The organism is Bradyrhizobium sp. 149 (assembly GCF_023073915.1).
Classification (GTDB): domain Bacteria; phylum Pseudomonadota; class Alphaproteobacteria; order Rhizobiales; family Xanthobacteraceae; genus Bradyrhizobium.
Window position 1 is genome coordinate 795,840 of record NZ_JADPKK010000023.1, and the last position, 57,671, is coordinate 853,510.

General features: G+C 64.0%; 45 protein-coding genes (2 of these 45 cut by a window edge). 28 read left to right on the forward strand and 17 right to left on the reverse strand.

What is annotated here, in order from left to right; all coding sequences use genetic code 11:
• The 3 genes in view from IVA88_RS31615 to IVA88_RS31625 are tightly spaced (each overlapping or abutting the next) and all read left to right on the forward strand, a layout consistent with a single transcriptional unit that may run on beyond the window.
• Positions 1-310, forward strand: the end of a protein-coding gene (locus IVA88_RS31615; RefSeq protein WP_247501088.1) for an FAD-dependent oxidoreductase. It extends 1,490 nt beyond the left edge of the window; 310 of the gene's 1,800 nt are visible here — the last part of the coding sequence; its start codon lies off the left edge, out of view; the stop codon is at positions 308-310.
• The gene (locus IVA88_RS31620; RefSeq protein ID WP_247501089.1) at positions 280-2,127 is read left to right on the forward strand and encodes a 2-oxoacid:acceptor oxidoreductase subunit alpha; all 1,848 of its coding nucleotides are present in this window, start codon (positions 280-282) and stop codon (positions 2,125-2,127) included. The genes IVA88_RS31615 and IVA88_RS31620 overlap by 31 nt, the downstream gene beginning before the upstream one ends.
• Entirely contained in the window at positions 2,124-3,179 is a 1,056-nt protein-coding gene (locus tag IVA88_RS31625; protein ID WP_247501090.1) for a 2-oxoacid:ferredoxin oxidoreductase subunit beta, read from the forward strand. Before IVA88_RS31620 ends, IVA88_RS31625 begins: the two co-directional genes overlap by 4 nt.
• Positions 3,180-3,182: 3 nt before the next feature.
• Here IVA88_RS31625 and IVA88_RS31630 read toward each other — a convergent pair whose 3' ends face one another.
• Positions 3,183-3,626 (reverse strand): DUF4399 domain-containing protein, encoded by a 444-nt coding sequence (locus IVA88_RS31630; RefSeq protein ID WP_247501091.1) that lies wholly within the window; start codon positions 3,624-3,626, stop codon positions 3,183-3,185.
• Positions 3,627-3,643: 17 nt separating this feature from the next.
• Positions 3,644-5,170, reverse strand: coding sequence for an SUMF1/EgtB/PvdO family nonheme iron enzyme (locus IVA88_RS31635; RefSeq protein WP_247501092.1), 1,527 nt, complete (start codon positions 5,168-5,170; stop codon positions 3,644-3,646).
• 238 nt (positions 5,171-5,408) lie between these two features.
• Here IVA88_RS31635 and IVA88_RS31640 point away from each other — a divergent pair, with 238 nt between their 5' ends.
• The 6 genes from IVA88_RS31640 (at position 5,409) to IVA88_RS31665 (ending at position 8,167) form a co-directional block, all read left to right on the forward strand.
• A complete protein-coding gene (locus IVA88_RS31640) occupies positions 5,409-6,026 on the forward strand; it encodes a hypothetical protein (protein ID WP_247501093.1) in 618 nt (205 codons plus the stop codon).
• 31 nt (positions 6,027-6,057) lie between these two features.
• Entirely contained in the window at positions 6,058-6,507 is a 450-nt protein-coding gene (locus IVA88_RS31645) for a DsrE family protein (protein WP_247501094.1), read from the forward strand.
• A 208-nt stretch (positions 6,508-6,715) separates the two neighbouring features.
• Positions 6,716-7,039 (forward strand): metalloregulator ArsR/SmtB family transcription factor, encoded by a 324-nt coding sequence (locus IVA88_RS31650; RefSeq protein WP_247501095.1) that lies wholly within the window; start codon positions 6,716-6,718, stop codon positions 7,037-7,039.
• The gene (locus IVA88_RS31655) at positions 7,036-7,467 is read left to right on the forward strand and encodes an SRPBCC domain-containing protein (RefSeq protein ID WP_247501096.1); all 432 of its coding nucleotides are present in this window, start codon (positions 7,036-7,038) and stop codon (positions 7,465-7,467) included. The genes IVA88_RS31650 and IVA88_RS31655 overlap by 4 nt, the downstream gene beginning before the upstream one ends.
• A gap of 44 nt (positions 7,468-7,511) precedes the next feature.
• Complete coding sequence (locus IVA88_RS31660; protein ID WP_247501097.1) at positions 7,512-7,736, forward strand: hypothetical protein; 225 nt, start codon at positions 7,512-7,514, stop codon at positions 7,734-7,736.
• A complete protein-coding gene (locus IVA88_RS31665) occupies positions 7,733-8,167 on the forward strand; it encodes a DUF1801 domain-containing protein (protein WP_247501098.1) in 435 nt (144 codons plus the stop codon). The genes IVA88_RS31660 and IVA88_RS31665 overlap by 4 nt, the downstream gene beginning before the upstream one ends.
• 9 nt (positions 8,168-8,176) lie before the next feature.
• Here the strand turns inward: IVA88_RS31665 and IVA88_RS31670 are convergent, their stop codons facing one another.
• The 4 genes from IVA88_RS31670 to IVA88_RS31685 all read right to left on the reverse strand — a co-directional run bounded on the left by IVA88_RS31670 (position 8,177) and on the right by IVA88_RS31685 (position 13,899).
• Complete coding sequence (locus IVA88_RS31670; RefSeq protein WP_247501099.1) at positions 8,177-9,712, reverse strand: SpoVR family protein; 1,536 nt, start codon at positions 9,710-9,712, stop codon at positions 8,177-8,179.
• Complete coding sequence (locus IVA88_RS31675; protein WP_247501239.1) at positions 9,709-10,986, reverse strand: YeaH/YhbH family protein; 1,278 nt, start codon at positions 10,984-10,986, stop codon at positions 9,709-9,711. The genes IVA88_RS31670 and IVA88_RS31675 overlap by 4 nt, the downstream gene beginning before the upstream one ends.
• Before the next feature lie 19 nt (positions 10,987-11,005).
• Entirely contained in the window at positions 11,006-12,949 is a 1,944-nt protein-coding gene (locus tag IVA88_RS31680) for a PrkA family serine protein kinase (protein WP_247501100.1), read from the reverse strand.
• Between the two features lie 299 nt (positions 12,950-13,248).
• The gene (locus tag IVA88_RS31685; RefSeq protein WP_247501101.1) at positions 13,249-13,899 is read right to left on the reverse strand and encodes a hypothetical protein; all 651 of its coding nucleotides are present in this window, start codon (positions 13,897-13,899) and stop codon (positions 13,249-13,251) included.
• Positions 13,900-14,206: 307 nt separating this feature from the next.
• Here IVA88_RS31685 and IVA88_RS31690 point away from each other — a divergent pair, with 307 nt between their 5' ends.
• Genes IVA88_RS31690 through IVA88_RS31715 form a run of 6 tightly spaced genes read left to right on the forward strand, consistent with a single transcriptional unit; the run spans position 14,207 to position 21,724 of the window.
• Positions 14,207-17,056: a bifunctional transaldolase/phosoglucose isomerase gene (locus IVA88_RS31690; RefSeq protein WP_247501102.1), complete on the forward strand. Its 2,850-nt coding sequence runs from the start codon at positions 14,207-14,209 to the stop codon at positions 17,054-17,056.
• A gap of 13 nt (positions 17,057-17,069) precedes the next feature.
• The gene (gnd, locus tag IVA88_RS31695) at positions 17,070-18,083 is read left to right on the forward strand and encodes a phosphogluconate dehydrogenase (NAD(+)-dependent, decarboxylating) (RefSeq protein ID WP_247501103.1); all 1,014 of its coding nucleotides are present in this window, start codon (positions 17,070-17,072) and stop codon (positions 18,081-18,083) included.
• A 28-nt stretch (positions 18,084-18,111) separates the two neighbouring features.
• Entirely contained in the window at positions 18,112-19,623 is a 1,512-nt protein-coding gene (gene zwf, locus IVA88_RS31700; RefSeq protein WP_247501104.1) for a glucose-6-phosphate dehydrogenase, read from the forward strand.
• Positions 19,623-20,372: a 6-phosphogluconolactonase gene (pgl, locus tag IVA88_RS31705; RefSeq protein ID WP_247501240.1), complete on the forward strand. Its 750-nt coding sequence runs from the start codon at positions 19,623-19,625 to the stop codon at positions 20,370-20,372. Before zwf ends, pgl begins: the two co-directional genes overlap by 1 nt.
• Positions 20,359-20,889 (forward strand): gluconokinase, encoded by a 531-nt coding sequence (locus IVA88_RS31710; RefSeq protein WP_247501105.1) that lies wholly within the window; start codon positions 20,359-20,361, stop codon positions 20,887-20,889. Before pgl ends, IVA88_RS31710 begins: the two co-directional genes overlap by 14 nt.
• Positions 20,890-20,911: 22 nt before the next feature.
• Positions 20,912-21,724, forward strand: coding sequence for an HAD family hydrolase (locus tag IVA88_RS31715; RefSeq protein ID WP_247501106.1), 813 nt, complete (start codon positions 20,912-20,914; stop codon positions 21,722-21,724).
• Position 21,725: 1 nt separating this feature from the next.
• On the opposite strand, the gene IVA88_RS31720 is transcribed toward IVA88_RS31715, so the two are convergent.
• Together IVA88_RS31720 and malQ are read right to left on the reverse strand one after the other, a co-directional pair.
• Positions 21,726-23,531 (reverse strand): glycoside hydrolase family 15 protein, encoded by a 1,806-nt coding sequence (locus IVA88_RS31720; RefSeq protein WP_247501107.1) that lies wholly within the window; start codon positions 23,529-23,531, stop codon positions 21,726-21,728.
• A 42-nt stretch (positions 23,532-23,573) separates the two neighbouring features.
• Positions 23,574-25,535 carry a 4-alpha-glucanotransferase gene (gene malQ, locus IVA88_RS31725; protein ID WP_247501108.1) on the reverse strand — a complete coding sequence of 654 codons (1,962 nt, stop codon included), beginning with the start codon at positions 25,533-25,535 and terminating at the stop codon, positions 23,574-23,576.
• Between the two features lie 204 nt (positions 25,536-25,739).
• Here malQ and IVA88_RS31730 point away from each other — a divergent pair, with 204 nt between their 5' ends.
• From IVA88_RS31730 to treY, 6 genes are read left to right on the forward strand one after another with little or no spacing between them, the layout of a single operon-like run.
• On the forward strand, positions 25,740-27,686 hold the full coding sequence (locus IVA88_RS31730) for a maltotransferase domain-containing protein (RefSeq protein WP_247501109.1): 1,947 nt from the start codon (positions 25,740-25,742) through the stop codon (positions 27,684-27,686).
• Between the two features lie 12 nt (positions 27,687-27,698).
• Positions 27,699-30,992, forward strand: a complete 3,294-nt coding sequence (gene treS, locus IVA88_RS31735; protein WP_247501110.1) for a maltose alpha-D-glucosyltransferase — start codon at positions 27,699-27,701, stop codon at positions 30,990-30,992.
• Positions 30,985-33,123 carry a 1,4-alpha-glucan branching protein GlgB gene (gene glgB, locus IVA88_RS31740; RefSeq protein ID WP_247501111.1) on the forward strand — a complete coding sequence of 713 codons (2,139 nt, stop codon included), beginning with the start codon at positions 30,985-30,987 and terminating at the stop codon, positions 33,121-33,123. Before treS ends, glgB begins: the two co-directional genes overlap by 8 nt.
• A 3-nt stretch (positions 33,124-33,126) precedes the next feature.
• Positions 33,127-35,205: a glycogen debranching protein GlgX gene (gene glgX / locus IVA88_RS31745; RefSeq protein ID WP_247501112.1), complete on the forward strand. Its 2,079-nt coding sequence runs from the start codon at positions 33,127-33,129 to the stop codon at positions 35,203-35,205.
• Positions 35,202-36,956 carry a malto-oligosyltrehalose trehalohydrolase gene (gene treZ, locus IVA88_RS31750; protein WP_247501113.1) on the forward strand — a complete coding sequence of 585 codons (1,755 nt, stop codon included), beginning with the start codon at positions 35,202-35,204 and terminating at the stop codon, positions 36,954-36,956. The genes glgX and treZ overlap by 4 nt, the downstream gene beginning before the upstream one ends.
• A 1-nt stretch (position 36,957) precedes the next feature.
• Complete coding sequence (gene treY / locus IVA88_RS31755) at positions 36,958-39,744, forward strand: malto-oligosyltrehalose synthase (RefSeq protein ID WP_247501114.1); 2,787 nt, start codon at positions 36,958-36,960, stop codon at positions 39,742-39,744.
• Between the two features lie 3 nt (positions 39,745-39,747).
• Here treY and IVA88_RS31760 read toward each other — a convergent pair whose 3' ends face one another.
• Positions 39,748-40,065 carry a polyhydroxyalkanoic acid system family protein gene (locus IVA88_RS31760; protein ID WP_247501115.1) on the reverse strand — a complete coding sequence of 106 codons (318 nt, stop codon included), beginning with the start codon at positions 40,063-40,065 and terminating at the stop codon, positions 39,748-39,750.
• A gap of 183 nt (positions 40,066-40,248) precedes the next feature.
• Between IVA88_RS31760 and IVA88_RS31765 the strand changes: the two genes are divergently transcribed.
• Positions 40,249-40,413, forward strand: a complete 165-nt coding sequence (locus IVA88_RS31765) for a DUF3309 family protein (protein WP_007595743.1) — start codon at positions 40,249-40,251, stop codon at positions 40,411-40,413.
• A 93-nt stretch (positions 40,414-40,506) separates the two neighbouring features.
• On the opposite strand, the gene ligD is transcribed toward IVA88_RS31765, so the two are convergent.
• Positions 40,507-43,218 carry a DNA ligase D gene (gene ligD, locus IVA88_RS31770; protein ID WP_247501116.1) on the reverse strand — a complete coding sequence of 904 codons (2,712 nt, stop codon included), beginning with the start codon at positions 43,216-43,218 and terminating at the stop codon, positions 40,507-40,509.
• Positions 43,219-43,336: 118 nt separating this feature from the next.
• Between ligD and IVA88_RS31775 the strand changes: the two genes are divergently transcribed.
• A complete protein-coding gene (locus tag IVA88_RS31775; protein ID WP_247501117.1) occupies positions 43,337-44,221 on the forward strand; it encodes a Ku protein in 885 nt (294 codons plus the stop codon).
• Between the two features lie 57 nt (positions 44,222-44,278).
• Here IVA88_RS31775 and IVA88_RS31780 read toward each other — a convergent pair whose 3' ends face one another.
• The 6 genes from IVA88_RS31780 to IVA88_RS31805 form a co-directional block, all read right to left on the reverse strand.
• On the reverse strand, positions 44,279-44,968 hold the full coding sequence (locus IVA88_RS31780) for a response regulator transcription factor (RefSeq protein ID WP_247501118.1): 690 nt from the start codon (positions 44,966-44,968) through the stop codon (positions 44,279-44,281).
• Positions 44,965-47,688, reverse strand: coding sequence for a sensor histidine kinase KdpD (locus IVA88_RS31785; protein WP_247501119.1), 2,724 nt, complete (start codon positions 47,686-47,688; stop codon positions 44,965-44,967). The genes IVA88_RS31780 and IVA88_RS31785 overlap by 4 nt, the downstream gene beginning before the upstream one ends.
• A gap of 40 nt (positions 47,689-47,728) precedes the next feature.
• The gene (locus IVA88_RS31790) at positions 47,729-48,334 is read right to left on the reverse strand and encodes a K(+)-transporting ATPase subunit C (RefSeq protein ID WP_247501120.1); all 606 of its coding nucleotides are present in this window, start codon (positions 48,332-48,334) and stop codon (positions 47,729-47,731) included.
• A gap of 113 nt (positions 48,335-48,447) precedes the next feature.
• Positions 48,448-50,562, reverse strand: coding sequence for a potassium-transporting ATPase subunit KdpB (gene kdpB / locus IVA88_RS31795; RefSeq protein WP_247501121.1), 2,115 nt, complete (start codon positions 50,560-50,562; stop codon positions 48,448-48,450).
• A gap of 17 nt (positions 50,563-50,579) precedes the next feature.
• Positions 50,580-52,283 (reverse strand): potassium-transporting ATPase subunit KdpA, encoded by a 1,704-nt coding sequence (gene kdpA, locus IVA88_RS31800; protein ID WP_247501122.1) that lies wholly within the window; start codon positions 52,281-52,283, stop codon positions 50,580-50,582.
• A gap of 111 nt (positions 52,284-52,394) precedes the next feature.
• A complete protein-coding gene (locus IVA88_RS31805) occupies positions 52,395-52,484 on the reverse strand; it encodes a K(+)-transporting ATPase subunit F (protein WP_008133410.1) in 90 nt (29 codons plus the stop codon).
• A gap of 624 nt (positions 52,485-53,108) precedes the next feature.
• Between IVA88_RS31805 and IVA88_RS31810 the strand changes: the two genes are divergently transcribed.
• The 4 genes from IVA88_RS31810 to IVA88_RS31820 all read left to right on the forward strand — a co-directional run bounded on the left by IVA88_RS31810 (position 53,109) and on the right by IVA88_RS31820 (position 56,027).
• Positions 53,109-53,360, forward strand: a complete 252-nt coding sequence (locus IVA88_RS31810; protein ID WP_247501123.1) for a hypothetical protein — start codon at positions 53,109-53,111, stop codon at positions 53,358-53,360.
• 127 nt (positions 53,361-53,487) lie between these two features.
• Positions 53,488-53,616 (forward strand): hypothetical protein, encoded by a 129-nt coding sequence (locus tag IVA88_RS32510; protein ID WP_256466865.1) that lies wholly within the window; start codon positions 53,488-53,490, stop codon positions 53,614-53,616.
• Between the two features lie 155 nt (positions 53,617-53,771).
• The gene (gene upp / locus IVA88_RS31815) at positions 53,772-54,407 is read left to right on the forward strand and encodes a uracil phosphoribosyltransferase (RefSeq protein ID WP_247501124.1); all 636 of its coding nucleotides are present in this window, start codon (positions 53,772-53,774) and stop codon (positions 54,405-54,407) included.
• 33 nt (positions 54,408-54,440) lie between these two features.
• Entirely contained in the window at positions 54,441-56,027 is a 1,587-nt protein-coding gene (locus tag IVA88_RS31820) for an AMP-binding protein (RefSeq protein ID WP_247501125.1), read from the forward strand.
• A 56-nt stretch (positions 56,028-56,083) separates the two neighbouring features.
• Here the strand turns inward: IVA88_RS31820 and IVA88_RS31825 are convergent, their stop codons facing one another.
• On the reverse strand, positions 56,084-57,250 hold the full coding sequence (locus IVA88_RS31825; RefSeq protein WP_247501126.1) for an acyl-CoA dehydrogenase family protein: 1,167 nt from the start codon (positions 57,248-57,250) through the stop codon (positions 56,084-56,086).
• Between the two features lie 180 nt (positions 57,251-57,430).
• Between IVA88_RS31825 and IVA88_RS31830 the strand changes: the two genes are divergently transcribed.
• Positions 57,431-57,671, forward strand: the 5' end (the start) of a protein-coding gene (locus tag IVA88_RS31830) for a CoA ester lyase (protein WP_247501127.1). The gene runs 611 nt beyond the window's last position; 241 of the gene's 852 nt are visible here — the first part of the coding sequence; it begins with the start codon at positions 57,431-57,433; the stop codon falls past the right edge of the window.

Here is a 57,671-nt window from a genome sequence, read left to right on the forward strand (position 1 = left end):
CTCGCTCTGCATCGAGTGCGATGCCTGCGCCGACATCTGCCCGATGGATTGCATCACTTTCACGGACAATGGCGAGGAAGGCGACCTCCGTCAGCGCCTGAAAGCGCCCTCGCTGCACCCCGACCAGGATCTTTACGTCTCCACCGATCTCAAGACCGGGCGCGTGATGGTCAAGGACGAGGACGTCTGCCTGCATTGCGGGCTGTGTGCCGAGCGCTGTCCCACCGGAGCCTGGGACATGCAGAAATATTTGATCGAGATGACTCACGCAGGTTCAGCATGTCCGACAAAAAGCCGATCAGCAGCGTAAACGACTTCGTCGTCCGCTTCGCCAACGTCAACGGATCGGGCTCGGCCAGCGCCAACGAGATGTTTGCGCGCGCGATCCTGCGCCATGGCGTTCCGGTCAGCCCCCGTAACATCTTCCCCTCCAACATCCAGGGCCTGCCGACCTGGTACGAGGTGCGGGTCACGGAAGACGGCCATCTCGGCGCCCGCGGCGGCGTCGACATGATGGTGGCGATGAACCCGCAGACCTGGGACAAGGACGTCGCCGGCATCGAGCCCGGCGGCTATCTGTTCTACGATTCCACCAAGCCGATGCCATCGACGAAATTCCGCGACGACATCACCGTGATCGGCGTGCCCCTGACCGCGATCACCAACTCGACTTACACCGATCCGCGCCAGCGCCAGCTGTTCAAGAACATCATTTATCTCGGCGCGCTCTCGGCGCTGCTCGACATGGACCCGAAACTGATCGAGCAGCTGATCGGCGAGCAGTACAAGGGCAAGGAGAAGCTCTTGTCCTCCAACGTCCACGCGCTGCATCTCGGCCGCGACTGGGCGCTGCAGAACCTGAAATGCCCGACCGGGCTGCGGGTGAAGAAGTCCGACAAGGTCGGCGACCGCATCTTCATCGAGGGCAACAGCGCCGCCGCGCTCGGCGCCGTCTACGGCGGCGCCACCGTGTGCGCGTGGTATCCGATCACGCCGTCCTCGTCGGTGGCGGAGGCCTTTACCGCCCACTGCAAAAAGTACCGGCATGATCCGGAGTCCGGCAAGGCGAAATACGCGATCGTGCAGGGCGAGGACGAACTGGCCTCGATCGGCATCGTGATCGGCGCCTCCTGGAACGGCGCGCGCGCCTTCACCGCCACCTCCGGCCCCGGCATCTCGCTGATGACGGAGTTCATCGGCCTGTCGTATTTCGCCGAAATCCCGGCCGTGATCATGAACATCCAGCGCGCCGGTCCGTCGACCGGCATGCCGACCCGCACCCAGCAATGCGACATCATCGCCTGCGCCTATGCTTCGCATGGCGACACCAAGCACGTGCTGCTGTTCCCGGAGGATCCCGCTGAAGCGTTCGAGTTCGCGGCCGCGGCTTTCGATCTCGCCGAGCGGCTCCAGACCACGATCTTCCTGATGCTCGACCTCGATATCGGCATGAACCACCGGCTCTGTCGTCCGCTGAAGTGGGACGACGCCAGGCAATATGACCGCGGCAAGGTGATGACCGCGGAGATGCTGGACGAAGGCCGTGATTTCGGCCGCTATCTGGACGTCGACGGCGACGGCATCCCCTACCGGACCTATCCCGGCACGCATCCGACCAAGGGCTCCTATTTTACCCGTGGCACGTCGCGCGATCGCTATGCGCGCTACTCCGAAGAAGGCACGGTCTACGTCGACAACATGCAGCGTCTCATGCGCAAGTTCGAGACGGCGCAGGATCTGGTGCCGCGGCCGCTCCAGGCCAATGCGGAACGGCCGACCAAATACGGCGTGATCTATTTCGGCTCGACCACCCCGGCGATGGACGAGGCGATCGGACTTTTGGAGGCACGGGGCCATCAGCTCGACCGCCTGCGCATCCGCGCCTTCCCATTCCACTCGAGCGTGGCGAGCTTCCTGGCCGAGCACGATTTCGTCTACGTCGTCGAGCAGAATCGCGACAGCCAGCTGCGCCAGCTCATCGTCAACGAGAACGGCATCGACCCGGTGCGGCTGGTGCCGATCGTGCATTACGACGGCTCGCCGATCACCGCCCGCTTCATCGCAAAAGCTATTGGCGACCACCAGGATCACCTCAAGGTGACCCCGCTCCGCAAGGCCGTGTCATGACCTACATCGCAAAGCCGAAATTCCACCATCCCGGGCTGAAGAAGAACGAGCTCGGCTACACCCATCGCGACTACGAAGGCAAGATCTCGACGCTGTGCGCCGGCTGCGGCCATGACTCGATCACGGCCTCGATCATCGAAGCCTGCTATGAGCTTTCGATCGAGCCGCATCGCGTCGCCAAGATCTCCGGCATCGGCTGCTCGTCGAAGACGCCGGACTATTTCCTCGGCAATTCGCACGGCTTCAACTCGGTGCACGGCCGCATGCCGTCGGTCCTGACCGGCGCCAATCTCGCCAACCGCGACCTGATCTATCTCGGCGTCTCCGGCGACGGTGATTCCGCCTCGATCGGCTTCGGCCAGTTCGCGCATTCGATCCGGCGCGGCGTCGACATGACCTATATCGTCGAGAACAACGGCGTCTACGGCCTGACCAAGGGCCAGTTCTCGGCCACCGCCGACCGCGGCTCGAAGTCAAAGAAAGGCGTCACCAACACCGACAACGCCATCGACCTCGTCGCGATCGCGCTGCAGCTCGGCGCCACCTTCGTCGCGCGCTCGTTCTCCGGTGACAAGACCCAGCTGGTGCCGCTGATCGCGGCCGCGATCCGCCACAAGGGCGCGTCGTTCATCGACGTCATCAGCCCCTGCATCGCCTTCAACAACCATGCCGGCTCGACCAAGAGTTTTGACTATGTCCGCGAGCACAATGACGCGGTGAACCGGCTCGACGTGCTGGTCGGCCGCGATCCCATTGCGGTGGATTACGCACCAGGCACGGTGCAAATGGTCGAGCAGCATGACGGCAGCAGTATCGCGCTGCGCAAGATCGACGCCGACTACGATCCGCATGACCGGCTCGGCGCCCAGACTTTCCTGCAAAAGCACGCGGCAAAGGGCCAGATCGTCACCGGCCTGCTCTACGTCGACCCTGATGCGGAAGATCTGCACGAGCATCTCAACACCGTCGAAACGCCGCTCAACACGCTGGAAGCGGACGCGCTCTGCCCCGGGTCGGCGGTGCTGGACAAGTTCAACGCCAGACTGCGGTGATCCCTACCGCCCTGCGGCGGGCTGCCTGACGCGGACGGTGATCTTCTCCGACACGATGGGCGGCTCGAACGGATAGTGCCTGGCATCGCCCAGCACGAGTTGAAGCGTGTGCGTCCCGGGCGGAAGCTCGAGCAGCGTTTCGGTCTGCCCTGCTCCGAAATGCAGATGCGACTTGTCCTGCAGGATCGGCTCCTTGGGATCGACGGGGTCGTTGACGTCGATCAGCAAATGATGATGACCGGCGTTCTGATACTCGTCGCCGGCATGGGTCACTCCCATGTTGCGCAAGCCGAACCGGACCCAGAATCCGCCGCGGACCTTCTGCCCGTCATGCGGGGTGATGAAATAGAGCTTTGCGTCCTTGGGAGCTGTCTTGCCTTGCGAGAAGGCGACCCCCGGAAGCAATGCGAGCGCCGCCGCCAGCGCGACGCAACGAAGGATCTGCATCAAACCAACTCCACCACTTAAGGACTGAGCGCCACGCGGAATCCGTGCGTCGGATAACGAACATTGGTGTCGTAGCCATCGCGGTTGGACGGCCGCACATATCTCGAATCGTTCTTCCAGGAGCCGGAGCGCAGGACGTGAGCGCTGCAGTCCCCGCTGCTCCAGGCCGAGCCGTCGCCGGGCGCGCCCTGATAGGTCTTGTGCCAGCAGTCCTCGACCCACTGATCGATACCGCCGCCCATGTCGTGCAGCCCGAACGGATTCGGCCTGAAGCTACCGACCTTCGCTGGCTGCTCGGCCGCGAGATCACCGCAATCCTTGCAACCGGCCACGCCCGGCTGCAGCTTGTCGCCCCACCAATATTTGGTCTGCGTTCCGCCCCGCGCGGCGTATTCCCATTCGGCTTCGCTCGGAAGCCGATAAGCCTTCTTGGTCGCCTGAGCGAGATAGGCCGCATATTGCTGCGCGTCTGTCCAGCTCACATTGCTGACCGGCGCATCGTCCTTGCCGATCGCTGTGAAGCCGCACGCCTTTGCAGCGGCGCACTCGTTCCATTCCTGCACGGTCACCGGATATTTTCCGATCGAGAACGGCTTGATCGTGACCTGGTGGACAGGACGCTCGGTCGGGTCGTCGTTGCTTCCCATCGCAAAGCTGCCGCCGCGAATGGCCACCATCTCGGGTTCGCGGACGGGAATGGCCGATTGACTTGGCGCGGGAGAGGGCGACGGAGATGACGAAGCCGACGAGGGAGAAGGCTGTGGCGTCTGCGCCGCCGCGTCGCGCGGCGGAGGCTGCGCACTAGGTGATGCGGCTGGAGAAGCGGTGGGCACGGCCGCCTGCTCGCTCACCTTGCCCGGTGCCTGAGCCAGCAGATACCACAGCACGCCGGCGGCAATCACCGACAGCGTGATTCCGAGGAGAAAGATTAGAGCATTCTCGCGCCGCCCCCGTGTTCTGCCGACCGCATCTGCATCCGGCAGCACGCGATAGACGCGCACGGGATCGGTGATGTTCTTGACCTTGCGGTCCCCGAGCGACTCGTAACCGCACACGACCTTGTGCTTGATCTGCTCGTAGATCGCGCCGGAGATATAGACCTGGCCCGGCTCGGCGATGCCCTCGATGCGCGTGGCGATGTTGACGCCGTCGCCGTAAACGTCGTCAGGCTCTACGATGACGTCACCGAGATTGACGCCGATCCGGTACTCGATCCGGGTATCCTTCGGAAGCGAGGCGTTGCGGCCGATGAGATTCTGCTGGATGACGATGCTGCATCGCACGGCCTCGACCGGACTGTCGAAAATCGCGATGAAGCCATCGCCCGTGGTCTTCACCAGGCTTCCATGGTGCTCGACGATGCTGGGCTGGATAAGATCCCGCTCGATCCGCTTGACGCGGACGTGCGTGCCCTCCTCGTCCGCCTGCATCAGGCGACTGTAAGACGCGATGTCACCGACAATGATGGCCGCGAGACGACGAGGCATAGGGCCGTGTGAAGGCGGCTCGTCATTCCCGGATCTGAAGTTGCGAATTTCACCCATTGCGGGGGGACTCCACAAACTTGCAAAGGCAGGCCCCAGCCTACGACTGCCAAAGGCGATCGTCTGTGAACGCTATCACATCGATGAAATGGGGCAATCTCGGAGCGATCGTCGGCATCGAGTTCCGAACGGCGAAGGCGTCACATCGATTGAACCTTCGCGACCCCACCGATGACTAATGCCCTGCATCTGGGCCGCGTCTACAGCGTACAGCTCAGCCGCCGCACGTGAGGCCATCATGAAGCTTTCTCTCATTGCCGCCGTCTTCGTTGCCGCGTTCGGCGCCGCCCACGCCGAAAAGGCCGACGACATCCGCGAGGCCAGCAAGGCCGAAGCCGAGACCTTCAACGCACGCATGTATGCGGGCGCACCCGGCGATAAGGCCTATGCCTGCTTCGTGCGGCACTACGACGCCGAGCATCTGGCGCGGCATCCGAAGCAGAAGGTCGCCGCGATGAAGCTGCTGATCTCGGCGGAATTGGACTCGGAGGACAAGCAGCTCCACAACTCCTTCCGCCTCGGATTCAAATACCGTCACCGCTCCGGCGATTTCGACACCAGCGGCTCCTGCCATCATGCCGTGTTCACCAAGGACGGCGCCGAGATCCGGCTCGGCTGCGGCGTCGACTGCGAGGGCGGCGGCATCGGCGTCGCGCTGTCGAAGGACGACAAATCGGCGATGGTGCGGCTGGCGCGGGTCAGGGTCTGGCAGAACAACAAGCCGGATGAGGATGCCGAGCAATCACTGGTCGCCGGCGCCGATGACGGGATTTTCCGCCTAGATCGAATGGACAACAGGGAATGCGCCTCGCTCGTGACCGACCGCAAGGAACTCGCCGCGCTCCGTCACAAATGATATGTGTCCAGCGCAATCGAGGGAGATCGTCATGAATCGCCGGAACATCTTGTGGAGCGCGCTCTCAGGCCTGGGCGCGGCGCTTGGCGCCTCCAGCGCGAAGGCCGCGACGGAAGCCGGCACGAGCAACCAGCTGAAGGTGGTCTACCACCTGAGCGATGCCGAGAAGGTCAATTTCGTGCTCGGCAATATCCAGAACCACATCGACGGCGTCGGCGGTCCGGACCATGTGACGATCGCGCTGGTGATCCACGGGCCCGCACTTAAGGCGTTTCACTGGGCGCAGGCCAACCCCGACATCAGCAAGCGCGTCGGCGATTTCTCCAAGGACGGCGTCGAGCTTGCCGCCTGCGGCAACACAATGAAGGCGCAGAACGTCACTCTCGCGGATCTCTTGCCGGGCTTCGTCAGCGCCGAAAAGGGCGGCGTGGTCCGTTTGGCGGAGCTCCAGTGGCAGGGTTATCTCTATCTGCGGCCGTAGGCTCGCGCGCTCGCGCAGCCATTCTCCGTCATTGCGAGGAGCCCTTGCGACGAAGCAATCCAGTCTGCCTCCACGGAGGGACTGGATGTGCTTCGCTTGCGCTCGCAATGACGGAGGATGTGGCGCCCCGCCGAGCGTCACATCGCGCTTGACTTATCCATAACTACAGGGTTATGAATTAATCCATAACTTACAAGTTATGGATCTCATGTCCGCCGCGCACGACCTTCTGTTCAGGACGCTCGCCGACCCCACCCGGCGGGCGATCTTCGAGCGATTGTGCCGCGAGGGCGAACAGACGGTCGGGGCACTGACGGCGTTGTCAGGGGTCTCCCAGCCGGCGGTCTCCAAACATCTCGGCGCGCTGAAGCAGGCTGGCCTCGTGCGCGACCGGCATCAAGGACGTCAGACGCATTACAGCGCCCAGCCCGGCGCGCTCAATCCGTTGATCGACTGGACCAGCCAGATGGCCGGGTTCTGGCAGAACCGGCTCGACGCGCTCGACGATCTCCTGAAGAGGATGGACCAATGACCGAAGCTGCCGCCGATATGCGTTCCGTCGTCATCGAGCGCGAATTTGCCTTTCCGGCAGAACGGATCTGGCGTGCGCTGACGCAGCCGCATCTGATCGAAGAGTGGCTGATGAAGAACGATTTCAAGCCGACCGTCGGCCACCGCTTCAACCTTCGCGGCGAGTGGGGCGGCGTGCTGGACTGCGAGGTCCTCACCATCGAGCCGCAGAAGACGCTCGCCTACACCTGGAATTTCTCGCATGACGACGCGGCGTTCGATCTCAAGAGCGTCGTGACCTTCACGCTGACGCCGACGGGCGCAGGCACGCATCTGCGTGTCGAGCAAGCCGGCTTCAGCCCGACGCAGAAGCAGGCTTTTGGCGGCGCGCATGCCGGCTGGAAGCAGTTTTTCGCCAAGCTGGACGAGCTGCTGGCAAGAGCAGACTAGCTCGGCCACCGGCCTTCATTCGATCATCTCAAGAGGAGGTTTCATTGACCGGGAATATGTGGGTTCGGCAGATCCATCGCTGGCTGTCGATCGCTTTCACCCTCGCCGTCATCGCCAATATCGTCGCCATGACCATGCAGGTCCAGGCCGTGTGGATCGGCTTCCTCGCGCTCGTCCCATTGATCCCGTTGCTCGCGACCGGGCTCTATATGTTCGCGCTACCATATCTTGGCCAACGCGACGGCACGCAACGCGAGGCGAGGTCATGAAGAAGACCGTGACCGCGACAAAGAAGGACGCGAATGGGCCGTCGCCCTCCAAGCTGATCGACGGCAGGATCAAGGAGCTTGGCGACTGGCGCGGCGAGATGCTCGGGCGAATCCGCGACCTGATCAAGGAGGCCGATCCTGAAATCGTCGAGGAATGGAAGTGGCGCGGCGTGCCGGTGTGGGAGCACGACGGCATCATCTGCACCGGCGAGACCTACAAGGCCGTGGTGAAGATGACGTTTGCCAAGGGCGCCGCACTGGACGACCCCGCCGGCCTGTTCAATTCCAGCCTCGAGGGAAATGTGCGGCGCGCGATCGATTTTCGCGAGGGCGAGAAGATCAACGAGAAGGCTTTGAAGGCGCTGATTCGCGCAGCCGTGGCGTTGAACGCGTCCAAAGCCAAGAAGAAGCCGGCCAAACGGCCTGCATAGACGGCTGCGTCAGGCCACCGCCGAGATCGGGCGCGGGCTCACGACATATTCGCGCAGCACCTTGTCGTTGGCGTCGACCTCGATCAGCGCGACGTCGTAGGTCCAGAGATCGGCCAGATGCTGGAGCACGCGCTTGGCGTCGGTCTCGTTGAGCTGCGAGCCCTTAATGACATGGTGATGCAGGATCAGCCGCCGATCGCCGGAGAGATCGACGTCGACCACCTCGATATTGGCGTCGATGTAGCCGACATCGTGCTGTCGCGCGAGCTCGCGCCGGACGCGGCGGAAGCCGCGCTCGTCGTGAATGGCGTCGACCCGGATGCCGGCGCGCTCCTCGGGGTCGTCATGCAAGTGGAACATGCGGAGGTGCCGCATCAGCTTCGGGCTCAGGAACTGGGCGATAAAACTCTCGTCGCGGTAGTTGGCCCAGACGTCGCGCAGCACGCCCATCACGTCGTTCTTGCCGGCGATGTCCGGGAACCACTCACGGTCCTCGTCTTCCGGCCTGGTGACGATGCGCTCGATGTCCTGCATCATGGCGAAGCCGAGCGCATAGGGATTGAAGCCCGAGTAGCGCGGGTCGTCGAACTCCGGCTGGAACACGACGTTGGTGTGTGACTGCAGGAATTCGAGGAAATTGCCGTCGCTGATGCGGCCCTGCTGATGCAGCTTGGTCATGATGCGATAGTGGACGTAGGTCGCCGTCCCCTCGTTCATCACCTTGGTCTGGCTCTGCGGATAGAAATACTGCGCGATGTGGCGGACGATGCGCAACAGCTCGCGCTGCCAGGGCGCCAGCCGCGGCGCGCTCTTCTCCAGGAAATACAGCAGGTTTTCCTGCGGCAAGCCGAGCAGCTTGCGGCGGCGTTCCAGGGAGATCGCTGAGCGGGTCTTCGACGCCCCCTTGGGCACGGTGCGCCAGAGATCATTGAAGACCTCCTCTTCGTGCTGGCGCCGACGGCCGGCACGCTTCTCTTCCTCGCGCAAATCCAGCTTCTTCTTGCCGGGATAGCGGTCGATCCCGTGCGACATCAGCGCATGCGCGGCATCCAGCGTGCGCTCGACCTCGACGCGGCCGTAGCGATCCTCGCACTGCATGACGTAGTTCTTGGCGAAATCCAGATAGTCCAGGATGCCGTCGGCGTCGGTCCACTGCTTGAACAGATAGTTGTTCTTGAAGAAGTGATTGTGCCCGAAGGCGGCGTGCGCGATCACCAGGGTCTGCATCGTCGCCGTGTTCTCCTCCATCAGATAGGAGATACAGGGCGAGGAGTTGATCACGATCTCATAGGCGAGCCCCATGAGGCCCTTGCGATAGGAGGCCTCGTGATACGCAAAATGCTTTCCGAACGACCAGTGCTTGTAGAACAACGGCATGCCGACTGACGAGTAGGCGTCCAGCATCTGCTCGGCGGTGATCACCTCGATCTGGTTCGGATAGACGTCGAGCCCGAGATCTCTCGTCGCCACCTCCTCGCAGGCATCCGTGATGCGCTGCAAGGTCTGAAAATCCCAATCGGCGCCTTCGAACAAGCGTTCCGTCATGGAGCGGCTTTCTCCTGGGCAGTTTCGCGGCGCTGGAACAGATCGTGGAACACCGGAAAGATCTCGCTGCGCTCGCTGACCTTGCGCATCGAGAGCGGTGCGCCGCTGTTGCGCAGGCGCTCATAGAGGGTCCAGAGCGAGGAATCGGACAGATCGAAGGCGCTGCCGCCGGACTCGCCGACCTCGAGATAGGCGAAAAACTGGCAGACCGGCAGGATCTTGTCGGTCAGCAGCATGCCCGTGAGCTCGCCGTCGGAATAGGAATTGTCGCCGTCGGAGGCTTGCGCGGCGTAGATATTCCAGTCCGACGGGCTGAAGCGTTCGCGCACGATCTCGTGCATTGCCTGCAGCGCGCTGGAGACCAATGTGCCGCCCGAGGCCGGGCCGTAGAAGAAGGTCTGCTCGTCCACCTCCTCGGCGCGGTCGGTGTGGCGGATGAAGACGATGTCGACGTGCTTGTAGCGGCGTTTCAGGAACACGTAGAGCAGCATGTAGAAGCGCTTGGCGAGATCCTTCATGTGCTCGGACATCGAGCCCGACACGTCCATCAGGCAGAACATCACGGCCTGGGCAACGGGCTTCGGCACCGTCTCAAAGCGGCGGAAGCGGATGTCGAGCGGATCGATGAAGGGAATGCGCTTAATCTTGGCTTTCAGCTTTTCCAGCTGGGCAAGCAGCATCACACGCTCGTCCTCATCCGTGCATGCGGCGATCGCGGCTTCCAGCTCCTCGATCTCGTCCTTGCGCGGACGCTTGAGCGCGATGCGGCGCGCAAGCGCAAGCCGCACCGTCCGGCTGACCGAAATGTTGGACGGCGAGCCGGAGGTGGTATAGCCGGCGCGCTGGATGCCCTCGCTCTCCGTGTGCGCGATCTTGCGCTTGGCAAGATCCGGCAGCTCGAGATCGTCGAGGAAGAGATCGACGAACTCGTCGCGGCTCAGCACGAAGCGGAAGGCGTCCTCGCTGTCGCCTTCGCCGGGGCCGGAATCCTTGGCGCTGCCCTGGCCTGAGCGCTGGAGGTAGTCGCCCTCGATGAACTTCTTGTTCCCGGGCAATACCATGTCACGCGTTCCGCCGTCGCGGCGGAAGCGCGGCTCGTGCATGCCGTCGAGCGGGATCGTGACCTCACCACCCTCCAGGACGTCCTTGATGTCGCGTTCCTGCGAGGTCTTCTTGACGGCGCCCTGCACCAGGGATTTGGCCCGACGCAAGAACCGCTGCCGGTTCTCAAGACTCTTGCCGCCTGGATTCAGGCGCCTGTCAATAATGTGAATCGGCACTTTTCCATCCGCCTCAACCGGCCTGCTTCACGCGCATGTACCATTCGACGAGCCGGCGAACCTGACGCTCGGTGTAGCCACGCTCCACCATGCGTGCGACGAATTCGCCGTGCTTCTTCTCCGTCTCGCCGTCCTTCTTCGACCCGAAGGAGATGACCGGAAGCAGGTCCTCGACCTGCGAGAATATCCGCTTTTCGATCACATCGCGAATCTTCTCGTAGGAGATCCAGGTCGGATTCTTGCCACCGTTCTGGGCGCGCGATCGTAACGAGAATTTGACCACCTCGTTGCGGAAATCCTTCGGGTTGGCGATGCCCGCCGGCTTCTCGATCTTGGTCAATTCCTGGTTCAAGAGTTCGCGATCAAGCAGCTGGCCGGTATCGGCATCCTTGAAATCCTGGTCCTCGATCCAGGCATCGGCATAATCGACGTAACGGTCGAACAGGTTCTGGCCGTAATCCGAGTAGGATTCGAGATAGGCCTTCTGGATCTCGTTGCCGATGAACTCGGCATAACGCGGCGCCAGATCCGCCTTGATGAACTCGAGGTAGCGCTTCTCGACTTCCTCGGGCAGCTGCTCGCGTTTGATCGACTGCTCCAGCGCGTACATCAGATGCACGGCGTCGGCGGCGACTTCCTGCGGATCATGGTTGAAGGTGGCAGCAAGGATCTTGAAGGCAAAGCGCGTGGAGACACCGTCCATGCCCTCGTCGACGCCGGCGGCATCACGATATTCCTGGACGCTGCGCGCCTTCGGATCGGATTCCTTCAGGCTTTCGCCGTCGTAAACCCGCATCTTGGCGTACACCGTGGAATTCTCGTGCTTGCGCAGGCGCGACATCACCGAGAACCGCGCCAGGGTCTCCAGCGTCGAGGGCGCGCAAGGCGCCGCCGCCAGCTCGGAGCCCTGGATCAGCTTCTCGTAGATCTTCTGCTCCTCCGTGACCCGCAGGCAGTACGGCACCTTGATCACGCAGATGCGGTCGATGAAGGCCTCGTTGTTCTTGTTGGCCTTGAAGCTCGACCACTCGGCTTCGTTGGAGTGCGCGAGGATAACGCCGGTGAACGGGATCGCGCCGATGTTCTCGGTGCCGATGTAATTGCCTTCCTGCGTCGCGGTGAGCAGCGGGTGCAGCATCTTGATCGGCGCCTTAAACATCTCGACGAACTCGAGCACGCCCTGGTTGGCGCGGTTGAGGCCGCCGGAATAGCTGTAGGCGTCAGGATCGTTCTGCGCGTAGGTTTCGAGCTTGCGGATGTCGACCTTGCCGACCAGCGAGGAGATGTCCTGGTTGTTCTCGTCACCCGGCTCGGTCTTGGCTATCCCGATCTGGCGCAGCCGCGACGGCTGGATTTTTGCGACGCGAAACTGGGAAATGTCGCCGCCGAAGGCTTCCAGCCGCTTGTAGCACCACGGGCTCATCAGGCCGGTGAGACGGCGGCGCGGAATGCCGTATTTCTCTTCCAGCATCGGGCCGAGCTGATCCGGGTCGAACAGGCTGAGCGGGCTTTCGAACACCGGGCTCAGCTCGTCGCCGGCCTTGAGCACGTAGATCGGATGCACTTCCATCAGCGACTTCAGCCGCTCGGCGAGCGAGGATTTGCCGCCGCCGACCGGACCGAGCAGGTAGAGTATCTGCTTGCGCTCTTCGAGGCCCTGCGCCGCGTGACGGAAGAAACCGACGATGCGCTCGATGGTTTCTTCCATGCCGTAGAAGCCGGCGAAGGCCGGATAGGTGCGGATCGTGCGGTTCAAAAAAATACGGCCAAGGCGTGGGTCCTTGGCCGTGTCAATCGTCTGGGGCTCACCGATCGCTGCGAGCAGTCGTTCGGCCGCGTTCGCGTATTTCATGGGATCGCTTCGACACGATTCCAGATATTCCGCCATCGACATGTCGTGTTGGCTTCTCGCCTCGAACGACTTAGCGAAAGCGTTGAATAGAGAATCGTTATACATGATCCCTCTCCGCGTGAGTTCCGCTACACAACTGAACGAAAGCAGCGACCGGACCGTTCCTTAGCGCCACTCTCGAATCAGCGTGAGCACATGACGATCATTCGACACCCGGGCGCCTTCTCGGCGCAACGCACAACGTAGGCACAGGGTGAGTTACGAACAGGCACCTGCCTGATCTTTGAGCGAATCTCTGTCTATATTGGCTCATTTCCAGAAAATGTCACTTGCTCGCAACATCCGGGCGTTACCGGGGATGAGTCCAGCCGGCGCCGCAGCATAGCGGTCTGCGAACGGCGATCTTATGACGCTTGTGCGGCGAAGCCTTGCGGGCCGCGTTCATCTTCCTGCTGCAATGCAGTGCGTGGACGGCCGGCAGCGTGACAGTCGCGGCAAGCGCGCAGCAGTGCATCAAAATCGGTCGCCAGGCCCTCCGACCGGATGACGATGCTGTCGTCCCTCACGCAGCGGGCCAGGCCGCGGATAGTGCAGAGCTGCCGCCGCAAGGCTGGCGTCGGCGTCAGCACGATCGTCTTGCGCCCGCGGCGTTCTTCAGCCGAAATCTCCGCGATCGAGTCCCACAGCAGAAATTCATTGCCGATGCGGAGATCGCGGATGCCATAGGGGGTGACGATCACCACCGGTCCCCGTTCGGCGGGGAGCATCCAGATCAGCCGGCCGGTCATCAGGGCGAACACCGCGACGCCGGCATAGCCGACCGCCGTATCGTAATCGCCAACAGCGCTCCACCAGCCCAGGGCGAGGGTTGCGCTGAGCAATGTCATGGCGAAGCCCGCTATGACCAGCAGCCGCAGTTGGGTCGTACATGGACCGATTTCGAGATCCTGGGACGCATCGACGCATCCGGCCGACGTGACCGATTGCTGGCTGTCTGTGATGGCGAGCGCCAGGCCATCATGATGTGCGTGCATGCTTTTCCCCAGCATGGCCATTCGCGACCGAGCCACGATGCATCAGGCGGACCAGAATCCGCCGATGGTACTCCGCACAGCCACTAGCGACGAGACAGAGGCAGCTGACGCTACGCAACGAGGCCCGGCCGATTCCTCACGGCCCATGGCTTTTTACGCAACTCGGCTCCTCCTGCGCGGATCGCCATGATCGCGACGGAGTTACACCGGAGGGTATGACTCCCATACCCTTGATTGGTTCCCTCAAGGAAGCATGTAAGCTAGAGGATAGCGCGTCAGGACCGGCGCGGAAACCCCTCGCCCGCAGGCTTGGAGATAAATAAGCATCATGAATCCCGTCAAAGAACTGGAAAAGCACGGACAAGCCGTCTGGCTGGACTTCCTGGCCCGTGGCTTCATCGCCAAGGGCGACCTGAAGCGGCTGATCGACACCGACGGCGTCAAGGGCGTCACCTCCAATCCCTCGATCTTCGAGAAAGCAATCGGCAGCTCGGACGAGTACGACGCGCCGATCGGCAAGGCGTTGAAGCGCGGCGATCGGTCAGTCGCCGACCTGTTCGAGGCTATCGCGGTCGAGGACATCCAGAACGCCGCCGACGTGCTGCGCCCGGTCTATGACCGCCTGAAGGGCGGCGACGGCTATGTCAGCCTGGAAGTCTCGCCCTATCTGGCGATGGACACCTCCGCAACGGTCACCGAGGCGCGGCGGCTCTGGAAGGACGTCGACCGCAAGAACCTGATGGTGAAGGTGCCGGCGACGCCGGAGGGCCTGCCGGCGGTCGAGCAGCTCATCGGCGACGGCATCAGCATCAACATCACGCTGTTGTTTTCCAGGGACGTCTATCTGCAAGTCGCCGAGGCCTATCTCGCCGGCTTGGAGAAATACGTCGCAGGTGGCGGCGACCCCTCGCACGTGGCGAGCGTGGCGAGCTTTTTCGTCAGCCGCATCGACTCGGTGGTCGACAAGCAGCTCGACGAGAAGATCGCCCGCGCCAACGATCCGAGCGAGAAGGAACGGCTCGCCGCGCTGAAGGGCAAGGTCGCGATCGCCAATGCCAAGGTCGCCTACCAGGACTACAAGCGCCTGTTCTCAGGCCCCCGCTGGGACAAGCTCGCGGCCAAGGGCGCCAAGCCGCAGCGTATGCTGTGGGCCTCGACCGGCACCAAGAACAAGGACTACAGCGATGTCCTCTATGTCGAGGAGCTGATCGGTCCCGACACCATCAACACCGTGCCGCCGGCAACACTGGATGCGTTCCGCGACCACGGCACGCCGCGCGACAGCCTGGAAGAGAATGTCGACGATGCCCGTCGGGTGCTGGAAGAACTGGAGCGCTCGGGCGTCTCGCTCGATGCCATCACCGAGGAACTCGTCAAAGACGGTGTCAAGCAGTTTGCGGACGCCGCCGACAAGCTCTATGGCGCGGTCGCCCACAAGCGCGCCACCGTGCTCGGGGCCACGATCGATCGCCAGCTTCTCTCGCTCGGCGACGGTCTCGGCAAGGCCGTGGCCAAGAGCACCGAGGAATGGCGCGCATCGGCAAAGATCCGCAGGCTGTGGCAGCGCGACAAATCGGTCTGGACCGGAAGCGACGAGGACAAATGGCTCGGCTGGCTCGACAGCGCCGCCAAGGCCGACGTCGCCGATTATGAGGATTATGCCAGCCGCGTGAAGGGTCAGAAGTTCTCCGACGCCGTGGTGCTCGGCATGGGCGGGTCGAGCCTTGGCCCTGAGGTGCTGGCTGAGACCTTTGGCAAGAAGCCCGGGTTCCCGAAACTGCACGTGCTGGATTCCACCGATCCGGCGCAGGTCCGGGCGATGGAGGCCAGGATCGACATCGCCAACACCGTGTTCATCGTCTCCAGCAAGTCCGGCGGCACCACCGAACCGAATGCGATGAAGGATTATTTCCACGAGCGCGTCGCGCAGGCGGTCGGGCCGAAGGTCAAGACCGGCCATCGCTTCATCGCGGTCACCGATCCCGGATCGTCGCTGGAGAAGGCGGCGAAGACGCTGAACTATGCGCGCATCTTTCACGGCGAGCCCTCCATCGGTGGACGCTACTCGGTGCTCTCGCCGTTTGGCCTCGTGCCGGCGGCAACCGCGGGCATCGATATCAAGACCTTCGTCAAGCACGCGCTTGCGATGGCCCGCTCCTGCGGACCGGACGTGCCGCCAGCTGAGAACCCCGGCGTGCAGCTCGGCCTTGCCATGGGCCACGCGGGGCTCGAAGGCCGCGACAAGGTGACGATCCTGTCGTCGAAGAAGATCGCCGATTTCGGCGCCTGGGCCGAACAGCTCATCGCGGAATCGACTGGCAAGGACGGCAAGGGCCTGATCCCGATCGACGGCGAGCCGCTGGGCGAACCCTCGGTCTACGGAAACGACCGGCTCTTCATCGACATCCGTGTCGAAGGCGAGGCGGACGCTGCCCATGACTCGAAGCTTGCCGCGGTCGAAGCGGCCGGTCATCCCGTCGTGCGCATCGTCATGAAGTCGATCGACCATCTCGGCCAGGAGTTCTTCCGCTTCGAGATGGCGACGGCCGTGGCGGGCAGCATCCTCGGCATCAACCCGTTCGACCAGCCCGACGTGGAAGCGGCCAAGATCAAGACCCGCGAGCTCACCGCGTCGTTCGAAAAGACTGGCGCGCTGCCGGCCGAACAGCCGGTGGTCAGCACCGCAGAGGCCGATCTCTACACCGACGAGACCAATGCCGCGGCCCTGCGCGCCGCCGGCGCCAACGGCGACCTCACCTCATGGCTGAAGGCGCATCTGTCGCGCTCTGAGCACGGCGATTACGTCGCCCTGCTCGGCTACATCGCGCGCGACAAGGCGACGATCGACGCCCTCCAGACCATGCGGCTCGAAGTGCGCGAGAAGCGACATGTCGCCACCTGCGCCGAGTTCGGACCGCGTTTCCTGCACTCCACCGGGCAAGCCTACAAGGGCGGGCCCGACAGCGGCGTGTTCCTCCAGATCACCGCCGACGATGCCAAGGACTTGTCCGTGCCGGGCCAGAAGGCCAGCTTCGGTGTCATCAAGGCCGCGCAGGCGCGCGGCGACTTCGACGTGCTCACCGAGCGCGGCCGGCGCGCGCTGCGGGTCCACTTGAAGGGCGGGCTCAAGAAAGGCCTCGCGGCGCTCAACGCGGCGCTTAACGACGCACTGAATTAAGGGAATCTCTCAGATGCAACTCGGCATGATCGGCCTCGGCCGGATGGGCGGCAACATCGTTCGCCGGCTGATGCGCCACGGACATTCGACCGTGGTTTACGACAAGGACGCCAAGGCCGTCGCGGCCCTCGCCGCAGACGGCGCGGTAGGCTCGGCGACGCTCGAAGAGTTCATCGCGAAACTGGAGCGGCCGCGCACGGCTTGGGTGATGCTGCCGGCCGGCCACATCACCGAGACCACGATCGACACGATCGCGGGCGTGATGCAGGAAGGCGACGTCATCATCGACGGCGGCAACACGTTCTGGCAGGACGACGTCCGCCGCGGCAAGGCGCTGAGGGCGCGCGGCATCCATTATGTCGACGTCGGCACCTCCGGCGGCGTCTGGGGCCTCGACCGCGGCTACTGCATGATGATCGGCGGCGAGAAACAGGTGGTCGACCGGCTCGATCCGATCTTCGCCGCGCTCGCGCCCGGCGCTGGCGACATTCCACGTACGGAGGGACGTGAGGGGCGCGATCCCCGAATCGAGCAGGGCTACATCCATGCCGGCCCCGTCGGCGCCGGGCATTTCGTCAAGATGATCCACAACGGCATCGAATACGGCCTGATGCAAGCCTATGCCGAAGGTTTTGATATCCTCAAGAACGCCAACATCGAGGCCTTGCCGGCGGATCATCGTTACGATTTCGACCTTGCCGACGTCGCCGAGGTGTGGCGGCGCGGCAGCGTGATCCCGTCCTGGCTGCTCGACCTTACGTCAACCGCGCTCGCGGACAGCCCTTCACTGGCGGAGTATTCCGGTTTCGTCGAGGATTCGGGCGAAGGACGCTGGACCGTGAACGCGGCAATTGACGAGGCCGTACCGGCCGAAGTCCTGACCGCCGCGCTCTTTGCACGTTTCCGTTCCCGCAAGGAACACACCTTCGCCGAGAAAATTCTCTCAGCGATGCGGGCCGGCTTCGGCGGCCATAAGGAGCCGAAGCAGCCGGCTGCTTCGAGCCCAAATAGCTCGAAGCCGAAGTGAAACGTAATCAAGCGAAGGCCAACAATTCGTGACAAAAGACCCGCAGCCAAAGCGCAAGCCGGAAAATTGCGCCTTCGTCATCTTTGGCGTGACCGGAGACCTCACCCATCGGCTGGTGATGCCCTCGCTCTACAATCTGGCGGCCGAGAACATGCTGCCGGACAAATTCTGCGTCGTCGGCGTGGCCCGTAGGGGCCAGTCGGATGACGAGCTGCGCGACGGCCTGATGAAGGGCCTGCGCGAGTTCTCCACGAGGCCGGTCGATGACGTCGTCGCGAAACAGCTCCTGCAATGCGTGACCTTCGTCGAAGCCGATCCGAAGGATCCGTCGTCGTTCGATCGCTTGCGCGCGCACCTCGATCAGCTGGAATGTTCGGAAGGTACCGGCGGCAATCGGCTATTCTACCTCGCAACGCCACCGGCCGCGTTCGCGCCGACCGCGCGCGAGCTCGGCCGCACCGGTATGATGAAGCAGAACGGCGCCTGGCGGCGGCTGGTGATCGAAAAGCCGTTCGGCACCGATCTGGCCTCGGCGCGCGCGCTGAACACCGAACTCCTGAAGATCATGGACGAGCACCAGATCTACCGGATCGATCACTATCTCGGCAAGGAGACCGTCCAGAACATCCTGGTGCTGCGCTTTGCCAACGGCATGTTCGAGCCGATCTGGAATCGCAACCATATCGACCACATCCAGATCACGGTGGAGGAGAAGCTCGGCGTCGGCCATCGCGGCGGCTTCTATGACGCCACCGGCGCGCTGCGCGACATGGTGCCGAACCATCTGTTTCAGCTGATGTCGCTGGTCGCGATGGAGCCGCCGGCGCGCTTCGACGCCCATTCTGTGCGCTCCGAGAAGGCCGAGGTTCTCACCGCGATCCAGCAGCCGAACGTGGAGGAAGCGCTGAAGAGCTCGGTGCGCGCCCAATATCTCTCGGGGCGCATCGGCGACGATGAGATCCCGGACTATCGCAAGACCGAGGACGTCACGCCCGGCAGCACCACCGAGACCTACGTCGCGCTGAAGCTGATGATCGACAATTGGCGCTGGGCCGGCGTTCCCTTCTACCTTCGAACCGGCAAGGCGCTGGGCAATAAGCGCACCGAGGTCGCGATCAAGTTCAAGCAGGCCCCGCTGTCGATGTTCTCAGGCACGGCTGTCGATCGCCTCTCCCAGAACTTCCTCACTATCGGTATCGCGCCGACCGAGACCATCGAGCTGCAGTTCAATGCCAAGGTCCCGGGGCCAAGCGTCACCATCGACGGCGTCGAGATGAAGTTCCGCTATGGCGACTATTTCCGGGCCGATCCCTCGACCGGCTACGAGACGCTGATCTACGACTGCATGATCGGCGACAATATCCTGTTCCAGCGCGCCGACGGCATCGAAGCCGGATGGCAGGCGGTGCAGCCGTTCCTGGACGCCTGGAAGAACGCGGGCAGCAACGGCATCGAGACCTACCAGGCCGGCAGCGACGGCCCCGCTTGTGCCGACGAGTTGCTCCGCCGCGACGGCCGAAGCTGGCGTAAATTTTCGTGATGGCAGCGGCCGGACAGCCGAAGCTGATCGTTGAGGCCGACGCCGAGGCTCTCGCGCAGGCCGCGGCCGAACGGCTGATGGCGCGGATCGCGGACAATCCCGGGCGCATCGCGATCTGCCTCACCGGCGGCTCGAGCCCAAAGAGGCTCTACCAACTGCTTGGCAGCGACGTCTGGTGCGAAAAAATCCCGTGGCAGCGCGTGCACTGGTTCATCGGCGACGAGCGCTTCGTGCCCGAAAGCGATCCCCTCAACAACATGGCGGTCGCGCGCGCGACCTTTCTCGATCGCAACGCGCCCTCCAGCCATATTCACCCGATCCCGACCACGGTCGACAACCCCGATCGGAGCGCGGAGGCCTATGCGCGCGAGCTGCAGTCTTTCTACGGCGCGGCAAGCTTGGATCCGGCACGGCCCCTGTTCGACCTGGTTTTGATGGGCGCGGGCCCGGACGGCCACACGGCTTCGCTCTACCCGGGCTACCCCGAGATCGAGGAGACCGGACGCTGGGTGGTCGGCGTCCCCAAGGCCAATGTTGCCCCCTTCGTGCCGCGGGTGTCGCTCACCCTGCCCGCTTTAGCATCCAGCCGCGAAATGCTGTTCGAGATTGCCGGGCACGACAAGCAGCCGATCTTGACGCGCCTGCTCAATGGCGAGACTCTGCCGGCTGTACGCGCGCGCTCGAATGGTGAGACCGTCTGGCTGGTCGACCAGGCCGCGCTACCGGAGGGAATTCGTGGCGGGCGTTGAAGCACCTTGTGCATTGATCGTGATGGGCGTGTCGGGTTCGGGCAAGAGCACGGTTGCAAAAGCGCTCGGCGAGCGCCTCGGCTGGCGTTTCGAGGACGGTGACAGCTTTCACCCCGCCAGCAATGTCGAGAAGATGCGGGCCGGCCATCCCCTCACCGACGAGGACCGCTGGCCCTGGCTCAACGCTATTGCCGACGAGATCGCGCGGGTCTGTGACAAGGGCGAGCATGTCATCATCGCCTGTTCGGCGCTGAAGCACATCTATCGTGACGTGCTCCTGCGCGGACGCGACGACGTCCGCTTCGTCTTCCTGAGGGGCACGAAGGAGCTGATCGCCGCTCGCCTCGCGCAACGCAAGGGGCACTTCATGCCGCCGGGCCTGCTGACGAGCCAGTTCACGACGCTGGAGCCGCCCGAGGCGGGCGAGCACGTGATCACCGTCTCGATCGACGAATCCGTCGAAGCGATCGTGGACGGCGTGGTGCGGCAGTTGAAACTGGGCGGCGCGAAACGCTGAAGCGAAAACCTAAGGTCCTGCCATGACGAAAATCTCACTCGTGGTGTCCGACGTCGACGGCACGCTGCTGACCAAGGACAAGACGCTGACCGAGCGGGCGAGATCCGCGGTGCAGCGGCTGCACCAGGCCGGCATCGGTTTCACGATCACGTCGAGCCGCCCCGCGATCGGCATGCGCTTCCTGATCGAGCCGCTGGCGCTCTGGCTGCCGGTCGGCCCGTTCAACGGCTCCTCGATCGTCGATCCCGAGATGAACCCGGTCGAGCAGCATCTCATCCCGGCCGGCGCGGCCGAGCGAAGCTTGCAAATTCTGCGGGACTTCGGCGCCGACATCTGGCTGTTCACCACCGACAAATGGCTGATCAATAACCCGAGCGGAAAATACGTCGCGCATGAGCAGCACACCATCCGCTCCGATCCGACCATCGTGACGGACTTTTCGCCCCACCTTGCGAGCGCCTGCAAGATCGTCGGCGCCAGCGCCGACGCGGCGGGCCTCGAAGCTTGCGAGAAGGTGATGCAGGGGGCGCTCGGCAGCGAGGCGACCGCCGTGCGCTCGCAGACCTATTATCTCGACATCACCCCGCCCGGCTTCGACAAGGGCACATTCGTGCAGGCGATGGCCAAGCGCCTCGGCATTTCGACCGACGCAGTCGCCACCATCGGGGACATGCAGAACGACCTCGCGATGTTCCGCGTCAGCGGCGTCTCGATCGCCATGGGCAATGCCGCCGACAACGTCAAGGACCAGGCCACCCACGTCACCGTCTCCAATGAGCAGGACGGTTTTGCGGAGGCGATCGAGATGATATTGAAGCGGAATGAGGTCGCTTAGGTCACTGCTTTGACCGCTGCACCGCCGGCTTCTCGCTCCCCTGCCTCGCCGCCGACAGATTGTGCGCGGTGTTGATGAGCGCGATATGGGTAAGGGCCTGCGGAAAATTTCCGGTCTGGCGCCGGGCACCTGAATCATATTCCTCGGCCAATAGCCCGACGTCGTTCGCGATGCCGACCACGCGATCGAGCAATGCCTGCGCCTTGTCCAGATCACCCGACAGCACATGGGCATCGGCCAGCCACAGGCTACAGGCGAGGAAGGCGCCTTCGAGCGGCGGCTGCCCCGCGGGCATCTCGCGCGGATCGTGCCGCAGCACGAAACCGTCGCGCATCAAATGTCGTTCGACGGCCGCGATCGTGCCGCGGATGCGCGGGTCGTCGGCCGGCAGGAAGCCGACGGCCGGCAGCAGCAGCACACTGGCGTCGAGCAGTTTCGATCCGTAGGATTCCACGAAGGCGTTTTCCCCGGCATCGAAACCGTTGTTGCAGACGTCGCGATGAATGGCTTCGCGCAAGGCGCGCCAATGCAGGAGCGGCGCCTTGAAGCCAAATGTCTCGGCGCTCTTGATGCCGCGGTCGAAGGCGACCCACGTCATGACCTTGGAGAAGACGTAGTGCCTGGGCTGCCCGCGCCGCTCCCAGATGCCGTGATCGGGCTGGTCCCAGACCTCGGCGAGATGGTTGAGCACGGCGCATTCCAGCGCCCAGGTCGCCTCGTCGTCGAGCTTCAGCTTGGCCATTCGCGACTGGTGAAAAGCGTCGATCAGCTCGCCATAGACGTCGAGCTGGAGCTGCGCATGCGCGGCGTTGCCGACGCGCACCGGCTGCGCACCCTCGTAGCCGTCGAGCCAGCCGGCCTCCCATTCCAGCAATCGCCGCTGGCCCCAGATGCCGTACATGATCTGCATGTTCGCCGGCGAGCCGGCGGCCGCGCGCAACAGCCAATTGTGCCAGGCCAGGGCTTCCTCGGTATAGCCGGAGTTCATCAGCGCCAGCAGCGTGAAAGTGGCATCGCGCAGCCAGCAGAAGCGGTAATCCCAGTTCCTGGAGCCGCCGAGCTTCTCCGGCAATGAGGTGGTGGGCGCGGCGACGATGCCGCCGGTCGGGGCAAAGGTCAGCGCCTTCAGCGTGATCAGCGAACGCACGATCAGATCGTGATAGTCACCGTCGCGGGTGCAGTGGCTGCACCAGTCCTGCCAGAATTTTTCGGTCTCCTGGAGCGCCACCTCCGGATCGATCGGCGCGGGCAGATCGAGATGCGAGGGGCCATAGGTCAGCACAAACGGCACGGTCTCGCCGGCGGCCACCTCGAAGTCCGACACCGTGGTGAGATCCTCGCCGCGGGTCTCGACCGGCGTGCGCAGCACCGTCATGTCCTGGCCGCAGATCGCGAGCAGCGAATGGTCGATCCGCCGCACCCAGGGAATGTCGGCGCCGAAGCCGAAGCGGATCACGAGCTCCATCCGCATCTTCACCGTGCCGCTGACGCCGCGGACCAGCCGCACGATGTCGGAGGCCTTGCCGCGCGGCGGCATGAAGTCGATCAGCACGACGGTGCCGCTCTTCGTCTCGAATCGCGTTTCGAGGATGAGGGTGTCACGGAGATAGCGGCGCGACGTCGCGATGACGTCCCCGGCCGGCGCGATCAGCCAGCGGCCGTTCTTGGGCGTGCCGAGGATCGCGGCAAAGCAGGCGTCTGAATCGAAAGCCGGCCAGCACAGCCAGTCGATCGAGCCGTTGCGCCCAACCAGCGCGGCGGTCTCGCAATCGCCGATCAGCGCATAGTCCTCGATCCTTTGAGACAATGTCGTGCAAGCCTCGAAAACGGCATCCTGAAGACCCGCCGATCAACGCCCGCCGGGCAACGAGCGTTCCCGCGTCGCGGCCTTCAAAGCCGCGAGATCGACCTTCGAGGCGATCTTGTCGAGCGTAACAGGAAGGCGCTGGCGCCAGTTCGGATGCTCGTCGATCGTGCCGGGAATGTTGGGCTGGTCGATCACGCCGAGCAGATCCTCCAGCGACACCGCAAGCAGCCGCGACGGCGTTCGCGACAGGAAGGCGAGCACCGAATAGAGGTCGTGTGCGCGAATGCCGTTCTGGCGCAGGATCTCGTCGAGCATGCCGAGCGCATCCCAGCGGGCTTGGTCGTTCTCGCCGGGATCTAGCCCGAGCGAGCGCTTCATCTTGAGATCGCTGAATGAGCGCCAGCCGGCATAGGTCGACAAATCATGCGTGTTCAGCGTCACCAGCGCGTTGGGCCGGTAGTGATCGACGGGCCGGAAGTGGCCGGAATCGTCGCGCTCGAACATCATGACGAGGTAGGACCAGATGCCAAAATCCTGCATGGTTTCGCGAAAACCTTCCGGCACCGTGCCGAGGTCCTCACCGATCACGATGCACTTATGCGCCGCGCTCTCGCGCGCCACGGTCGCCAGCAGCGCCTCGAACGGCATCTGCACATAGGCGCCGTTATCAGGCTTGAAGCCGCGCGGCACCAGATAAAGCCGCTTCAAGCCCAGCACGTGATCGAGACGGATGGCGCCCGAATGGCGCATCGAAGCCGCGAGCATGTCGGCGAACGGCACGAAGGATTGCGCCTCCAGGCCGCCGGCGTTGAAGCCGGCAAGGCCCCAGTCCTGGCCGATGGTGTTGAGCACGTCCGGGGGCGCGCCGACGGCGAGATGGCGGGAAATCGCCGTCTGCTCGTTCCAGGCATCGAAGCCGTTGGACTGCACGCCGACGGCAACGTCAAGATAGAGGCCGACGCGCATGCCGAGCTGGCCGGCCAACTCCTTGGCGGCATGCAACTGGCTATCGGCGGTCCATTGCACGAATTCGACGAACTCGACGTCGTGCTTGTCGGGCCCGTTGCGCAGTTCGGCGCATTTCGCTTCATCCGGCTGCCGCCATTCCACCGGCCATTCCCACCACGGTGCCGCGAAACGATGCCGGAGCACCTCAAAGCAGGCAAAACGGGACAACAGCGGCGCGCGAGCCGCGCGGAAGGCGTCGAACTGGTTGCGGCGGACACCGCTCGCGCTTTTCACGAAGCTGTCGAAGGCGGCACGCAAGGCCAACCATTTCAAGGCCGCCATGTCCGCATAGGGCACACGATCGCCTTCACGGAGCCGCGCCGCGGTCGCGGCCGCGTCGGGGACGAGGTCTGCGGAAAATTCCGGGATCGCCTCGACGTCGATATAGAGCGGATTGAGAAACAGCCGGCTGTTCGGCGAATACGGGCTGCAATCGGCCGGATGGTCGTCGAACAACACGTGCAGGGGATTGAGCCCGACGCCGTCAGCTCCGAGCTGCTTGGCGAGCCGGACGAGATCGGCAAGGTCGGTAAAGTCGCCGATACCCCAATTGCGGTTCGAGCGGACGCTATAGAGCTGCACGGCAAGCAGCCAGCCGCGGTCGAAATCGCCGCCAAAGGCCCGTTCCGGTGCCACGATCATCGGCACCTCTTCCGTCACGCCTTCGGCATCGGTCAGCGTCAGGCGGTGATAGCCGAGCGGCAGTCCGGCGGGCCAGGCAATCACGGGCTCGCGCGTCTCGCCTTGTGCGATCACATTGCCGTTGCCGGTCACCTTCCATTTGAGCGGCGCCGCACCGAGCGTCACCAATTCGGTGCGCGGATGTCCCAAGGCGCGTACCACCACGGGCCCGCTGACGAAGCGGTAAACCCGCTTCTCCGGCAGGGCCTCGAGGATGGACTTGAGAGCCACGGGATCGGTGACCCGCAGCTTTCCGAGGGCATCGACGAATTCGGATTGAACGCCCTTGATCCGGGCTTGAGCTAAAAGATCCATTCGGCACGCAGCTTGCAGGCCATTCTTTGGCCGGGGGCATCGATTTTAACGAGGTCGCGGAAGAGGTTAGTCAGGGTTAACTCGCAAACTGCGCCTGCCGTTCCCAACGGAACCAATGACACACAAGCGGCTTTCTATATAGGTATCAAGCGTAGGTTCCCGCCAAGGGAAACGGGGTCCTGCTTTCTTGTCAATGGCATCACCGTGAACAAGACAATTCAAACTGTCGAGAGTGCCGCAGCCGGCAGCGCTTTCCTCATCGAAGACGTCTATCCCCTGATCGACGGCGGCCGCTTCCCCGTGAAGCGGATCGCGCGCGAACGGGTCGAGGTCTGGGCCGACATCTACCGCGACGGCGAAGCCGTGATCGGCGCAGCGCTGATCTGGCGACGAGAGCAGGACCGCGAATGGCGGAGCGAGCCGATGATCCCCCACGGCAATGACCGCTGGTCCGGCGCGTTCACACCCGTCGAGCCCGGCAAATATGTCTATGCGATCGAAGCCTGGACCGACGAGTTCGCGACGTGGTCGCACGCGGTCGCTCGCAAGCGGCGCTCCGGTGCCGATGTCACGCTCGATGCGATCGAGGGCGCCGGTCTTCTGACCAAGGCGCACGGCGCGCAGCTGGACGCCGCCGCTGTCATCGCCAGGCAATGCGAGGACTATCTTCAGACCGGCGAGGTTGCCCCGCTGCTGGCAACCGAGCTCGGCGAAGCCATGGCCGAGAGCCAGTCGCGGCCCGACCTTACCCGCTCGGCGCCCTTCCCGCTCATCGTCGACCGCAACAAGGCGCGCTTTGGCGCCTGGTATCAGATGATGCCGCGCAGCCAGAGCGTGGTGCCAGGACAGCACGGCACGCTCCGCGACTGCATCGCGCGCGTGCCCGACATCGCGGCGATGGGCTTCGACGTGCTCTACTTCACGCCGATCCACCCCATCGGCCGCACCCGGCGCAAGGGCCGCAACAACGCGCCGGTAGCAGCCGAAGGCGATCCCGGCTCGCCTTACGCGATCGGCACCGCCGAGGGCGGCCACGATGCGCTGCATCCCGACCTCGGCACGATCGAGGATTTTCGCGCGCTGGTCGCGACCTGCCTGGAATACGGCCTCGAGCTCGCGCTCGACTTCGCTGTGCAATGTTCACCGGATCATCCGTGGCTGACACAGCATCCGGAATGGTTCAAATGGCGCCCGGACCGCTCGGTACGGACGGCTGACGGGCCCTATTCCGATATTGTCATCCCCGATTTCACGTCCGTCGACCGGGCTGGACTGTGGAACGCGTTTCGCGACGCCTTGCTGTTCTGGATAGACCACGGCGTCACCATATTCGCCATCGACAATCACGACACCGCGCCGCTTGCCTTCTGGGAGTGGCTGATCCGTGACATCCGCCGCCGGCATCCCGAGGTGATCCTGTTCTCCAAGACGTTTGCGCGGCCGAAGCTGATGAAGGGCCTCGCCAAGCTCGGCTTTTCACAATCCTTCAGCTATTTCCCCTGGCGCACGGCGAGGTGGGAGCTGGAGCAATATCTCGGCGAGCTGACGCGCTATCCCGAACGTGACTTCTATCGGCCCAACCTGTTCGTGAGCACGCCCGACCTGCTGCCCTATCATCTCCAGGGCGGCGAGACCTGGGCGTTCAAATCGCGCGTCGCGCTGGCCGCGAGCTTGTCCGGCAATTACGGCATCTACAGCGGGTTCGAGTTGCTGGAGCACGACGCAATCCCCGGACGCGAGGAGTATCTCAATTCCGAGAAGTATCAGATCAAGCAGCGCGACTGGGACAAGCCCGGTCATATCAAGACCTATATCGCGCAGCTCAATCGCATCCGCAACGAGAATGCTGCGCTTCAGCAGACGGCGAACCTGCGCTTCCTCGGCATCGAAGACGGCGAGACGATCGCCTTCGTGAAGGAGGCGGCCGACCCGGCCAACACCGTTGTAGTCGTGATTGCGCTGTCGCGCCACGTGCGCGAATTCTGGCTGCCGCTCGGCGACATCACGGTTGACGCCGGCGGGCAGCGACACCACGTGTCGGCACTCGAAAACCTCCTCACCGGCGAACAGTCCCGCATCGAATGGGGCGGGATCAGGTTGCGTATCGATCCCGATCGCGATCCGGCGCTGCTGTTCCGCTGCCTGGCGTAAAGGCTTGACGCCATGAACGTATTGCCTTCCGTCGACACCAAGAAAGCCGAGGCTGCCGAGATCGTGGATGAGCTCTGGTACAAGGACGCCATCATCTACCAGCTCCACGTCAAGGCGTTCGCGGACAGCAATAATGACGGGATCGGCGACTTTGCCGGGCTGACCGAGAAGCTGCCCTATTTGCAGGAGCTCGGCGTCACCGCGCTGTGGCTGCTGCCGTTCTATCCTTCGCCCGGCCGCGACGACGGCTACGACATCGCCGACTACGGCGCGGTCAATCCCGATTTCGGGACGATGAAGGATTTCAAGCGCTTCATCCAGGAAGCGCAGAAGCGCGGTTTGCGCGTCATCACCGAGCTCGTCGTCAACCACACCTCGGACCAGCACAAATGGTTCAAGCGCGCGCGCCGCAGCCATCCGGGCTCGAGCGCCCGCAACTGGTATGTCTGGAGCGACACCGACCAGAAATACCAGGGCACGCGCATCATCTTCACCGACACCGAGAAGTCGAACTGGACCTGGGATCACGAGGCCGGCGCCTTCTACTGGCACCGCTTCTTCTCGCACCAGCCGGACCTCAATTTCGACAATCCGCGCGTCGTCAGCGCCCTGATCCAGGTGATGAAGCGCTGGCTCGATGCCGGCGTCGACGGCTTCCGCCTGGACGCCATTCCCTATCTCTGCGAGCGCGAAGGCACCTCGAACGAGAACCTCCCGGAGACGCATGCGATCATCAAGCGCCTGCGCCAGGAGCTGGATTCCTACTCCAAGGGCAAGCTGCTGCTGGCCGAAGCCAACCAATGGCCGGAGGACGTGCAGGAATATTTCGGCCGCGGCGACGAGTGCCACATGGCCTACCACTTCCCGCTGATGCCGCGCATCTACATGGCGATCGCCCAGGAGGACCGCTTCCCGATCACCGACATCCTGCGCCAGACGCCGGACATTCCGGCAAGCTGCCAATGGGCGCTGTTCCTGCGCAACCATGACGAGCTGACGCTGGAGATGGTGACCGACGTCGAGCGCGACTATCTCTGGACCACCTACGCCAACGATCCGCGTGCCCGCATCAATGTCGGCATCCGCCGGCGCCTCGCGCCGCTGATGGACAACGACCGGCGCAAGATCGAGCTGATGAACTCCCTGCTGCTGTCCTTCCCCGGCACGCCCATCATCTATTACGGCGACGAGATCGGGATGGGCGACAACATCTATCTCGGCGACCGCAACGGCGTGCGCACGCCGATGCAGTGGAGCCCGGACCGCAACGGCGGCTTCTCGCGCTGCGACCCGGCGCGCCTCTACGCGCCGCTGATCATGGATCCCGTCTACGGCTACGAATCGGTGAACGTGGAGGCGCAGTCGCGCAGCCTGTCCTCGCTGCTCAGCGCCACCAAGCGGCTGATCTCGGTGCGCAAGTCGACGCTCGCCTTCGGCCGCGGTACCATGACCTTCATCCGTCCGGCCAACCGCGCCGTGCTGGCCTATGTCCGGCAGTACCGCGACGAGGTGATCCTCTGCGTCGCCAATCTGTCGCGCGCGGCCCAGGCAACCGAGCTCGATCTGTCGCCATGGAAGGACCGCATCCCGCAGGAGATGCTCGGCCGCACGCGTTTTCCAGCGATCGGCGAACTGCCCTACATGGTCACGCTGGGGCCCTATGGCTTCTACTGGTTCCAGCTCACCGAGCGTGACAAGTCCGAGCCGGTAACGCCGCGCGCGGTGCCGGAATTCGAGACGCTGGTGGTGCCGGTGAACTCGACCTGGGTGTCGCTGGCGCGCGAGCGCGGCGTGTTCGAGCACGACGTGCTGCCGGGATTCCTGGCGCGTACGCGCTGGTATCCGGAGCACAATCCGAAGCACATCAAGCCGACGCTGACCTCGGCGGTGCCATTCTGCGACATCGGCGACAACAGGCCCTGGATCGCGTTCTTCGAGGCGGCGCAGGACGGCGTCACCACGCGCTACGTGCTGCCGATGCAGATCGAATGGGTGCGCTTCGACCGCGAACGCTTCAACCCGAGGGCACTCGCCGCCGTGCGCCAGGGTGCCCGCGAAGGCACACTGCTTGATGTCGCAACCGAGCAGATCTTCATCGGCCTGTTCCTGCGCAATCTGTCGCAGAACCTGGTGGTGGAAGAAAACAATCTGCGGCTGGAGTTCAAGGCGACCAGCCGGTTTGCCGATTACATCATCAAGGAGCCCGAACGCATCCGCGCGATCGAGCAGTCGAACAGCACCGCGCTGGTCGACAACCAGTATGTCGCCAAGATCTATCGCCAGCTCGAAGGCGGCATCAATCCCGAGATCGAGATCGGCTCCTACCTGACCGAAATCGCCCGCTTCGCCAATACGCCGGCACTGCTCGGCAGCGTCGAGCTGGTCGAAGGCGATCGTCGCAGCGCGCTCGGCGTGCTGCACGCCTATGTCGAGAACCAGGGCGACGGCTGGGCCGTCACCGCCGGCTATCTCGACCGCTATATCGACGAGCAGCGGGTGCTGCCGCCGGGCGAGATGCCCCGCGAGACCCAGGAGCAAGCGCTTTATCTGCACTTCATCGCACAGATCGGCCGGCGGCTCGCCGAGCTGCATGTGGCTCTGGCCGCTGCGAAGCCCCGCGATCTGGCGCCGGAGCCGATCGGCTCCGCACAGGTCAAGCGCTGGACATCCGACCTCAAGGCGCGGGCCGAGCAGGTTTTCGAGCGGCTGGCCGACGGGCGCGACGGCCTGCGGGAGATGGAGCGGCCGCTGATCGATCAGCTCGCCGCGGAGCGCGCGTCCCTGTCCGGCCGGCTGAATGCGCTATTGTCTTCCGAGATCGGCGGGTTGAACATCCGTCATCATGGCGACTTCCGCCTCGGGCAAACTCTGATCGTGAAGGACGATATCTTCATCATCGACTTCGACGGGGACCCGCGTTTGCCGCAGGCCGACAAGCGGCGGAAGCTGCCCGCCGCGCGCGACGTTGCCGGCCTGATCCGTTCGATTGATCTTTCGGTTAACGCGGCGCTCAACCGTGCGCTCACGGGTGCCTCCGACGAACAAGGCCGGCTTACGGCTGCGCTCGGCGAATGGCGCGAGCGCTCCACCGCGACGTTCCTCACCGCCTACCGCGAAGCCATGACCGATCGGCGGCTGTGGCCCGAAGATCGGCAATCTGCGGCTAGCCTGTTAAGGTTTTTCCTGCTTGATCAAGCGTTCGACGAAGTAGAGTACGAGCTGTCCCACCGGCCTGAGGGGCTCCATGCGCCGCTGTCCGGACTGCTTCGCATGCTGTCCAGTACCGAGAGCGAAGCCCATGCCTAAACTCCCTGCCGAGGCCTATGCGATCATCGAGGGCCGCCACTCCGACCCGTTCCACTATCTCGGCCTGCATCCCGAGGGCGGCAAGAGCGTGGTGCGCGCGTTTCTCCCCGAGGCCTCCAATGTCGAGGCGGTCAGCGAGCACGGCGAGGTGGCGAAGCTCGACCGCGTCCATGATTCCGGCCTGTTCATCGGCGCCCTGCCCAACGGCTCGAAGCACTACCAGCTCCGTGCGAAGTTCGGCGACAGCGTCGTCGAGTTCGAGGACGCCTACCGCTTCCCGCCGATCCTGACCGACTTTGATCTCTATCTGCTTGGCGAAGGCACACATCAGCGCATTTACGACAAGCTGGGCGCGCACCCGATGCGGCTCGAGGGCGTCGATGGTATCGGCTTCGTGGTGCTGGCGCCGAATGCACGACGTGTTTCCGTGGTCGGCGATTTCAATTTCTGGGACGGGCGGCGCCACCCCATGCGGGTACGCGGCGCAGGTTATTGGGAGTTGTTCATCCCGCACGCCAAGGCCGGCGATCACTACAAGTTCGAAATTATCGGGCCGCATGGCCATCTGCTCCCGCTGAAGTCCGATCCGATGGCCTTCGCAAGCGAAGTACGGCCGAAGACCGCGTCCATCGTGTTCGACGAGGCGCATCTGCCGCGGCCGCGCCCGGCACCCGACGGCATCAACGCATTGTCGGCGCCGATGTCGATCTACGAGGTCCATCTCGGCTCTTGGCGGCGCAAGAACGGCGATGAATGGCTGACCTATCGCGAGCTGGCCGAGCAGCTGCCGGCCTACGCTCGTGACATGGGTTTCACCCATCTCGAATTCCTCCCCGTCAGCGAGCATCCTTTCGACGGCTCATGGGGCTATCAGCCGACCGGCCTGTATGCGCCGACCAGCCGCTTCGGCTCGCCGGAGGATTTTGCCGCACTGGTCGATGCCTGCCACCGCGAGGGCGTCGGCGTGCTGCTCGACTGGGTGCCCGGCCACTTCCCGGACGATCCGCACGGGCTCGGCAGTTTTGACGGCACCGCACTGTACGAACACGCCAATCCGCTCCAGGGCCGGCACCTCGATTGGGGCACGCTGATCTACAATTACGGCCGCACCGAAGTGACGAACTTCCTGGTGTCGAACGCGCTGTTCTGGCTCGAGCGTTACGCGATCGACGGATTGCGCGTCGATGCCGTCGCGTCCATGCTCTACCTGGACTACAGCCGGCCGCCCGGCGCCTGGATTCCGAACCAGCATGGCGGCCGGGAGAACATCGAGGCAATCGCGTTCCTGCGCCGCTTCAACACCGAGTTGTTCGCGCGTTTCCCGCAGGCGACCACGGCGGCCGAAGAGTCCACCGCCTGGCCGCAGGTCTCGCGTCCGGTCGAGTTCGGCGGGCTCGGCTTCGGCTACAAGTGGAACATGGGCTGGATGCACGACACGCTGAACTACATCAGCAAGGATCCGATCCACCGCAAGCATCATCACGGCGACATCCTGTTCGGCCTGCACTACGCCTTCTCGGAGAACTTCATCCTGCCGCTGTCGCATGACGAGGTCGTGCACGGCAAGCGCTCGATCCTGGGGCGCATGCCCGGCGACGAATGGCAGCGCTTTGCAAATTTGCGCGCCTATTACAGCTTCATGTTCGGCCATCCCGGCAAGAAGCTGCTGTTCATGGGCGCCGAACTCGCGCAAAGCCGCGAATGGAATCACGACCAGTCGCTCGACTGGCATTTGCTCGAGTACAAGACCCATTCGGGCATCCAGGCGCTGATCCGCGACCTCAACCGGCTCTATCGCGCGGTGCCCGCTCTGCACCAGATGGACTGCGAGCAGGCTGGTTTCGAATGGCTGATCACCGACGACGCCAACCGCAACGTGTTCGCCTGGCTGCGCAAGGGATTTGACGAGCATGCCCGGTGCATGGTGATCGTCAACTTCTCACCCAACGTCTATCGCAACTACCGCGTCCGCGTGCCGTTCGGCGGCAAGTGGAAGGAAGTGCTCAACTCGGACTCCGCCCATTACGGCGGCAGCAACGTCGGCAACATCGGCGAGGTCCATGCGGTCAATGGCGAGCTCCGCCTCACCATTCCGCCGCTCGCCGCGATCTTCCTCGTTCCGGAAAGCTGAACGATGCGCCTCACTGCTGGATCGTCCGCACGCCTTGGCGCAAGCTGGGACGGACGCGGCACCAATTTCGCGCTGTTCTCCGCCAACGCGCAGAAGGTCGAGCTGTGCCTGTTCGACACGCAGGGCCGCCGCGAACTCGAGCGCATCGAGCTGCCGGAGCGCACCGAGGATGTCTGGCATGGCTATCTCAACGACGTCTCGCCCGGCCAGCTCTACGGCTACCGCGTGCATGGCCCCTACGAGCCGGAGCATGGCCACCGCTTCAACGCCAACAAGCTGGTGCTCGACCCCTATGCCAAGCGGCTGTCCGGGCGGCTGGTCTGGAGCGACGCGCATTTCGCCTATCGCACCGGTAGCCCGCGCGAGGACCTGTCTTTCGACCGGCGCGACAATGCGCGCGGCATGCCCAAGGCCGTCGTCGTCGACGAGACCTTCAACTGGGGCCGCCGCGAGATCCGGCCCAACATTCCGTGGGAAGACACCATCATCTACGAGGCCCACGTCAAGGGGCTGACGCAGAAGCGCGACGACGTACCGCCGAATCTGCGCGGCACCTACGGCGGCCTGTCCTCGCCGGCGATGATTGAGCACCTGAAGAAGCTCGGCGTCACCACAGTCGAGCTTCTGCCGGTGCACAGCTTCGTCGACGACCGGATATTGGTGGAGAAAAGGCTCGTCAATTACTGGGGTTACAACACCTTGTCCTTCTTCGCGCCCGAGCAGCGCTACGCCCAGGACAATGCGCTCGATTCCTTTCGCACCACGGTCGCACGCCTGCACGATGCCGGCATCGAGGTGATGCTCGACGTCGTCTATAATCACACCGCCGAGGGCAATCACCTCGGCCCGACGCTGTGCTACCGCGGCATCGACAACGCCTCCTATTACTGGCTGAACCGCGACAACCCGCGCTATTACGACGACTTCACCGGCTGCGGCTCGTCGGTGAACCTCACCCATCCGCGCGTGCTGCAGATGGTGATGGATTCCCTGCGCTACTGGGTCGAGGTCTGCCACGTCGACGGCTTCCGTTTCGACCTCGCCACCACGCTTGCGCGCGGGCCGAACGGCTATGATCGCGGCAGTTCGTTCCTCACCGCGGTCCGGCAGGATCCGGTGCTGGCGAGCGCCAAGCTCGTTGCCGAACCTTGGGACCTCGGCCTCGGCGGCTATCAGGTCGGCGCATTTCCCTCGCAATGGTCGGAGTGGAACGACCGTTACCGCAGCGCCATGCGCCGCTACTGGAGCGGCGAAGGCAGCCTGATCGGCGACATCTCGAGCCGCATGACGGCGTCTTCCGACCTGTTCAACCATGACGGGCGGCGGCCGCGCGCCAGCATCAACCACATCACAGTGCATGACGGTTTCACGCTCGCCGACCTCTTCAGCTACAACGAGAAGCACAACGAGGCCAATGGCGAGGACAATCGCGACGGCTCCAGCGACAACCACAGCAACAATTGCGGTGTCGAGGGCCCGACCGACGATCCCAAAATTCTCAGTTTGCGCCGGCAGCTTCGCAAGAACGTGCTGGCCTGCCTGATGCTCGCGCAGGGCATTCCGCTGATCCTCGCCGGCGACGAGGTCGGGAATTCGCAATCCGGCAACAACAACGCCTATTGCCAGGACAACGAGGTTGGCTGGGTCGGCTGGGACAATCTCGGCAAGGACGGCGACGACATGGTCGATTTCGTCTCCGAACTCGCCGATATCCGGCGCCGGTTCTCGCAGCTTCGCAGCCATCGCTGGCTCGACGGCCGCCCCAAGGACGGCATCTCCTACGGCGCGCTATGGCTGACGCCGGCCGGCGACGAAATGACGGAAAGCGACTGGAAATTCCCCGAAGGGCGGTTTCTCTCCTATGTGATGGGGCCGATGGAACCGGGCAGCGCCGCGATCTTTATCGTACTGAACGCCGCCCCCGAAGAGATCGCATTCAAATTGCCCAAAATGACAGAATACAAGAGCTGGCAACAGATCCTGAACACGACCGACGCCAAGCTGAACACGATCGACTTCCCGCCCGGAAGCGACAGCAAGGCGCCGCCGCGCTCCGTGCTCGCTTTCGCGGGGGCGCTATGAGGCCATCCTTCGGGGCGAGGCCGACGAAGGACGGCGTGTCGTTCCGGCTGTGGGCGCCCGCCGCTCGCCGTGTCGATCTCCTGCTCGACAGACGACATGCGATGCAGCGCCGGCAGGATGGCTGGTATGTCGCCGAAATTGCCGGCTTGCCTGTTGGCAGCAACTACAAATTCAGGATCGACGACGAGATCGACGTGCCCGATCCCGCGTCTGCATTCCAGCCCGAGGATGTGTTCGGCCCCAGCGAGGTGATCGATCATGACGCCTTCGCCTGGCGCGCGCGCGATTGGCGCGGCCGCCCCTGGGAAGAGACGGTGCTGATCGAGACGCATGTCGGCACCTTCACTGCGGAAGGCACCTATGGCGCCATGATCGACAAGCTCGATCATCTCGTCGCGACCGGCATCACCGCGGTCGAACTGATGCCGCTGGCTGATTTCGCCGGTCGCCGCGGCTGGGGTTATGATGGCGTGCTGTGGTACGCGCCCGACAGCGCCTATGGCCGTCCGGACGATTTGAGGATGCTGATCGACGAAGCGCATCTGCGTGGGCTGATGGTGTTCCTCGACGTCGTCTACAATCATTTCGGCCCCGAGGGGAATTACCTCGGCCGCTATGCGCCGGCCTTCTTCACCGACGCGCACACGCCATGGGGCAGTGCGATCGACTATCGCGTGCCGCAGGTTCGCGCGTTTGCGGTCGAGAACGCGCTGTGCTGGCTCAGCGACTACCGTTTCGACGGCCTGAGGCTGGATGCCGCCAATCACATCATGACGATCCCCGGCGAGCAATCGATGCTGCAGGACCTCAGCGTCGCCGCGGGCGAGCTTGCCAAGGCGACGGGGCGGCACATCCATCTCGTGCTGGAGAACGGCGACAACCGCGCCAGCCTGCTCGACGCCGCGCAGGAGCCCCCGAACGGCAAATATCGCGGACAGTGGAACGACGACTACCACCACGTCTGGCACGTGATGCTGACCGGCGAGCTCGCCGGCTATTACGCGGACTATCAAACGCCGCGGCTCGATCTCGCACGCGCGCTCGCCTCCGGCTTCGTCTATCAGGGCGAGATCTCGGAATTCTGGGGCAAGAAGCCGCGCGGCGAGAAAAGCGATGAGCTGCCGCCGGCAACCTTCGTCAACTTCCTGCAGAACCACGACCAGATCGGCAACCGGCCGCTCGGCGACAGGCTCGAAAGCCTGGCAGCGCCCAAGCAGATCGAAGCCGCGCTTGCGGTGACCCTGCTCGCGCCGATGGTGCCGATGCTGTTTCAGGGCGAGGAGTGGGGCTCCGCCGCGCCCTTCCCGTTCTTCTGCGATTTCCAGGGCGAACTGGCTGATGCCGTGCGCACGGGGCGCAAGCAGGAGTACGCCTGGGCCTATGAGAAGTACGGCGACGAGGTGCCCGACCCGCTCGATCCGGCAACGCTGGAATCGGCCGTGCTCGACTGGACCGGCCACACACCGGAGCAGGACGCACGCCTCGCGCTGGTGCGGGAGCTGCTCGCACTCCGCCACAGAGAGATCGCACCACGACTGAAAGGCGCGCGCTTCGGTGATGCCGCCGCGGCCGATAACGGCCTGCTCGCTGCACATTGGCGCATGGGAGATGGCGCGACGTTGCGCCTCGTCGCCAATCTCTCCGACGAGGACATCGCATACTCCGACAGCGGTCTGGGGACCCCGATCTGGAGCGGCGCAGCCGACGACCGGCTTCCGCCCTGGTCCGTGGTCTGGCGCCTCGGAGGTTGACATGCCTCCAGCCATTCCTCTGGCAACCTACCGGCTTCAGCTCACCGCGGATTTCGACTTCGACAAGGCCGCCGCGGTGGTGCCCTATTTGAAGGCGCTGGGGATCACGCATCTCTACGCCTCCCCGGTCATGAAGGCCCGCAAGGGCTCGACGCACGGCTACGACACCGTCGATCACAGCCAGTTCAATCCGGAGCTCGGCGGCGAGGCCGGCTTCGCGCGGCTGAGCGAGGCGCTGACGCAGAACGACCTCGGCCTCATCATCGATTTCGTACCGAACCATGTCGGCGTGCACTTTGCCGACAATCCCTGGTGGCTGGACGTGCTGGAATGGGGGCAGGCTTCACCGCACGCCGTTTCCTTCGATATCGACTGGGATCAACTGGCCTTCCGCGCCCGTGGCGGCGTGCTGTTGCCGATCCTTGGAGCGTCCTATGGCGAAGCGCTCGAGCGCGGCGAGATCGAGCTGCGCTACGATGCGGAAGAAGGCAGCTTCTCCGCCTGGTATTTCGAACATCGATTGCCGATCGCGCCGGAGCGCTATGGCGAGATGCTGCGGATGATCGTGAACGAGGCGGGCGCGGCCGAGACCGAGGCCGGCAAGCGGCTGCTGTCGCTTGCGGCGCGCTACACGGGGCTGCGCCGCCCCAACCGCAAGGAAGCCCCCGGGTTCAAGGCGGAGCTCAAGGAGATCGCAGGCGGCGCCGACGTCATCGCGCGCGGCCTCGGCGCCTATCGCGCCGCCAGGGACCGTCCCGCGCAGACGCTGGCGCTGCATCACCTGCTGGAGCGACAAAACTACAAGCTCGGGCATTGGCGGCTTGCCTCCAGCGACATCAACTATCGCCGCTTCTTCGACGTCAACGGGCTCGCCGGCCTGCGCGTCGAGGATCCCGGCACGTTCGCCGCCACGCACCGGCTGGTGAAGCAACTCATTGCCGACGGCAAACTGCAAGGCATCCGGCTCGATCATATCGACGGCCTGCGCGATCCGGCGCAATATTGCCAGCGGCTACGTCGGCTGGTGCGCGACGCGCAGGGCACGACGAAGCCGTTCTATACGGTGATCGAGAAAATTCTGTGCGAGCACGAGCGCCTGCCGCATTTCGCCGGCGTCCAGGGCACCACCGGCTATGAGTGGATGAACGCCATCACTCACGTTCTGGTCGACGCCACGGGGCTTGAGGCCCTGGACGAAACCTGGCGACAGATCAGCAACCGGCCGCCGCGGCTCGCGCCTTACGTCAAGGACGCCAAAAGGCGCGTGCTGGAGACGCTGCTGACCAGCGAATTCACGGTTCTGACGCGGCTGCTCGCGCGCATCGCCAACGGACACTACTCGACCCGCGATTTTTCCGCCGACAGTCTGCGACAGGCGCTCGAGCTTTATGTGCTGCATTTCCCGGTGTACCGCACCTATTTGACGACAAGCGCGCCTGCGCCGAGCGATCGCAAGCTGATCGACGACACCATCGAGCACGCGCGCCGGGAATGGTTCGCCGCGGACGATGGCATTTTCGACTTCCTGCGCAACGCGCTCACCATGGACCTGCTTAAGCCTGGCCGCCCCCCGCACAGCGCCCCGCGGGTGCGCCGCTTTGCGCTCAAGGTGCAGCAATTCACTGGGCCGATGATGGCGAAGTCGCTGGAGGACACCGCGTTCTATCAATTCCACCGGCTGCTTGCGCTGAACGAGGTCGGCAGCGATCCTGCGAGCAAGGGCCTCACCATTTCCGCTTTCCACGGGACCATGCAGGCCCGCGCCAGGGGTTGGCCGCAAGGGATGACGGCAACTGCCACGCACGACACCAAGCGCGGTGAGGACGCCCGGGCGCGGATCGCAGCGCTGAGTGAAATTCCCGGCGAATGGACCAGCGCCGTGGCACGCTGGAAAGTCCTGAACGCGCCGCACCTCGCGCTCGACGGCAATCTGCGCGGCCCGTCGGCAACATTCGAATACATGCTCTACCAAACCCTGCTCGGCGCCTGGCCGCTTGGGGAGACGGCCGAAGCCGGCTTCGTCGAGCGCATCCAGGCCTATGCGGTCAAGGCAGCCCGCGAGGGCAAGGAGGAGACGAGCTGGCTCAACCCGCATGAGACCTATGAGAACGGCGTAACGAGCTTTATCGCGAAGATCCTCGATCCCGCGCTGTCAGGCGAATTCCTCGAGGCGCTGAAAACCCTGGCACGCCGCGTCGCGCTGCTCGGCGCGCTGAACGCGCTGAGCCAACTCACGCTCAAGGCGACCCTGCCCGGCGTCCCCGACTTTTACCAAGGCACCGAGTTCTGGGACCTGTCGCTGGTCGATCCCGACAACCGCCGCCCGGTGGATTTTTCCGCGCGGCACGCGGCACTGGGCACGCTGGACAATCCGGACTGGAATCATCTGATCAAGAGCTGGCCTGACGGCCAGCTCAAGCTGGCCTGGACGCGACACCTCCTCAAGATGCGCAACGAGCTTCCTGACGTCTTCGCGCGAGGTGACTATCGGCCACTTCAGGTGCGGGGCGCACATGCCGACCATGTCGTGGCCTTTGCCCGCCGCCACGGCCGCGCCGCGGCGATCGTCGCGGTCGGGCGCCAGTTCGCACCGTTCACGCAGGCAGGACGCGAATGGCCAGCGCTCGATGGGTTCGACGCGACCATCGACGTCACGGGTTACAATTTGCCGGGTTTCACAGGCAACGATTTGCCCATCGCGCAGGCGCTTCGCGCTTTTCCCGCTTCTGTAATGCCGGCACGCCCGGCGGGTACGGCAAAGCCGGTGCGACAGGGCACCCGCGCTTGAACGCTAGTTTTTCTGGTCCTTGCCCAACAGCAACTGGCCGCGCTTGCGGATCGTGGCCTGGGCCATCTCGGCAAAGCGCTGCAACAGCCAGGGCAGCACTACCTGCACCTTGACATGGTCGTCGGCGACGTCGACCTGACCGCTCGCAATCTGCCCCAGCGCACGGATGCGAAAATTCATGCTGTCCCCGCTCCAGCGCTCCTCCTCGACCTGCATCACTGGAATGCTGGCCGTGGCACGTCCGAGCCCGGTCTTGAGCCGGCGCACCGCCTCCTCGCGGCCGAGACGATGCGGAATGGAAACGACAAGCGGTGCTGACATGGCCCTCCCCGTTGGTGATTGAAGCCGCATAGTCATGCCCGCCGCTGCGCCAAAAGTTCCATGCAAGTTGGCCGGGCAACCGGTGTTTCATCGGCGGAACTTTAAAACCTGCGGCAAGTTGCCCTCGCACAACGGGACAGGTTGCAAACGACCCTTCTGACGAAGGGCTGGAGGAGATTTCGCATGTCTATCGGTACGATCATTCTGATCATTCTGGTCATCGCGCTGCTCGGCGGCTTCAGCGGCATCGGCGGGGGACCATTCTACGGTACCGGCTATTACGGCGGCGGCGGCCTCGGGCTCGTCATCGTCATCCTGCTGATCCTGCTCCTGCTCGGACGGATCTAGCCAAAAGAACGATTGCGTCAGGTGGGTTCGCGAAGGGAAACCCACCTGTTTCGCTGCCGCGGAGACAGTGGTGGGTTACGCCTTCGACCCACCCTATTTCATTTTCCCAGCCAGCTTCTTGATCGCTGACTTGATCGACGCGGCCGCATCGTCATAACCATCCCACGCCTTCGACCGCGGCAGCAGGCCGGGGACGCTGCGCAGCGTGTAGCGCTTCGGATCGAGATCGGTCTTCACCTGCGCCCAGGTGAGCGGCATCGATACGGTGGCGCCGGCGCGCGCGCGCGGCGACAGAGGGGCTACCGCGGTCGACATGCGGTCGTTGCGCAGATAGTCCAGGAAGATCTTCCCGTTGCGCAGCTTCTTGGACATGTTGAGCAGATAGCGCTCGGGAGCGTCGTCCGCCATCCACTGGCAGACGCCTTGCGCGAAGGCCTTGGCCTCCTTCCAGCTCACCTGGTCGCGCGCGCCATGACGCAGCGGTACCACGACGTGCAGGCCCTTGCCGCCGGTGGTCTTGCAGAAGCTTTCCATGCCGATGTCGGTCAGCCGCTGCCGCATCTCCTTGGCTGCCTCGACGACACCGGCGAAGACGACGTCCGGCGCCGGATCAAGATCGAACACCAGCCGGCCCGGCGTATCGTAGGCGTAAGGCGCGCAATTCCAGGGATGCAGCTCGACGCCCCCGATCTGCGCCACGGCCGCGAGCCCCTCGACGCGATCGATCTGCAGGTAGGGCTTGCGGTCGCCAGAGACCTGCGCGAGCTCCAGAAGGTTCGACGTGCCCCGCATGGCGTGGCGCTGGAAGAAGCATTCGCCCTTGATGCCGTCAGGCGCGCGGATCAGCGAGCACGGCCGGCCCTTCAGATGCACGATCATCCATTCGCCGACGGCTTCGAGATAGCGCGCGAGATCCAGCTTGGTGACGGGATCGCCATTGCCGTCGTCCGGCCAGAGCTCCTTGTCCGGCTTGGAGATGACGACACCCATCACTTCGGCACCGCCGCCGGCCTGGGCCGTACGTGCGCCCGTCTTCGCTTGCGCGGGCGGCTTGTTCGCGCGGGACTTGTTCGCGTGGGACTTGGCCTGCCTCGTCGAGGGTTCGGCAAGTTCGGTATCGACTGGTGTCTCGGCCTCGACCTCCTCCGCCGGCTTATCCTGCCGCAGACCCTTGAAGGCGGCCTGGCGAATATTGCCGTCGGCGGTGAAGCCGGCGAACTCGATCTCCGCCACGAGCTCCGGCTTCAGCCAGTGCACCTCGCGCGCTTTCTTCGGCGCGTTCTTGCCGCCGAACGGGCTCTTGTCCGAAGCCACCGCCTTCAGCTGCGGCATGATGCGTTTGACCTTGTCGGCGCCGAAGCCCGTGCCGACCATGCCGACGAAGGCGAGATGATCACCACGGTGCACGCCCGCCATCAGCGATCGGAATTTGCCATTGGTGGTCTTGTAGCCGCCGACCACGACCTCATGGCCGGCCCGGCATTTTGCCTTGGTCCAGCTTTCTGTCCGTCCCGAACGATAAGGCGCGTCCAGCTTCTTCGACACCACGCCTTCCAGCTCGAGCTTGCAAGCCGATTGCAGCACGGCGTCGCCGCCGCTTTCGAAATGCTCGACATAACGAATCTGACTCGATTTGCGCTTGCGCGCCTCCAGCAGCTCCTTCAATCGCGCCTTGCGCTCGCCGAGCGGCAGCCGGCGGCAATCGAGGCCTTCCGCAAACAACAGGTCAAAGGCGAAAAAGATGAGCTCTTCGGTCTTGCCGTCCGACAGCGCGGCCTGGAGCGACGAAAAATTCGGCGCCCCGTTGTGGTCGAGCGCGACGATCTCGCCGTCGATCATCATGTCCGGCAACGCGCCCGCCTCCTTCGCGATGCTTGCGAATTTTTCGGTCCAGTCGAGGCCCTTGCGCGTTTTCAACGTCGCCTTGCCATCCTCGACCCGAAGCTGCACGCGGTAGCCGTCGAACTTGATCTCGTGGCACCAGCCATCGCCGCCCGGCGGGCGCTCGACCAGCGTGCAGAGTTGCGGCGCGACGAAATCCGGCATCACATCGGCTTTTTTCGCCGTGGTCGCGGGTGCCTTCTTTGCTTTCTTGCCGCCCTTCAGCGCCGCGCGTGGCGCCGGCTTAACGGTGCGCCCCTTCGGCTCCTCGGCGCGATTGGACTGCCAGACCGCATCGGCCTTGCCCTTCGCGCCCTTCGTCAGCATGAAGGGTTTGGGCGCGCGCCCCTTGCCTCCGGCGATCTGATCCATCGTGCGGCCGGAGGCGACCGACTTGTCCTGCTCGAGAATGTCGTTGTCCGCACCCTCGCGGACATGTTCGTCGCGGTGCTTGATGAGGAGCCAGTTGGTCCGCTTGCCGCCGGTGCGGTCGTTGCGCATGCGCACCAGCACCCAGCTGCCGTGCAGCTTCTCGCCATGCAGGGTGAACTTCAGATCGCCCTTCTTGAAACCGCGTTCGGGGTCCTCGGATTCCCAGGTGCCGCGGTCCCACAGCATGACCGTGCCGCCGCCGTACTGGCCCTCCGGAATCGTGCCCTCGAAATCGCCATAGTCGAGCGGGTGGTCCTCGACCTCGACGGCCAGACGCTTGTCGTGCGGATCGAGCGAGGGCCCCTTCGTCACCGCCCAGGACTTAAAGACGCCGTCGAACTCGAGCCGCAGATCGTAGTGCAGCCGCGTCGCGTCGTGCTTCTGGATCACGAAGCGCCGCTGCTTCGATGGCGCCACGGCCGACTTGCCCGACGGCTCCGGCGTCTTCTCGAAATCACGCTTCTGTCGATATGTAGAGAGTTTTTGCAGCACGACCGGTCCCGCATTCTCTTTCGGCGATGAAGCCTAGCACAGCAAAAGTCCCGCCCGGAACCAAAACCCCACGGGATGGTTGGGGTTCCAAAATGCCTCGAAAGCCCTGGAGAACGGAATGGCACCGCGCGCCTATTGGAAGGGAACGTTGAGGCTCTCGCTGGTCAGCTGCCCGGTCGTGCTCTATCCGGCTGCGACCGCCGCGGAGAAGACGCGGTTTCACATGATCAACCGCGAGACTGGCAACCGGCTCAAGCAGCAGATGGTCGATTCCGAGACCGGCGATATCGTCGAGAGTGACCAGAAGGGACGCGGCTACGAGCTGCGCAAGGGCAAATATGTCGAGATCGAGCCGGAGGAGCTCGAAGCGGTGCAGATCGAGAGCAACCACACCATCGACATCGAGAGCTTTGTGCCGAGCGACGAGATCGACCAGCGCTATCTCAATCATCCCTATTATATCGCACCCGACGGCAAGGCTGCGGTCGATGCTTTTGCCGTGATCCGCGACGCCATGAAGGACCAGGACCGCGTGGCGCTCGCCAAGATCGTGCTCACCAATCGCGAGCACATCATCGCGATCGAACCGCTCGGCAAGGGCCTGCTCGGCACCACGCTGCGCTACCCCTACGAGCTGCGCGATGAGGGCCAGTTCTTCGACGAGATCAAGAGCCCGAAGATCACCAAGGACATGGTCGAGCTCGCCGGCCATATCCTCCACACCAAGGCTTCGCATTTCGATCCCAGCAAGTTCAAGGACGAATATGAGGACGCGCTGAAGGCGCTGGTGAAGCGGAAGGCCAGCGGCAAGAAAATTGAACTACCGGAGCCCGAAGAGCGGCCGAGCAACGTCGTCAGCCTGATGGATGCGCTGAAGCAGAGCCTGAAGGGACGCGGCGGCAAGAAGACGGCGGTGAAGTCCCACGCGCGCCGAGCATCGGGGCGACAGCGGGCCGCGAAGAAGACCCACAGGACCACGGCGCGGCAGAGGAAGGCGGGTTGATTCACTCCGATGTTGAAGCAGACCGCGCCACAGCCTCATTGGTGATGGGGTGAAAAACTAGTCCGCCGCCTTCAACCGATAGCCAATCCCGGTCTCCGTCAGCACATATTGCGGCCGTTCCGGGTCGGCTTCGATCTTCTGCCGGAGCTGGCGGACATAGACGCGCAGATATTGCGCATCCGTCAGTTCGTCCCATAGCTCCCTCAGCAGGAAGCGATGGGTGAGCACTTTGCCGGCGTGCTGCACCAGCACGCGCAGCAGGTCGTATTCCTTTGGCGACAGCTTGACGTCGCGCTCGCCGACCCTGACGATCCGGCGCACCAGATCGACCGAGAGATCGCCGGCGCGGAACACCGGACGCTCACCCTGGATCTGAAGCTGATGCCGCAGCGCGGCGCGCAGGCGCGCCAGCAGCTCGTCCATGCCGAACGGCTTTGTCAGGTAATCGTCGGCACCGAGATCGAGCGCCTGCACCTTGCCGACCTCGTCGCCCCGACTCGACAGCACCACGATCGGCACAGCCTCATTGCGGGCGCGGATGGTCCGCAACAACTCATGGCCCTGGATGTCGGGCAGGCCGAGATCGAGGATGATCAGCGCAGGATCCTCGCTGAGCTTCTCCAGCGCAATCTTGCCGTTCGACGCCTCCAGGATTTCATAGCCTTGCGTCGAGAGGCCCATTCGCAGCAATTTGCGGATCGGCGGCTCGTCGTCGATGACAAGCACCTTGATCGGGGCAGCGCTCATGCGGCGGTATCCAATGCGTGGGTCTGGGCTGGAATGGGCAGACGGATGGTCAGAACCGCGCCGCTCCGGTCGCTGCGGTTAGCGGCCGAGATCGTGCCACGCATCGCCTCGACGAAGCCGCGGGAGATAGCGAGCCCGAGCCCGGTGCCGGGACGGACATGGTCGCCCTTCTGCACGCGATAGAACTTGTCGAACACGCTCTCGAGCTCCTCAGACGGAATGCCGTCGCCCTCGTCGGCGATTTGGAGCACGACATGATCGCTGTCACGCCGACTGCGGATCGAGACCGTCGCGTGGGGCGGCGAATATTTCGCGGCGTTGTCGAGCAGGTTGAACAGCACCTGCTCGAACAGCACCGCATCGAGCTGGAGCATAGGAAGGTCTGCGGCCAACTCCAGTTCCACCTTGTGGGCGGCGAGGATCTTGGCTGCACGTCGCAGCGCGCTGCCGACGATCTCTCCGAGATCGTGCAACGCCGTGTTGGGCGCGATGGCGCCGGATTCGAGCTTGGTCATGTCGAGCAAATTGGCGATGAAGCGGTTGAGCCGTTCGGATTCGTCGATGACGGTGGCGAGCAGGTCGCGTTTCTCGGTATCGGAGAGCGCGCTGGCGAGATCGCGCATGGTCGAGGCCGCACCCAGCACGGACGCAAGCGGCGTCTTCAGGTCGTGTGAGATCGAGGTCAATAATGCGGAACGCAGCCGCTCGGATTCGACGGTGCGCTTGACGCGATCGACGTCCTCGACCAGCAGCACGCGCTCGATCGCCAGCGCGCCTTGGTCGACCAGCGCGTCGAGCAGGCGACGCTGGTCCGGGGTCAGCAGCGGACCGGTGCGGTCGTTGTCGATTCCGATGACGCCGATTGCACCACGCCCGGTGCGCATCGGCAGGAACAGCCGTTTTGCGCCCGGCAGCGTATCCGAGCCGCGGCCCGCGGGACGATCGTTGCTCCAGGCCCAGTTGGCGGCGGCAAGATCAGCCTGATCGAGATCGTCCTCGGGCGGATAGCCTGATTTCACCGTGAGCAGACCCTCGTCCGGCAACAGCAGCACCACGCGGACTTTCAGCATCAGCGCGATCTGGTAGGCGGTCGCCCACAGCACGTCATCAAGCGTACCGGTGCCGGCGAGCTTGCGGCTGAAAGCATAGAGCTGCTCGGTGGTCCGGATGCGGCCAATCGCGGCATCGGCCTGGGTGCGGACCCGTCCAGCGACATTCGACACCACGAACGCAATCAGCATGAAGAAAAAGAACGCCGCGACATTGGTGGGATCGGTGATGGTGAAGGTATAGACCGGCGGCAGAAAGAAGAAATTGTAGGCGAGCGACGCCGCGACACTCGCGAGCAGCGACGGCCACAATCCGTAGCGGACGGCAACCGTCACCACGGCGGTCAGAAACATCAGGTCGACGTTCTCGATGCCGACATACGGCTTGATGGCCACGGCGGCAGCAAGGCCGAGCGCGGTGATCCCGAGTGCCTTGAGATAGGGCCGGGCATCGAACGGGTCCGATCGCGCCGCGGTCTGCACCGCCGTCTTCGGCGCCGGCTCGCCCGTGAGCTCGTCGCCAGGGATGACATGCACACTGATATTCCCGGCGCGGCGCACCAGATCGTGCACGACGGAGCCGCGCGTCATCTCGAACCAGAGCGAGCGCGTCGACTTGCCGATCACGATCTGGGTGACGTTGTTGCCCTGCGCAAAGTTGACGACGTCGTCGGCGAGGCGGCGGCCGACGGCGGGAATCGTCAGCGCCTCACCGCCGAGCGATTCCGCGAGCCGCAGCGTATCGGCCAGCCGGTCGCGCTCCTCGTCGGACAATTGCAGGGATCTCCGCGTCTCGATCGAGAGCGCGGTGAACGGCGCGTGCAGCCGGTCGGCCAGCCGCTTGGTGTAGCGCACGAGGCTGGCCGCGCGCGGATCCTCGCTGACGCACACAAGGAAGCGGTCGCCGGCGGCCCAGGGACCGGAAATCGCGTTCGCCTGCATGTGGTTGAGGAGCTGCTCGTCGACCCGTTCGGCCGTACGCCGCAAGGCGAGCTCGCGCAGCGCCGTGAGGTTGCCTGGCGAGAAATAATGCTCCAGTGCCCGCTCCGCCTGCTTGGGCACATAGACCTTGCCCTCCTTCAGGCGCTGGATCAAATCATCAGGCGTGAGGTCGATCAGCTCGATGGCGTCGGCGCGGTCGAACACCGAATCCGGCACGGTCTCGCGGACCCGCACATGGGTGATCTGGGCGACGACGTCGTTCAGGCTCTCGATGTGCTGGATGTTGACGGCGGTATGGACGTCGATCCCATGTGACAGCAGCTCCTCGACGTCGAGGTATCGCTTGGGATGCCGGCTCCCAGCCGCGTTGGTGTGGGCAAGTTCGTCGACCAATGCAATTTTCGGCCGGCGCGCGATCACGGCATCGAGGTCCATCTCCTCGACGATCTGGCCCCGATGGTCGAGTCTCTTGCGCGGGATCACCTCCAGCCCGCGCACCAGCGCCTCGGTCTCGGCGCGGCCATGGGTCTCGACAAAGCCGACCACGACGTCGATGCCGGCCTTGCGCCTGGCATGTGCGCTTTGCAGCATCTCATAGGTCTTGCCGACGCCGGGGGCGGCGCCGACGAAGATCTTCAGCTTGCCGCTCGCGCCCTCTTCCCGGCGCGCTGCTTCCAGCAGCGCCTCGGGGGACGGTCGTTGTTCGGGATCGCGGCGCTCTCGGACCATTTTGCCAATATAATCATCCGCGCGCCGCGAGCCTAGGCCGCTACTTGGCGGCGGTGCGATCCAGTGAAAGATTCAACGCCAGAACGTTAACCTGAGGTTCGCCAATGAGGCCCAGCAGCCGGCCTTCCGTGTTGGCGGTCACAAGCTGCTTGACCTGATCCTCCGGCATATTCCGCGCCTTCGCCACGCGCGGGACCTGGAATTGCGCCGCCTCCGGCGAGATGTCGGGATCGAGGCCGCTGGCTGACGTGGTCACCAGGTCGACCGGCACGGCGGCGTTGGGATTCTCGCCCTCGAGCTTGTCCACGTCTTCCTTCAGCCGGTCCGCCAGCGCCTTGCTGGTCGGGCCGAGATTGGAGCCGCCCGAATTGGCGGCGTTGTAGGGCGCCGATACTGTTTTGGTCGAATCATTCGGGTCCGGCGCGACCGTCGCCGAGGGGCGGCCTTGGAAATATTTGTCGTCCTTGAACTCCTGCCCGATCAGGGCGGAGCCGACCACCTTGCCGTCCTTCTCGATCAGGCTGCCCTGCGCCCGTGCGGGGAAGAGCGCGCCGGCGATGGCCGTCATCGCAAGCGGATAGGCCAGCCCCGTGATGACGGTGAGCACCAGCAAGAGGACGATGGCCGGGCGGATTTCTCGGAGCATGTGTTTTTTCTCCTATCTCTTTCGTCATTGCGAGGAGCGAAGCGACGAAGCAATCCAGTCTCTCAGCCGTTGCAAGAATTCCGGATTGCTTCGCTTCACTCGCAATGACGGGGTTAAGCCAGGTGCAAGGCCACGACCACGAGGTCGATCGCCTTGATGCCGATGAAGGGAATGACGATACCGCCGAGGCCGTAGATCAAGAGGTTGCGCCGGAGCAGTGCGCCGGCCCCGACCGCGCGATAAGCGACTCCCTTCAGCGCCAGCGGGATCAGCGCGATGATAACAAGCGCGTTGAAGATGATTGCCGACAGGATGGCGCTCTGCGGGCTCGACAGGTTCATGACATTGAGCACGTTGAGCTGGGGGTAGAACGCCAGGAACATCGCGGGAATGATGGCAAAGTACTTCGCGACGTCGTTGGCGATCGAGAACGTGGTCAGCGCGCCGCGCGTCATCAGGAGCTGCTTGCCGATCTCGACCACCTCGATCAGCTTGGTCGGGTTGGAATCGAGGTCGACCATGTTGCCGGCTTCGCGGGCCGCCTGCGTGCCGGTGTTCATGGCGACACCGACGTCTGCCTGCGCGAGCGCAGGCGCATCGTTGGTACCGTCGCCGCACATCGCCACCAGCTTGCCTTTGGCCTGCTCGTCGCGGATCAGCTTGAGCTTGTCCTCGGGGGTTGCCTGCGCCAGGAAGTCGTCGACGCCGGCTTCCGCTGCGATCGCGGCGGCCGTCATCGGATTGTCCCCGGTGATCATCACGGTGCGAATGCCCATGCGCCGCAGCTCGGCAAAGCGCTCGCGGATGCCGCCCTTCACGATATCCTTGAGCTGGATGACGCCGAACAGCTTGCCGTCCCTGGCGACCGCCAGTGGCGTGCCGCCAGCTTTCGATATTTCGTCGGCAATGGTCTGGACCTCGCGGCCGATGTCCGAGAGTCCGGCCGGCTGGATGGAACGAGCCGTGTTGCCTGAGGCGACCACCAGCGGTGCACCGCCCCCGACATAGTTGAGCATCGCGTCAACCGCGCCCTTGCGGACCGACGAGCCGCCGGCATCGACGCCGCTCATGCGGGTCTGCGCCGTGAACGGGATGAAGGTGGCTCCCAGCTCGGCCATGTCGCGGCCGCGGATGCCGTATTTCTCCTTGGCGAGCACCACGATCGAACGGCCCTCCGGCGTCTCGTCGGCGAGCGAGGCGAGCTGGGCCGCGTCCGCGAGCTCCTGCTCGGTCACGCCGCGCACGGGACGGAAGGCCGTTGCCTGCCGGTTGCCAAGCGTGATCGTCCCGGTCTTGTCCAGCAGCAGCGTGTCGACGTCACCGGCGGCCTCGACGGCGCGGCCGGACATCGCCAGCACGTTGAAGCGGACCAGGCGGTCCATGCCGGCGATGCCAATTGCCGACAACAGCGCACCGATCGTGGTCGGGATCAAGGTCACGAACAGCGCGACCAGCACGACCACCGAGATCGAGCCGCCGGCATAGGCCGCATAGCTCGGAATGGTGATGGTGGCGAACACGAAGATGATGGTGAGGCCGACCAGCAGGATGTTGAGCGCGATCTCGTTCGGCGTTTTCGCCCGCTCGGCGCCCTCGACCAGCTTGATCATGCGATCGATAAAGGTCGAGCCCTGCGCTGCCGTGATCCGCACGCGGATCCAGTCCGACAGCACCTGGGTGCCGCCTGTTACCGCTGAACGGTCGCCGCCGGATTCGCGGATGACAGGCGCGGACTCGCCGGTGATCGCGGCCTCGTTAACGGACGCGACGCCCTCGATTACCTCGCCGTCGGAGGGAATGGTATCGCCGGCCTCGACCAGCACGATGTCCCCAACCTTGAGACTTGTGCCCGGCACGCGCTTGACCGCCTGACCTGCACCGCTCAGGAGCTTGGCCTGGCTCTCGGTGCGGGTCTTGCGCAGCGAATCGGCCTGCGCCTTGCCGCGGCCTTCGGCGACCGCTTCGGCGAAGTTGGCGAACAGCACCGTGAACCAGAGCCAGAGGATGATCTGGAAAGTGAAGCCCAGGCCGACACCTCCCGTAAGGATATCGCGCAGGAAAATCACGGTGGTGAGCGCGGCCACGACCTCGACCACGAACATCACGGGGTTTTTGGCCATCAACCGCGGATCGAGCTTGATGAAGGACGCGCGGATCGCGGGCACGACGATTTTGGGGTCGAGCATCGCCGAGACGGACGCCCGCTTTTGCAGTTTCATGGTTTCCATGGAGGTCACTCCAGTCATCAGAAGAGGTTGCCGGCGTTCATCGCGAGATGCTCGACGATCGGACCGAGCGCGAGCGCCGGGAAGAAGGTCAGGCCGCCAATGATTAGGATGACGCCGACGACGAGGCCGACGAACAGGCCGCCCGTGGTCGGGAACGTGCCCGCCGACGGCGCGATCGACTTCTTGGCCGCCAGCGAACCCGCAATCGCCATCGCCGGGACGATCATGAAGAACCGGCCGACGAACATGGCGCTTGCAAGCGTGAGGTTGTAGAAGATCGTGTTGCCGGTGAGACCCGCGAAGGCCGAACCATTGTTGCCGGTCGCCGAGGTGAAGGCATAGAGCACCTCGGTGAAGCCATGCGGCCCGGCGTTCGCCATCGAGGCGACCGCCGCCGGGTAGACCACGCCGACCGCGGTCCAGCCGAGATACATCAGCGGCAGCACCAGGATCGCGAGCATCGCCATCTTGACCTCGCGGGCCTCGATCTTCTTGCCGACATATTCCGGCGTGCGACCGACCATCAGGCCAGCGACGAAGATCGCGAGCACGACGAACACCAGCATGCCGTACAGGCCGGCGCCGACGCCGCCGACGATGATCTCGCCGAGCTGCATGTTGATCAGCGGGATCATGCCGCCAAGCGCAGTGAAACTGTCATGCATGGCGTTAACCGCGCCACAAGACGCGGCGGTCGTGATCACGGCGAACAGTGAGGACGCGACGATGCCGAAGCGAACCTCCTTACCCTCCATGTTGCCGCCGGTCAGGCCGAGCGCATGCAGGGTCGAGGTGCCGCTGGCTTCCGCCCAATAGGTGACGGCGACGCCCGCCAGGAACAGCACGCCCATCACGGAGAGAATCGCCCAGCCCTGGCGCTGGTTGCCGACCATGCGACCGAACACGTTGGTGAGCGCCGCGCCGAGCGCGAAGATCGACAGCATCTGCACGAAGTTCGACAGCGCGGTCGGATTCTCGAAGGGATGCGCGGCATTGGCGTTGAAGAAGCCGCCGCCATTGGTGCCAAGCATCTTGATCGCGACCTGCGAGGCGACCGGCCCGACCGCGATGGTCTGCTTGACGCCTTCGAGCGTCGTCGCCTCGACATAGCCACCGAGCGTCTGCGGCATGCCCTGGGAGACGAGGAACAGCGTGTAGACGACGCAGATCGGCAGCAGGACGTAGAGTGTGCACCTGACCACGTCGACCCAGAAATTTCCGACGGTGCGCGCCGAGGCGCGCGAGAAGCCGCGGATCAGGGCGACCGCCAGCGCGATGCCGGTTGCCGCGGACAGGAAGTTCTGGTGCGTCAGGCCGAGCATCTGCACGAGATAGGACAGCGTGCTTTCGCCGCCGTAGTTCTGCCAGTTGGTGTTGGTGATGAAGGAGACCGCGGTGTTGAAGGACAGATCCGCGGCGACCGCCGACTGCCCGGCAGGATTGAACGGCAGTACCGCCTGCAGCCGCATCACGCCGTAGATGATGAGGAAGCCGCCGACGTGGAACAACAGCATGGCGACCGTATAATTCAGCCAATGCTGCTCGCGCTTCTCGTCGACGCCGGAGAACCTGTAAATGCCGGCCTCGATCGGCCGCAGCACCGGCGACAGGAACGTCCGCTCGCCGTTGAACACGCGCGTCATGTACCAGCCGAGCGGCTTGGTCAGCGCGACGATAATGACGCAAAACAGAATGATCTGGAGCCAACCGATCACAGTCATGGAATCAACCCTTCAGGCTTGGTGCCCAGCGCATGAGCGGCAGGAGCACCGAGAGCAGGCAGGCAACGAGCACGGCGTCCGCCAGCAGTAATTCGAGGAGAAGCAGCACGGTCAGAACCGTTCAGGCCGAAGCAGCGCGTAAGTGAGGTAGATCAGGAGGCCAAACGAAACGGTGCCGGCGAGCGCATAATCGAAAATCATGGTCCGCTCCGTCACAGCCGTTCGCAGGCGTAGGTGTAGCCGATCGCAAGGGCAAAAAAGACGAAGCCCAGCGCCAGCATCAGAATGTCCATCATGGCGATACTCCTTATTGCTAGACGGTATCCGGCGTAACCAATCTCTCGATGCCGGCAGGCCGCTTGCTCCGCGCGACTGCAACGGGCGTCTGCGCCCGGCCGGGACTTTCACCGTGCTGAAGTGCCACCGCGTGCATAGATTTTCGAGATGAGGCCTATGGCGAAGTTATAGGAATCTCATAAAGGCCGGCACGTCTTCGCCAGCGGCGATGCGACACTGACAACGCATTCCAGGCGGTCTTTCCGGGCAGGTGGCGCAGCGACGCGATCCACCGTCACCATCGCTACCCATCCTTAAGGCAGACTGTGGGGATGGTCTTTTCAAAATGCCGGTTTCTATAAGCCTTCACCTTTTGATGGCGATGACAGTCAAGAATGAGCGCTGTCTTTGGCCTCTTACCCGAAGGCATATGCACACTTATGCAATTCTTGGATCTCTCGCCCGCTCCTCATCTCGTTTTCAAACGTGCTTCCAGCCATCTTGGGCATGCCGGCCGATTGACCGACACCAATTCCAGGAGGCCTGAACATGACCGCCGCACTCCGACATTACGATCCACCTTCGTTCAGCGAACGCCTGCGCGATGCGCACGCAATGACGCGACCGTTGATGCTCGAGATCATCGACCACGCCTGCCGGCACTTCCCCTCGCTTGGACAAAACGGCTGCACCGCGCGCGTCATGCGACTGGTCGACGCGGAAGTCTGGGCCGATGCCGCACTGGCGCTGACGCTAATCGCGCTGAAGACGGCGATCTATGTCTGGCGCCTTCAGGCGTGACCAGCTCCCCCTAAACCGTGAGGTAGTCAGCAAATGGTCGAGCTGAAGATCATCATCCTGGTCGCATTGATGGCGGTGCTCCTGCTCGGCACGCGCATCGCGGCGACGCCAACTTCGGACAGCTAGCGTGCAGCCGCGCAAGCGAAATCTGGAGCAGGCGGTCACCACGACCGTCCTGACGGTGACTTTAAGCCTGGTCTGGGGCGCCGTCCTGACGCTCGTCATCACACTCGTGGTGCGCGCGCTCGGAGCCTAACCTCAGGCAATCGACCGCGAATTGACCATGGCTGCCTTCGAGGCGAGCAATCGGCTCCGCAGCGCGGTCTCGATGCCCGCTTGAAGCCACATATCCCGCACCAAAAACACCTGGCCGATCTGGCGCGGTTTCACGGAACCGTGTAGATCGGTTTCATGAGCATCAGCAACGTCAACGTCGTCGCCCATCCCCTGGTCCAGCATAAGCTATCCCTGATGCGGGAGAAGGACCGCTCGACCAAGAGCTTTCGCGAGATCCTGAACGAGATCGGGATGCTGCTCGGTTACGAGGTGACGCGCGACCTGCCGCTGGAGCTGGTCGAGATCGAGACGCCGATTGCGCCGATGCAGGCGCCGAAGATCGCCGGCAAGAAGCTCACGCTGGCGCCGATCCTGCGCGCGGGCGTCGGCTTCCTCGACGGCATGCTGGCGCTGATGCCCTCGGCGCGCATCGCCCATATCGGGCTCTACCGCGATCCCGATACGTTGCAGGCCGTGGAATATTACTTCAAGGCGCCGCAGGACCTGTCGGACCGCACCGTGATCCTGATGGACCCGATGCTGGCAACCGGCAACTCGGCCTGCGCCGGCGCCTCCCTGCTCAAGGCGCGCGGCGCCCGCGACATCCGCTTCGTCTGCCTGCTGGCCGCCCCTGAAGGCATCGCGCAGTTCCAGAGCGAGCATCCGGACGTGCCGGTCTGGACCGCCGCGATCGACGAGCGGCTCAACGACCACGGCTACATCGTGCCGGGCCTAGGCGACGCCGGCGACCGGATGTTCGGCACCAAGTAGACAGCTTTGTGCGATCGGGTTACTTCGGTTGCCATGCCTACCAACGAATTTTCGCTACAATCGCTGATCCGCACCGAGGCCGCCGCTGATCCGGCCTTCGTGTTCGACGGCACATGGGTCTCGCGCGCGGAATTCTCAGAAAAGATCGAGCAGACTGCCGCCTGGCTCGCCGCGCAACGCATCGGCAAGGGCGACGTCGTCGCGGTCTGGCTGGTCAACCGGATCGAATGGATCGCGCTGCTGTTCGCCGCCGCCCGCCTTGGCGCAATCGTCGCCGCCGTCAATACGCGCTACCGCAGCGCGGAGGTCGCGCATCTCCTGAAGCTGTCCGGCGCCAGGCTGACGGTGGTCGAAGCCGCGTTCCGCTCGATCGACTTTGCCGCTATCCTCGCCGACATCGCCAGGGACGAGGTGCCTGCGCTCCAAAAGCTTGCAGTTGTGGGTGGGGATGAGATTGCCGCCCAATGGCCATGCGTGCGCTTCGATGCCTTCGAGAAGCCCTATCCGCCCGCCCTGCCGGCTCAGGACGATTTCGACCTGCCGGTTCTGCTCTACACGACATCGGGCACCACCAAGGGGCCGAAGCTTGTCGCGCATTCGCAGCGAACGTTGGCCACACATGCCGCCTCGGTCGCCGAGGCGCTAAAACTCTCGCCGCAGCGCCATTCGCTGCTGGCGATGCTGCCGTTCTGCGGCACCTTTGGCATGACGAGCCTGCTCGGCTTCGTCGCAGCGGGCGCGACCGTCCATGCGCTCGACGCCTTCGAGGCGGCGCCGGCGCTCAAGATTCTCCGCGAGTGCAGGATCACGCACTCCTTTGGCTCGGACGAGATGTTCCGCCGCATCCTCGCGCTCACTGAGGCGTCGCGCCCGTTTCCGCATCTCGAAGTCTGTGGCTTCGCCGCGTTCCAGCCCGGCTGGCGCGAGCTCGCCGTGGAGGCCGAGGCGCGCGGCATGCCCCTGTTCGGCCTCTACGGTTCGAGCGAGGTGCAGGCACTGTTCTCGATCGCACGCTCCAGTGATTGCTTCGCCGATCGCATCGAGGGCGGCGGCTGGCCGATGTCGCCTGACACGATTGTGCGTGTGCGCGACACGGAGACCGGCGAGCTCGCGGCCCCAGGTGTCTCCGGCGAGATCGAGATCAGCGCGCCGTCGCGCTTCCTCCGCTATTTCAATAACCCGGACGCGACGCGCGATGCGATCACGGCCGACGGCTTCTTCCGCACCGGCGACATCGGCCGTCTGCGGGGTGGCGGCGCCTTCGTCTACGAAACCCGCGCGGGTGATGCGATGCGGCTCGGCGGCTTCCTCGTTGCGCCGGGCGAGATCGAGGACGAGCTCAAATCGTGCGCTGGTGTGGCCGACGCCCAAGTGGTTGCCATCGATCTGAAGGGACAGGCGCGCTGCGTCGCCTTCGTGATCCCGGCCCAGGGACCTCACACAGAGCCGCCACGGCAGGACAAGCTGGTCGCACACCTGCGTGAGCGACTTGCCGGCTACAAGGTGCCCGCGCGGATCTATCTCGTGGACGCCTTCCCCGTCACCGACAGTGCCAACGGGGTCAAGATCCAGCGCGCCAGGCTTCGGGCCATGGCGATGGACCGGATCGCCGCTGAATAGCGTCTACGGGCTTCGCTTCATCGACAAAGCTGCGCCGATAGCGCAGCGCGGAATGCTCAGTAAGACTTGGCCAGACCAAGCACCTTTTCCGCGATGAAGCTCAACGCGAGCTGCGGGCTCACTGGTGCGATGCGCGGAATCAGGCTTTCACGCAAATAGCGTTCAACGTGAAACTCCTTGGCATAGCCGAAACCGCCATGGGTCATCACAGACTGCTCGCAAGCGTGGAAGCCAGCTTCGCCCGCGAGGTATTTTGCGGCATTGGCGGCGCCGCCGCAGGGCATGCCCCTGTCGTATTGCCAGGCTGCCGACATCACCATCAGCCAGGCCGCCTCGAGTTCAACCCAGTTTACGGCCAGCGGGTGCTGAATGCCCTGGTTCTTGCCGATCGGCCGGTTGAACACGATTCGGGTCTTTGCGTATTCGGCCGCGCGCGACAGCGCGAGCTTGCCGAGGCCGACGGCTTCCGCCGCGATCAGGATGCGCTCCGGGTTCATGCCTTCGAGGATATACTGGAAGCCTTTGCCTTCTTCGCCGATCCGGTCTTCCATTGGGATTTCAAAGTCCTCGAAGAACAGCTCGTTGGAATCGACGGCCTTGCGGCCCATCTTCTCGATCTCGTGGACCTTGATCTTGTTGCGGTCGAAGTCCGTGTAGAACAGGCTCAGCCCATGCGTCGGCGAGCGCACGTCCTCCAGCGGCGTGGTGCGCGCCAGCAGCAGGATCTTGTGGGCGACCTGTGCGGTCGAGATCCACACCTTCTGGCCGTTGACGATGTAGCGGTCGTTCTTGGCCACCGCGCGGGTCTTGAGTTGCGTGGTGTTGAGGCCGGTGTTGGGCTCGGTGACGGCGAAGCACGCCTTCTCGCGGCCTTCGACCATCGGCGGCAGCATCCGCTTGCGCTGCTCCTCGGTGCCGAACACGACGACGGGGTTGAGCCCGAACACGTTGATGTGCACGGCGGATGCGCCCGACATGCCGGCGCCGGATTCGGCGATGGCGCGCATCATGATCGCGGCTTCGGTGATGCCGAGCCCGGAGCCGCCGTAAGCTTCCGGCACGCAGATGCCGAGCCAGCCGGCGTCGGCCAGCGCCCTGTGGAAGTCGTGCGGAAAGCCGCCGTCGTGGTCCTTCTTCAGCCAATAGGCATCGGGAAAGCCTTCGCAGATCTTCGCGATGGCGTCGCGAATGGCCTCCTGCTGATCGGTGAGCGCGAAATCCATGTGCTTAATCTCCTTGCGGCCACTCGCGCTCTTGAGCTCGAAAATCTGAGTACATAAACGTCAATTTCCCTGTCAAGTGGGTGTACCATGGCTGACGTCATGTGTCTGGGATCGTCCGACCGGAACGATCAATCAACGGCAAATGCCGCCGCACGGCAATAATGAAAGAGGGACCACTTGATGCGTTCGATGCTGTTCGTGCCGGGCGACTCCCCGCGTAAATTCGAGAAGGCCAGCGAAGGCAAGGCCGACGCGCTGATCATCGATCTCGAAGACTCCGTCGTCACCGACAAGAAGCCGGAGGCGCGCGGGTTGACGCTGGCGATGCTGAAAGGTTCTCGCGGCCGCCATCAGCTCTATGTCCGCGTCAACGCGCTCGACACCGGCATGACGCTCGCTGACCTCGCCGCCGTCATTCCAG

Excerpts from the sequence above, each read along its gene's own strand:
- treZ (WP_247501113.1), top strand. The coding sequence starts at position 35,202 with ATGAGGCCATCCTTCGGGGCGAGGCCGACGAAGGACGGCGTGTCGTTC.
- IVA88_RS31620 (WP_247501089.1), top strand. The coding sequence starts at position 280 with ATGTCCGACAAAAAGCCGATCAGCAGCGTAAACGACTTCGTCGTCCGC.
- IVA88_RS31645 (WP_247501094.1), top strand. The coding sequence starts at position 6,058 with ATGAATCGCCGGAACATCTTGTGGAGCGCGCTCTCAGGCCTGGGCGCG.
- IVA88_RS31810 (WP_247501123.1), top strand. The coding sequence starts at position 53,109 with ATGACCGCCGCACTCCGACATTACGATCCACCTTCGTTCAGCGAACGC.
- IVA88_RS31715 (WP_247501106.1), top strand. The coding sequence starts at position 20,912 with ATGACGAAAATCTCACTCGTGGTGTCCGACGTCGACGGCACGCTGCTG.
- glgX (WP_247501112.1), top strand. The coding sequence starts at position 33,127 with ATGCGCCTCACTGCTGGATCGTCCGCACGCCTTGGCGCAAGCTGGGAC.
- IVA88_RS31805 (WP_008133410.1), bottom strand. The coding sequence starts at position 52,484 with ATGATTTTCGATTATGCGCTCGCCGGCACCGTTTCGTTTGGCCTCCTG.
- IVA88_RS31785 (WP_247501119.1), bottom strand. The coding sequence starts at position 47,688 with ATGGTCCGAGAGCGCCGCGATCCCGAACAACGACCGTCCCCCGAGGCG.
- IVA88_RS31670 (WP_247501099.1), bottom strand. The coding sequence starts at position 9,712 with ATGACGGAACGCTTGTTCGAAGGCGCCGATTGGGATTTTCAGACCTTG.
- malQ (WP_247501108.1), bottom strand. The coding sequence starts at position 25,535 with ATGGATCTTTTAGCTCAAGCCCGGATCAAGGGCGTTCAATCCGAATTC.
- IVA88_RS31685 (WP_247501101.1), bottom strand. The coding sequence starts at position 13,899 with ATGGCCATGCTGGGGAAAAGCATGCACGCACATCATGATGGCCTGGCG.
- IVA88_RS31760 (WP_247501115.1), bottom strand. The coding sequence starts at position 40,065 with ATGTCAGCACCGCTTGTCGTTTCCATTCCGCATCGTCTCGGCCGCGAG.
- treS (WP_247501110.1), top strand. The coding sequence starts at position 27,699 with ATGAACGTATTGCCTTCCGTCGACACCAAGAAAGCCGAGGCTGCCGAG.
- IVA88_RS31825 (WP_247501126.1), bottom strand. The coding sequence starts at position 57,250 with ATGGATTTCGCGCTCACCGATCAGCAGGAGGCCATTCGCGACGCCATC.
- IVA88_RS31635 (WP_247501092.1), bottom strand. The coding sequence starts at position 5,170 with ATGGGTGAAATTCGCAACTTCAGATCCGGGAATGACGAGCCGCCTTCA.
- IVA88_RS31665 (WP_247501098.1), top strand. The coding sequence starts at position 7,733 with ATGAAGAAGACCGTGACCGCGACAAAGAAGGACGCGAATGGGCCGTCG.
- IVA88_RS31775 (WP_247501117.1), top strand. The coding sequence starts at position 43,337 with ATGGCACCGCGCGCCTATTGGAAGGGAACGTTGAGGCTCTCGCTGGTC.
- glgB (WP_247501111.1), top strand. The coding sequence starts at position 30,985 with ATGCCTAAACTCCCTGCCGAGGCCTATGCGATCATCGAGGGCCGCCAC.
- IVA88_RS31650 (WP_247501095.1), top strand. The coding sequence starts at position 6,716 with ATGTCCGCCGCGCACGACCTTCTGTTCAGGACGCTCGCCGACCCCACC.
- IVA88_RS31790 (WP_247501120.1), bottom strand. The coding sequence starts at position 48,334 with ATGCTCCGAGAAATCCGCCCGGCCATCGTCCTCTTGCTGGTGCTCACC.
- IVA88_RS31780 (WP_247501118.1), bottom strand. The coding sequence starts at position 44,968 with ATGAGCGCTGCCCCGATCAAGGTGCTTGTCATCGACGACGAGCCGCCG.
- IVA88_RS31630 (WP_247501091.1), bottom strand. The coding sequence starts at position 3,626 with ATGCAGATCCTTCGTTGCGTCGCGCTGGCGGCGGCGCTCGCATTGCTT.
- IVA88_RS31680 (WP_247501100.1), bottom strand. The coding sequence starts at position 12,949 with ATGTATAACGATTCTCTATTCAACGCTTTCGCTAAGTCGTTCGAGGCG.
- kdpA (WP_247501122.1), bottom strand. The coding sequence starts at position 52,283 with ATGACTGTGATCGGTTGGCTCCAGATCATTCTGTTTTGCGTCATTATC.
- pgl (WP_247501240.1), top strand. The coding sequence starts at position 19,623 with ATGGCAGCGGCCGGACAGCCGAAGCTGATCGTTGAGGCCGACGCCGAG.
- gnd (WP_247501103.1), top strand. The coding sequence starts at position 17,070 with ATGCAACTCGGCATGATCGGCCTCGGCCGGATGGGCGGCAACATCGTT.
- kdpB (WP_247501121.1), bottom strand. The coding sequence starts at position 50,562 with ATGGAAACCATGAAACTGCAAAAGCGGGCGTCCGTCTCGGCGATGCTC.
- IVA88_RS31820 (WP_247501125.1), top strand. The coding sequence starts at position 54,441 with ATGCCTACCAACGAATTTTCGCTACAATCGCTGATCCGCACCGAGGCC.
- IVA88_RS31690 (WP_247501102.1), top strand. The coding sequence starts at position 14,207 with ATGAATCCCGTCAAAGAACTGGAAAAGCACGGACAAGCCGTCTGGCTG.
- treY (WP_247501114.1), top strand. The coding sequence starts at position 36,958 with ATGCCTCCAGCCATTCCTCTGGCAACCTACCGGCTTCAGCTCACCGCG.
- IVA88_RS31655 (WP_247501096.1), top strand. The coding sequence starts at position 7,036 with ATGACCGAAGCTGCCGCCGATATGCGTTCCGTCGTCATCGAGCGCGAA.
- IVA88_RS31625 (WP_247501090.1), top strand. The coding sequence starts at position 2,124 with ATGACCTACATCGCAAAGCCGAAATTCCACCATCCCGGGCTGAAGAAG.
- IVA88_RS31640 (WP_247501093.1), top strand. The coding sequence starts at position 5,409 with ATGAAGCTTTCTCTCATTGCCGCCGTCTTCGTTGCCGCGTTCGGCGCC.
- IVA88_RS31765 (WP_007595743.1), top strand. The coding sequence starts at position 40,249 with ATGTCTATCGGTACGATCATTCTGATCATTCTGGTCATCGCGCTGCTC.
- upp (WP_247501124.1), top strand. The coding sequence starts at position 53,772 with ATGAGCATCAGCAACGTCAACGTCGTCGCCCATCCCCTGGTCCAGCAT.